Source organism: Microbacterium sp. CGR1 (assembly GCF_001266755.1).
Lineage (GTDB): Bacteria > Actinomycetota > Actinomycetes > Actinomycetales > Microbacteriaceae > Microbacterium.
In genome coordinates this window covers 2,595,075-2,650,206 of sequence record NZ_CP012299.1, presented here as the reverse complement: position 1 = coordinate 2,650,206, position 55,132 = coordinate 2,595,075, and the positions used below count along the sequence as shown (strand labels likewise).

Genomic DNA, 55,132 nt, shown 5'->3' with positions numbered 1-55,132 from the left:
ATGGTGAAGGAGCGCCCGTCTGCGGCATCCACCGCGGTGCACTACTACCGTGCGGCGTCAGCCGGATCGCGGCTGCGACCGGAGGACCTGCCCGACGGGTGGGTCGAGGACGCGTCGCTGCTGCACATCACCGGGATCACTCCGCTGCTGTCCGAGACGGCCCGGGCGGCCGTCCACTCAGCCATCGATCGTGCCCGGGCAGCCGAAACGATCGTGAGCTTCGACATCAACTACCGGTCGGCGCTGGCGTCGCCCGATGTCGCCGGGTCCGTGCTGCGCGAACTCGCGGAACGTGCCGACGTCGTCTTCGGCGGCGACGAGGAGTTCGCCATCCTGTATCCCGGCACCTCGGCAGCGGATGCCGCGGAACGCCTGCGGGAGGCCGGATGCGCGACGACCGTGCTCAAGCAGGGACCTGACGGCGCCTCGGTCCTCACCGCCGGATCGGTGGTCGACTCGCCCGGGTTCACGATCGAGCCGGTCGACACGGTCGGTGCGGGCGATGCGTTCGTGGCCGGGTATCTGAGCGCTCTGCTCGACGGCCAGGTGGTCGATGCGGTCCTGCTCCGGGCGAATGCCTGCGGCGCCATGGCCTGCCTCGTTCCCGGCGACTGGGAGGCCGCACCGACTCTGCGCGACCTCGAGCGCTTCCTCGACGCCGGATCCGACCCGGTGCGCCGCTGAATCGGCGTTGACGTCGCCTCAAGACGCGTAGCCTCGAAGGATGTCCAAAGCCGTCGCCTCCCCGTCCACGGCTTCCGCCCTCCCGGAGTCCGTGCCCCGTCGCACCCCGCTGTTCTCCCGCGCCGCGGTGAACTTCCGACCGGCCGCACTCGTCTACCGGGTCGTGGCGCTCGCCGTCATCCTCACCGGTGTCATCCGGCACTCCGACATCCTGACCGGTCAGCCGGCGTGGACGACCCTGCTGTTCTACACGATGGTCAGCAACCTCCTGTGTCTCGCGTGGGTGGTGCTCCTCCTCGTCCGCACGGTCGGCGATCTGCGTCAGCGCGGACGGTTCGGCACATCGACGCCCAGCGCACGCGGCAGTGGAGCGGTGATGTTCGCGATCACCGTGACCATGCTGATCTACCTGATCGTGCTCGTTCCCTCGAGGTTCGCCGACGGCGACGCCGAGATCTTCTCACTCACCGACAACCTGATCCACATCATCACGCCCGTGCTCGTGATCGTCGACTGGCTGGTCTTCGTGCCGAAGGGATCGTTCCGGTGGATCGATCCTCTGCTGTGGACACTGCTCCCCTACGTGTATCTGACCTGGGCTTTCGTCTACGGCGCGCTCGGCGGCGAGTTCACACCAGGACAGGCGTATCCCTACCCGTTCATGGATGTCGACGTGCTCGGGGTCGCGGGCGTCGCTCAGTGGATCATCGCCCTCACGGTCGCTCTCGTCGCGGTCGGCTTCGTCTTCGTGATCATCGACCGCATCCTCGGATCGCTCGCCCGGCGGTTGGTCCGACACTGAGACGCCCCGCGCCGGCGCTCAGTTGATGATCTCCGCGCGGTCGTCGGCGTGCAGGGCCGCGAGCCGTTCGCGCCATGCGGCGAGCGCCTCGGCCGAGAGGCGGGTCCAGTCGAGCACCTCGCGGACGACCCTCACCGGCTCCGCGCTGCGATAGGAACGGGTCGGATTGCCGGGGAACTTCTTGTCGGTCACATTCGGGTCGTTCTCGAAGTCCCCGGTCGGCTCGACCTCGTAGACCCGCGGCTCGCGATCACCCGGCGCGAGCTCGGCGGCGAGTCCCGCACCGTCGGCCACGGCGGTGAAGTAGATGTGGTTCATCACGATCTCGGGCCGGTAGTTCGACGGATATCCGGCGGTCAGCAGGTCGCCCGGTCGCAGGTCTGCCTTGGTGCCGTGGAAGAAGGGGCCGTCATCCAGTGCGTCGCTCACCCGCAGCATCCTATGACTGCGCGCACACGCAGGGAAGGAGATCTCGCAGTACGAAGGACGGATGCCGACTGCTCACCCTTCGTCGAGAGAGATCTCCTTCACTGCGGTCGTCGCACAGATGGCGACGGTCAGTCGCCCGAGCGTCGCGTTCCGATACCCGGTTCGTCGTTGTGGATGGACTCGTCCTGCACGGATGACTCCGACGACGGGTCGACGCGCACCGCACCGGAACCGCCCGAGTCGGCGCCAGCGTTTCCGGCGGGAGTCTCTCCGACCTGGTCGGGGTCGTCCGCGTTGCGGTCTTCGATCAGCGCGGCGATCCCTTCCTCGGAGGGTTCCGCACCGCCGAGATCCTGACCGGACTCCTCGCCGCGGCCGCTCACTCGGTGCCGTCCCGCAGGTCGGTCGGCGCGTCGCCGCTGTGCTGCAGACCCTCGTCCTCCGGAGCCAGGTCACCCTGTCCGTCGTCGCCCAGCTCGGCGTCGACCGGGTCGTCGCCCTGGGTCTCGGGCTGGTCGGTATCGGTGGGGAAGGTGCCGTCCGAGAAGTCGTCGACTCGGGGGATGCCGGGCATGTCCGGCGGGAAGCTGTTCGCGAAAGCGTCGATGTTCGACATGATGCCCTCCAGGGTTGGTGTCCGAGCTCTCATGATGCGTCCGATCCGCGGCGAGCGCAGGGCGGTTGACAGCCCGGCGGAGGGCGAGGATCATTCCCGCCCCGATCCCGACGGGTGACGTCACAGGTCGAGCCGATTCGGCGGGCTGCTCGATTGTGTCGACACCCGGTCGCCCCTATGGTGTGGTCATGAACCGCTCGCGCCTCCGTCCACTGGTGAGCGCGGCTCTCGCGCTCGGGGCGGTCGCGCTTCTGGCCGGCTGCGTCAACGCTCCGACGGTCGACCTTCTCGCCAGCGGCGAATCCGCCCGCCTGCCTGAGTCGGTCACGTCCGACCAGCTCGAGACGGTGGTCCCCGACACGGCGCGCCTGCTCGGCGAGGACTCCGAAGGGCACACCTTCTACGCCGTCGAGGCGAGTGACGAGAGCGGGCTCGGAAGGGTCTGCCTGGTGATCGACGGCGTCGAGAACGGGCCGGTCATGGGATGCGGGGCGATGCCGATCGAGGTCGAGACCGCCGGCGTGCGCGCCCGACTCAGCGTCGAGGTCGTCCCCGAAGACAGCGGCGAGAAGATCGGCGACTACCTCCGCGTCTTCCTGTGATCGACGACCCCGCACCGCGCGTGACCGTGAGAGCATCGATCGCAGACCACGACTCGAGGGAGATCTCGGATGCTCGACACAGCAGACAGCGTCAGGCTCGGCCGTTCCGGAGTGAAGATCTCGAAGGTGGCGCTCGGATGCATGAGCTTCGGCGCACCGGACCGCGGCGCACACGGATGGTCGCTCGATGAGGAAGCGAGCCGCCCGCTGATCGCGCAGGCTCTCGAGGCAGGAATCACGACGTTCGACACCGCCGACGTGTACTCCGACGGCACGAGCGAGGAATTCGTCGGCCGTGCACTCAAGGACTTCGCGCGCCGCGACGAGATCGTGCTCGCGACGAAGGTGCACGGGCGCATGGGCCCGGGCGCGAATCAGGCCGGGCTCAGCCGCGGGCACATCCTGTCGGGCATCGACGCGAGCTTGACGCGCCTCGGCACCGAGTATGTCGATCTTTACCAGATCCACCGGTGGGACCCCGAGACGCCGATCGAAGAGACCATGGAGGCGCTGCACGACGTCGTCCGCTCGGGCAAGGCTCGCTACATCGGCGCATCATCGATGTGGGCGTGGCAGTTCGCCAAGGCCCAGGGTGTCGCTGCGCAGAACGGCTGGACGCGCTTCGTCTCGATGCAGGATCAGTACAACCTGCTGCAGCGCGAGGAGGAGCGGGAGATGCATCCGTTCTGCCTCGACTCGGGCGTCGGCGTGCTGCCCTGGTCTCCGCTGGCGCGTGGCAAGCTGACGCGGGACTGGGATGAGACGACCACGCGCACGGCGACCGATGCCTTCGGCGCGACGCTCTACCACCGCGAAGAGGAGTCGAATCGGGCGATCGTGGATGCGGTGGCTCGCGTCGCCGAGGGACGCGGCGTCTCCCGGGCGCAGATCGCACTCGCGTGGGTCGCGCAGCAGTCGGCGGTGACCGCCCCGATCGTCGGCGCGACCAAAGCCGCTCACATCGACGATGCCGTCGCAGCCGTCAGCATCCGACTCGAGGCCGCCGAGCTCGCCGAGCTGGAGGGTGCCTACACGCCGCGGGATCCCGAGGGCTTCTGACCGCGCTTCGGCGCCTACTCGATCTGACCGATGGGCTCCCGCTTCTCGGCCTGGAACTGGTCTTCCGCGCGGCCTCTCGCCCAGTAGGCGGAGATCGACAACGACTCTCTGGGCACCTCGCGCTGCTTCAGCAGGGCCCGAACGGCCTTGATCGTTCCGCGCTCCCCGTGCGCGAACACACCGGGGTGCCCGTCCGACCAGGCCAGCTCTGCGAGGACGGCCAGCAGCTCGTCATCGGACTCAGTCCATCGCACTGTCACTCCCGACGGAGCATCGGGAAGGATGCGATCGGCGGGGTCGGCGACGGTGAGGATGACGTGCCCGACGGCATCCGAGTCCATCGCCTCGACGGCTGACGAGATCGCCGGGAGGGCGGTGTGATCGCCGATGAGCAGATGCCACGGCGCTCCGGGCTCGGGCAGGTAGCCGCCGCCCGCGCCGCTGACGACCAGCGTGTCCCCGACCTGTGCACGTCGAGCCCACGGACCGGCGACACCCTCATCGCCATGCACGACGAAGTCGATGACGAGACGCTGGCGCTCGGCATCCGCTGCTCGCACCGTGTATGTGCGCGGAGTGGGCAGCTTCTCGGGGCTGTACTCCCGCAGCTGAGCGAGATCGTAGGGAGGGGTGAGCCCGTGGCGAGGCTCGGCGAACAGGATCTTGACGTACTTGTCGGTGTAGACGTTGTCGGTGAAGGCCTCGTACCCGTCGCCTCCGGCCGTGATGCGCACGAGGTCGGGGCTGACCTGCTCGACCTGCTGCACACTGAGCACGGCTTGGCTGGGGGTTCGGCGAGGCTGTTCCGGCATTGCGTCTCCTGACGAAGAGGAAGGAAGTCCTCTCCAGTCTGCCGGTCCTGTTCGGTGACCCGGCCCACTTGCCAATATGGAAAGTCGTCGTACACCGCGCACGCCACGGAGGCGTGATGGGTGCGCCTCAGGCGGCGCAGAGGTCGGTGTCGGCGCTGCGGTTCACCGCATCCACCGGCCGCGGTGGCACCGGGGTGGCGCGGGGCTGCGAGGTAAGTGCTTCGTAGTCGGCGCCGAGCAGCAGCTGCACGCCGTCGACGTCTCCGACCTGGACGACGACCTGGATGCCGAGCTCTGCGGCGAGCGCCTGCGCCGTCTGCTGGGCGTCAGGGGTGTCTGCGGCCGTGATGGTCGTGAGGTCGACCGGGTCGGCATTGGCGATGCCAGCGACGGTGTATCCGTAGCCCGTCGCGTCATCGGAGACGCGGGACGCCAGACCGCTGACACCGGCACCGTTGAGGATCTGCACGGGCGCGGTGCGCACCGGCGCCTCGGGCTGCACCTCGTCGGTGGTGAGCACGATCGGCACGTCGTCGATCAGCGCCCGGAAGATGACGTCGGCGTCCGCGGTCGGCACGACGCGATTGGGGTCCTCCGGGGCCTCGGTCGTCGGCATGGTGAGGAATGTGACGCTGCTGAGCGGAACATTCGCGACCCGCGCGGCGAGGCCGGCGAGATCGGTCAGGGCTCCGAGACCGGGGTCGACGGTCATCGACGACGTCACGGCATCGAGGAACGCGTAGAGCCGGTCGGGGCGCACGAGCACGGCGGACTTGGTGGCCTTCTGCACGATCGCCGAGAGCACCATCTGCTGGTGCCCGAGGCGGGCGATGTCGCTCTCCTGGGCGAGCGCATGGCGCGTGCGAGCGAGTGCGAGTGCCTGGTCGCCGTTGATCGACTGGGGGCCGGCGGGCAGGTCGAGGCGTGCGTGCCCGTCCCGCAGCGGCTCCGGCAGGCACACGTCGATGCCGCCCATCGCGTCGACCATGCCGATGAACCCCTCGAAGTCCATCTGCACGAAGTGGTCTATCGCGAGACCGGTCAGCTGCTCGACCGCCGCGACGGAGCAGGCCGGGCCGTACTGCAGTGCCGAGTTCAGCATCCCCCAGCCGCCGCCGTACGACCCGCGCCCGTTGTCGTCGCACGCCGGCAGGTCGCCGACGGTGTCGCGCGGAAGCTGCACGGCGTCGATGCGGGTGTTGTCACTCGAGATGTGAGCGACCACCATCGCGTCGCTGCGCTCGGTGCCGTCGTCTTCGCCGAAGCCCTCGGACTCGAGCGCCCGGGAATCGGACCCGAGCAGCAGGATGTTCAGATCGCCCGTCGCGAGCTCGGGCTCGCTCTCACCGTCGTCCGAGCGGATGGGCGCCGTGGTGACGTTGCCCTGCAGCTGCCCGTAGGCGATGGCGCCCACGGCGACCAGGGCGGCCACGACGGCGACGCTGATCCAGCCGATCACTCGACCGCGCCGACGACGTGGTCGAGACGCGGGTTCGGAGCCTGACGTGACGTCGTTCTGGTCGTCGCTGTGGGGGGAAGCTGGCGATCTCACCTGCTCACACCATCACGAGTGGGGCCAGAGAGCCAACACGTGGAGGCGGCGAGTCCTGCGAGGGTGCTGTGAGCCCGGTCGCTCACACCGTGACATACCCCCGGGAGGAGTCGTCGTGGATGAGGCGGTAGTCGGGCGTGGTGCCCCGCCGATCGGCCAGGCTCCACACCCGGGTCGCTCGCCCGTCGCCGGCGGACGAGGCGCCGTACTCGAGGACGAGCGCGCTCGGCATCGCCCCGTCGCGGTACTCCCCGACGAAGTAGCGCGGGCTGCCGAGACCACCCGAGTCCACCCGCCCGACGAAACGACCCGAGTCGGTCAGTCGAGGAGGAGTGGCGAGCAGGTCAGCGGGTGTGATGCGCTGGACGGCCTCGTGCTGTGCGAAAGCAGACAGGGAGAGAGGCGTGATCGAGTCGATTCGCATCTCAGACCGCCTCCGCCTTCTGATCGCTGCGCGACGATCGTTCGCGAAGGCTCTGAGCCCAGTCCTTCGTGTCGGTGAACCGGTGCTCGTCGAGGTAGGCGCGGATGACGTCGTGCACGAGGCGGATCTGTGACTCCGTCCCCATCGCCGCCTGCATCATGTCGACCGTCGGCGCGGGCGCCCCGTCGATGCGCTCGAGCGCCTGGCGGATGATGCGCTCGCGCCCCTCCCGTCCGAGGGACTTCTCCATGGAGGGCGTCTGGCGTGGGTACTCTGGGGCGTGTTCGTGACTCATGCGAGCCTCCTCAGTCAGGGATGGTGGTGTCTCACGGACAGTGGTGCCGGGGCTGCAACCCCGGCACCACGTCGTCTCCCCACCGTATCTTATTTTTAGTCATTCAAAATAAGCGAGGAGTTTCGGCGCGTCGGCCGCACACCGTGAGTAGCCTTCATCCATGAGCTTCCACATCGAGCACACCCTCGACGGCCGGCGTGCGAGCACCGGCGCCTACGACTCCCTCGGCGAGGCCGTGATGGCGGCGTTGGGCGTGAAGCGCCCGCCCGTTCTCGTCATCGACGACTCCGCCGACAGTGGCACCGACGCCGTCGCCGCCGTCCTGAAGAAGGGCGAGGTGCTCACCGCGACACCTGAGCCTGAGTGGTGGGGTCGGGTGAAGAAGGCGTCGCAGGACAAGCTGCTCGCCGGAGGCCGGCTCGATGCCGCCGTAGTGACGGATCTCACCGATGCCGGTGGTGCAGTGGCAGCGACGGCATGGGAGAGCGGCCCCGTCGAGGAGTGGGAGCTGACGCCGGCATCCGACCACGACTGGGTGCGCTTCGAAGCCGCTCGGCGGTCGATCCGAGGCTGAGGCCCCGCCGACACCTCTGCCGATGCATGAGAAAGACCCGGCTTCCTCGAAAGGAACCGGGCCTGTCTCTCATTCACTGCTCGCTGTGCGCGAGGGGGGACTTGAACCCCCACGTCCATAAGGACACTGGCACCTGAAGCCAGCGCGTCTACCATTCCGCCACTCGCGCGAGTATGTCGGGCTCCGAAGAACTCAACTTCCCAAAGATATCACGCGTTTCGCCCATCGATGAAACCGGCGTCGCCGCGGTCTGCAGGAGTCGGGCACGGATGCCGGACGAGAGGATGTTCTTCGGTCCTGCAGACGTGCCGAGCTCCTGCATCCGGCGCATCCCACTCCCCCACTCCCCCGGAATCTCGGCGTTTTCCCGCCTCGCGAGGGCGTTCACCCAGCACACCTCGCTACGATGTGCCTACCGGTCGGCATGCCAGAGGAGCCCAGTGGGACTACTTGACAGCTTTGAGAAGGGTCTCGAGCGCGCTGTGAACAGCGCCTTCGCGAAGACCTTCCGCAGCGGCATCCAGCCCGTGGAGATCGCTTCCGCCCTTCGGCGCGAAGCGGACACCAAAGCGGCTGTGGTGAGCAGGGACCGCATCATCGCGCCCAATAACTTCGTCGTGCGCCTCAGCACCGACGACGCCGAGCGCATGCAGGGGCTCGGTGGAGCCCTCACCGACGAACTGCACGCGCTTCTCACCAAGCACGCGAAGTCGCAGGGTTACAGCTTCTCCGGCCCGCTCTCGATCTCGCTCGAGGGTGACGACAAGATCGCGACCGGCACGGTCAACGTCAGCTCCGGAACCGTCGAGGGCCGCGTCGAGTGGCAGGCCGTGATCGACGTCGACGGCCGTCGCCACTCGCTCACCCGCGCACGCACCGTCATCGGCCGCGGAACGGATGCCGACATCACGATCGCCGACGCCGGATCCAGCCGTAAGCACGTCGAGGTCCTCTGGGACGGAGAGCGCGCCATGATGCGCGATCTCGGCTCGACGAACGGCACCAAGGTCGACGGCCAGAAGGTGCGCGAAGCCGCCCTTCCCTCCGACACCACCCTGACCATCGGACGCACCGACCTGGTGTTCCGCATCGTTCCCGTCGCCACCCCGTCGCGCCCGCCCCGGCCGCGCGACGACGACGCGACCCGCGCGTTCGGGGCCATCTCGTGAGCACACCCAGTGAACTCGTCCTGCTGCTGCTGCGCGTGGGCTTCCTGCTGCTGCTGTGGTTCTTCGTGTTCGGCGTCGTCTACTCGCTGCGCGCCGATCTGTTCGGCATGAAGGTCCGCAAACTCCCGGCCGAGGTCGCCGCGGCGACGCCTGCTCCGACGCAGTCGCCCGCATCCGCCCCGGCCTCCCGCCCCGCGTCGTCGAAGCCCAGCACCGGTCCCGCCACGGTCGCGACGGCCAAGCGGCTCGTCATCACCTCCGGTCCGAAGGCGGGGCTCGAGCTCCCCCTCGGCAACGAGACGTTGACGATCGGACGCTCCAGCGAATCCGCCCTCGTGATCCGCGACGACTACACGTCCAGTCACCACGCACGTCTGATGCTCCGCGGCGACAGCTGGGCCATCCAGGACCTCGACTCGACCAACGGCACCTTCGTCGCCGGCCAGCGCGTGACCGGCGGTCCCGTCGCCCTCGCCCTCGGCACCCCCATCAAGGTGGGCGCCACGACCTTCGAGCTGCGAGCCTGACCCCGGCATGGTCTTCGAAGGCTCGAGCGCCGCGATCTCCCACACCGGGAAGGTCCGCTCCAACAACCAGGATTCCGGGTACTCCGGGGCGAATCTCTTCGTCGTCGCCGACGGCATGGGCGGTCACGCCGGCGGTGACGTCGCCTCGAGCATCGCGATCCACCGGATGGAGCCGCTCGACCAGCCGTACTCGTCTGTCGACGACGCACAGGCCTCACTGCAGGCCGCCGCGACCACCGCGGCCGGCGATCTGATCCGCGCCGCCAAGGACCGCCCCGAACTCGCCGGCCTCGGCACCACGCTCAGCGCCGTCATCATGGTCGACGACTACGCGGTCATCGGCCACATCGGCGACTCGCGCATCTACCTCTACCGCGACGACGCGGTGACGCAGATCACGGCCGACCACACCTTCGTGCAGCGACTCGTCGACTCGGGCCGCATCACCCCCGAAGAGGCGCGATACCACCCGCGTCGCTCGGTGCTCATGCGCGTGCTGAGCGACATGGACGCCGATCCCGAGCTCGACATGTTCGTGATGCACACCCAGCCGGGCGACCGCTGGCTGCTGTGCTCCGACGGCCTCTCGGGCGTCGTCGACGAGGCGCACATCCTCAAGGCGATGCGCATGGGGATGGCGCCTGGCCGCACGGCCGACAACCTGCTCAAGCAGGCGCTCGACGGCGGAGCCCCCGACAACGTGACGATCGTCCTCGTCGAGGTCGGCGGTCAGCACGCGATGCACTCCGGCACGGCGACGATCGTCGGCTCGGCATCGAACCCCGCCAACGTGACCGTTCCTCCGGTGCGCGCGCCCCGCGGCAACTGGCTGCACCCGGTACGCCAGGCCGCGAACGAGCCCAGCCACTTCGAGCCGGCCCCCGAATACCTCGAAGAGCTGATCGAAGAGGACCGTCGACGCGCCAAGCGCCGCCGTCTCGGATGGATCGCCGGGATGCTGGTGGTCGTCGCGATGCTCGTGTTCGCCGCCTTCGCCGCCTACAGCTGGACGCAGACGCGCTACTTCGTCGGCGCCGACGACGACAGTGTCGTGATCTACCAGGGCGTGCAGCAGAACATCGGCCCGATCACCCTGTCGACGCCGCTCCGCGACACCGACATCCTGCTCGCCAACCTTCCGCCGTACCAGCGTGACTCCGTGGAGCGCACGATCACGGCGCGGTCGTTCTCGGATGCCGAGGCCATCGTCGCGCGACTCCAGGCCGGCGCCGACCGCGTGATCGGCGAGACCCCGCTGCCCACTCCCCTGCCCACCGCGACGCCGACGGAGGACGCAGGATGACCGCCGACGTCACGGCCGACACCAGCGTCATCAAGGCCCTCAAGAGAATGCGGATGCCGCAGACGCAGCGCAACCGCGAGTTCTGGCTGCTGCTCTTCGCCGTCGCTCTCAGTGGCGGCGCTCTCACGCTCGTGCAGCTCGGTGCTCTGGGTCTGATCGACCCCATGATCCTGGCGATCGGCGGTGGCCTCGCCGTTCTGGCCTTCGCCGTGCACTTCGTGCTGCGTGCCGTCGCGTCGGCCGCCGACCCGTTCCTGCTGCCGATCGCCACGCTGCTGACCGGCCTCGGCATCGCGATGATCTATCGCATCGACATCGCGAAGTCCCTCACGGGGTGGGACGCCTACTCGACGAAGCAGCTCGCGTGGACGGGCATCTCCCTCGCCGGGGCGATCGCGTGCGTGATCCTGCTGCGCAACTACCGGGTGCTGTTCCGCTACACCTACATCTTCGGCCTCTCCGGCATCCTGCTCCTGCTGCTCCCCTTCGTCCCGGGCCTGCGCATCCCCGATGCGAACGCCCAGGTCTGGGTGTCGCTCGGCGGCATGTTCGCCTTCCAGCCCGGCGAGCTCGCCAAGATCTGCCTCGCGATCTTCTTCGCGGGCTATCTCGTGCGCACGCGGGAGAGCCTGACGTCTGTCGGCACGAAGTTCCTCGGCATCATGTGGCCGCGCATGCGCGAGCTCGGACCGGTTCTGGTGGTGTGGGCGATCTCGCTCGGCATCATCGTCATCCAGCGCGACCTCGGAACCGGAACCCTGATCTTCGGCATGTTCGTCGCAATGCTCTACGTCGCGACCGGCAAGACGAGCTGGGTGCTCATCGGCCTCGCCCTCGTGGCTGCGGGTGTCGCGGTGGCGACACAGATCCTCAGCTACGTGCAGGGCCGCTTCGTCAACTGGCTGTTCCTCTTCGACCCCGAGAAGGTCGACCCCGACGGCGCCGGCTTCCAGCCCATGCAGGGCCTGTTCGGGCTGGCGCACGGCGGCCTTCTCGGCACGGGCTGGGGTCAGGGACGCCCCGACGTCACGCCCCTCGCCCACAGCGACTACATCATCACGAGCCTCGGCGAGGAGATCGGCCTGATCGGGCTGTTCGCGATCCTCTGCCTCTACATGGTCTTCGTGAGCCGTGGCGTGCGCATCGGACTGGCGGGTCAGGACGACTTCGGCAAGCTGCTCGCCATCGGCCTCTCGTTCACCATCGCGCTGCAGGTGTTCATCATGGTCGGCGGCGTGACGAGGGTCATCCCGCTGACCGGTCTGACCACGCCGTTCCTCGCCGCCGGTGGATCCTCGCTCATCGCCAACTGGCTGATCGTGGCCATCCTGCTGCGCATCTCCGACGGCGTCCGCAGCCAACCCCGGGCGGTGATCGGCTGACATGACCAAAGAACTCCGCCGTCTCAGCATCGTGATGCTGTTCATGTTCCTGTCGCTGTTCGCCGCGACCAGCTGGATCCAGGTCGTCGAGGCCGACGCCCTCGGGCAGAACCCGAACAACAGGCGCACGCTCCTCGACAGCTACGAGATCCAGCGCGGGTCGATCATCGTCGACGACGTCGCGATCGCCTCCTCGACCCCCTCGGACGACCGCTACCAGTTCCAGCGCGTCTACACGGATGCCGCGATGTGGGCCCCTGTCACCGGGTACTTCAACCCGGCGCTGCAGTCGGCGACCGGCATCGAGCGGGCGATGAACGCCGACCTGTCGGGAACGGGATCGAGCGCCTTCTTCGCCGAGATCGAGCGGATCCTCTCGGGTCAGCCCCAGAGCGGATTCAGCGTCGAGCTGACTCTGGACACAGCCGCGCAGCGCGCCGCATACGACGCTCTGCAGGGCCTCAACGGCGCGGTCGTCGCTATCGAGCCGAAGACCGGGCGCATCCTCGCACTGGTGTCGACCCCCGGGTTCGACACCAACCAGCTCGCGACGCACGACGCGGATGCCGCGAACGCGACCTACGACCAGCTCGACGAAGACCCCACGAAGCCCCTCTCGAACCGGGCGATCGCCGGCGACCTCAACCCTCCCGGCTCGACGTTCAAGCTCGTCGTGGCGGCCGCGGCCTATGCGTCGGGCAACTGGACGCCCGACTCGACGCTCCCGAACCCGGCCCGCTACCAGCTGCCCGGCTCGACGAACACGGTCGCGAACGCCTGGGGCGGCACGTGCGGCAGCGGAGACACCGTGACGATCTCCGAAGCCATCCGCCTGAGCTGCAACATCCCGATGGCCGAACTCGCCGTCGAGCTCGGCGATGACGCGATCCGCGAGATGGCGGAGAAGTTCGGCTTCAATCGGAGCTTCTCGACGCCGCTCGAATCGACTCCGTCGAGCTACCCGCGTGCCCTCGACGACGCGCAGACCGCCCTCACCGGATTCGGCCAGGGACAGGTCACCGCGACGCCGCTGCAGATCGCGATGGTGGCGGCCGGCATCGCGAACGACGGCGTCGTGATGAACCCCCGTCTGGTCGACACGGTGATCGGCAACGACCTCTCGGTCATCCGTTCGTACGACGACACCCAGTTCGGTCAGACGACCGATGCGACGATCGCCGATCAGATCACGGCGTCGATGGTCGCGAGCGTCTCAAACGGCGCTGCGCAGGGTGCAAGAATAGACGGGGTCGATGTGGCGGGGAAGACCGGCACGACCGAGAACGATAACAAGCCGTACACGTTGTGGTTCACCGGTTTCGCGCCGGCGGACGACCCCGAGGTGGCAGTAGCGGTCCTCGTCGAAGACGGCGGTGGACAAGGGCAGTCAGGATCCGGCGACACCATCGCCGCTCCGATTGCAAAGAAGGTCATAGAGGCGGTGCTGGGCAGATGAGACCGACGCAGGGTGTGTCGTTCGGTGGTCGCTACGAGCTGCAGTCGCGTATTGCGATCGGCGGCATGGGCGAGGTGTGGGAGGCGACGGATCACGTCATCGGTCGCACCGTGGCCATCAAGATCCTCAAGGACGAGTACATGGGGGACCCCGGGTTCCTCGAGCGGTTCCGCGCTGAGGCGCGCCATGCCGCACTCGTCAACCACGAGGGCATCGCGAGCGTCTTCGACTACGGCGAGGAGAACGGCAGCGCCTACCTCGTCATGGAGCTCGTTCCCGGCGAGGCCCTCTCGACCGTGCTCGAGCGCGACGGCGCCCTGAGCGCCGACAAGACCCTCGACATCGTCGCGCAGACGGCATCCGCTCTGCAGGCCGCGCATGCGGCAGGTCTCGTGCACCGTGACATCAAGCCGGGAAACCTGCTGATCACGCCTGACGGCCGCGTCAAGATCACGGACTTCGGCATCGCCCGCATCGCCGACCAGGTGCCGCTGACGGCCACCGGCCAGGTCATGGGCACCGTGCAGTACCTCTCGCCCGAGCAGGCGTCGGGGCACCCGGCGTCACCGGCGACCGACACGTACTCGCTCGGCATCGTCGCCTACGAGTGCCTCGCAGGCAAGCGGCCCTTCACGGGTGAGTCGCAGGTCGCGATCGCGATGGCGCAGATCAACGAGCAGCCTCCGCCGCTGCCGCCGACCGTGCCGATCCCGGTGCAGAACCTCGTCATGGCGATGATCGCCAAGAAGCCCGCCGACCGCCCGTCGTCGTCGGCGACCGTCGCACGCGCCGCCCAGGCTCTGCGACGAGGCGACCTGAACTCCGCTGCCATCGCGGTGCCGGCCATCGCGACCGGTGGTGTCGCCTCCGACGACGCCACCCGGCTGCTCACCGCATCGGGCGACGACGGCACGACGCGCATCCTCCCCACGACGGCCCAGCTGCCCACCGGCGAGCAGGCCGAGGAGGAAGCCGAGAAGAAGAAGAAGCGCAGCCCCTGGACGTGGCCGCTGATCGCTCTCATCGCACTGCTCGTGATCGTGCTCGGTGGAACCGTGTTCGCCCTGATGAATCAGGGCGACCCGGATCCCGAGCCGACCCAGTCGGAGACCGTGTCGCAGACCCCGAAGCCGACACCGACCGAGACCGAGACGCCCGAGCCCGAGCTCGTGGACGTCGATGCTCTCGGTCTCGTGGGGATGCAGTGCGATGCCGCGCAGACCGCTGCCGCCAACGCCGGACTCCAGGCCGAGTGCGTGGTGGGCAACACCATCGCTCCCAACGCGAACCAGGTCGGCACGGTCGAGTCCGTGCAGCCCGGCGGCAACGTTCCCGAGGGCACGGCCATCACGCTGACGACCTTCAAGGAGCAGGTGAAGGTGGGCAAGCCCTCGGGCACCCCGACCATCGCCGGCACCGCCACCGAGGGCGAGCCCGTGACCCTCAACTGGCCGAGCTTCGAGTGCCCCTCGGGCACCCCGGCGCGATCGGCGTTCGAGGTGACGCTCACCAACGCGACGTTCTCCGGCGGCAACGCCGGCGAGTCCATCCGCAGCTTCGGACCCAGCGTGCTCTCGACGCAGATCGTCCCCGGCACGGCCGGACAGTCGATCACCGCCACGTTCCGCGTCTTCTGCGGCAGCGACATGCCGTCCGAGCAGTCGGATGCCATGCCGGGCGTCGTCATCCTGCCCGCCGCGCCGGGCGCCGATGAAGGCGACGCAGACGGCGGAGACTCAGGCGAATAACCCGCTCCCGCCGTAGGCTGGAGCATCCACAAGGTCGTATCAGGGGGTCACTACGTGTCGACAGAGCCACGCGTTCTCGCGGGTCGCTATCGCGTCGACGAGCTCATCGGGCACGGCGGCATGGCGAAGGTGTACCGCGGGTACGATCTGACGCTCGGTCGTGCGGTGGCGATCAAGATCCTCGACCCTGAACTGGCTCGCGACAACGCGTTCCGCACGCGATTCCGTCTCGAGGCCCAGTCCGCCTCTCGCATGTCGCACCCGTCGATCGTCCGCGTCTACGACGCCGGCGACCCCTCGACGACCGACAGCAGCACGGATGAGCCTCCGTACATCATCATGGAGCTGATCAGCGGCACGCTGCTGAAGGACATCATCGCCAAGGGCCCGGTGCCCGTCGACGATGCCGTGCGCTATGTCGACGGCATCCTCGAGGCGCTGGACTACTCGCATCGTGCGGGTGTCGTGCACCGCGACATCAAGCCGGGCAACGTGATGGTGACCGACAAGGGCCAGGTCAAGGTCATGGACTTCGGGATCGCCCGAGCCGTGTCCGACTCATCATCGACGGTCGCCGAGACCACCCAGATCATCGGCACCGCGGCATACTTCTCACCCGAGCAGGCCAAGGGCGAACCGGTCGACGCACGCGCCGACCTCTACTCGACCGGCGTCGTGCTCTATGAACTGCTCACCGGCCGTCAGCCGTTCCGCGGCGAATCCCCTGTGGCCGTCGCCTACCAGCACGTCAGCGAGACTCCGGTCCCTCCGACCGAGGTGAACGAGGACTCCCCCGGCGCGCTCGACCCGATCGTCCTGCGCGCGCTGGCCAAGGATCCCTACCAGCGATACCCGGATGCCGCGCACTTCCGCGCTGCGCTCGACTCGGCGGTCTCCGGCCACGCGCCGAGCCGCAAGGAGCTCGGCGCGCTCACGAGCGAGCTGTACGGACCGAATCCGCGTGCCGCGCAGGAGACCGCCCGGTCGCTCCGCCAGCTGAGCACCGACACCACCATGGCTCGCACGCAGTCGGGTCCGCCCGTCGCGTGGATCTGGGCGGGTGTGGCACTGCTTGCCGTGCTTCTCGCCTCGGTGCTGTTCTGGGTCTGGACGCTCAGCATGCGCCCGGACGACGTGCCGTCGAGCTCGCGCGTGGTGCCTGATCTCGTCAATGTCTCGTCCGAGCGCGCCCAGGATGATCTCGGCAAGCTCGATCTCACCTCGAAGCTGGTGCTCGAGTCCAGCAACGACATCGTCGAGGGCAACGTGACCCGCACAGACCCTGCGTCCGGCACCGCCGTCAGCGAGGGCGATTCCGTGACGGTCTACGTGTCCTCCGGCAAGGAGACGGTCGTCGTCCCGATGCTCGAGGGCCTGTCTCTGACGGCCGCCAAGGACGCACTCGCGGCGGCAGGGCTCGAACTGGGCACGGTCATCCAGCGCAACGACAAGGGGCTGGCGGCCGAGACGGTGATGGAGGCCAGCGAGGCGGCCGACACCGAGGTCGCACCGCAGACCATCGTGAATCTCGTCGTCGCGAGCGGCCGGGTCACCCTCACCGACGTCACCGGGTGGACGATGGAAGCGGCTCAGGCTGAGCTCGAACGCATCGGCCTCACGCCCAGTCCGGTCGAGCTGATCGACTGCACGCCGACCGAACCGCCCACCGTGTCGTCGATGTCGGCCGCGCCGGGAGACGTGGCGATCGGCTCGACGGTCGAACTGCGCTACTGCGTCGCCGCCGGCTGATCCACACGAGCGTCGGGGCCCGACAGCGGGTGCAGTGCCGCTGAGCGTGCCACGGCATGTGCGTCGCCGCACAGTTCGAGCCAGTTGGCGAGCAGACGGTATCCGCCTTCGGTCAGCACGCTCTCGGGGTGGAACTGCACCCCGAGTATGGGCAGACGGATGTGCTCCAGTGCCATGACGGTGCCGCTCGCGGTGCGCGCTGTGACGGCCACGTCACCCGGAAGGTCGGTCTCCGCGAGAGCGAGGGAGTGATATCTGCCCGCGTCGAACGGCGACGGGATGCCGGCGAAGAGCGCTGATCCGTCGTGCGTGACCGGCGACACCATGCCGTGCATCAGCTCAGGCGCCTCTGAAACGGTGGTGCCGAACGCGGCGCCGATCACCTGATGCCCCAGGCAGACGCCGAGAAGTGGCATCCGGATCCTCGCGGCGAGCCGCACGGCGTCGACGGAGACGCCGGCATCGTCAGGGGTGCCCGGTCCGGGAGAGAGCAGCAGCGCGTCGAAGTCCGGCAGCATCACCGCGAGTTCAGCGGCATCGATGGTATCCGCCTCGATCAGCGCGACGTCGGCACCGAGCTCGCGCAGGTACCCCACGAGCGTGTGCACGAAGCTGTCGTGGTTGTCCACGACGAGCACGCGGGTCATTCGAGGTCGACCTCGCCCGGGGTGATCAGCGGGCTCACCCAGGGGAAGACGTACCAGAAGAGCCCGTAGAGCACCGCTGCGACGAGCACGAGGAGGATGAAGAGCTTCAGCCACCACGGGCCGGGGAGGATGCGCCAGAGTGCGGCGTACATGGGTCGTCTCTTTCCGTTCGGCTAGATCGACGGCGCGGCCGGCGGAGGCGGTGGATCGGTGAGCGCGGCGGGCGGACCCTCGGCGCGGGGCTGGAAGCTCTCGTACACGCCGTAGGCGACGATGCGCTCGGCGAGGGAGTACAGCGGCGAACAGGCGGTGAGCGTGATGTACTTCTCCCCCGTCGCGACGCCGGGCATCTGCGGCACATCGAGCAGCACGTCCGTCTGCGTGGGCTTGACGTACTCCAGCGTCCGGAAGCGGTACGTGAACCATCCGTCAGGCGTCTCGACGACGATCGCGTCGCCGACCTGGAGCTTGTCGAGCTGGTTGAAGGGCTTGCCCCAGGTGGTGCGGTGGCCGGCCATCGCGAAGTTGCCGACCTCACCGGGCATCTTCGAGTCGGTGTAGACGCCGATCCCGAGCTTGTCGAGCGTGCGCGCGCGGGTCGTACCGCCGTAGATGCCGACGTTGTACTCGGCACCGAAGCGCGGCACGTGCATCTGGCCGAGGAGCTCTGTGTCGGCCGGAGCGGCGGGGATCACGGACTCGAAGACTGTCGCTCCGTCGTCGGTCTCGACGACCGGTGGGAGCTCGGGAGCGGGTGCGTTCGCCCATTCCTGCGAGACCGCCGCACCCTCTTCGTTCTTCTGGGCCGCGATGATGATGTCGCCGATCCACATCTGCCACGCGACGAAGAGAAGCACGATCACTCCGCCCGTGAGCAGCAGCTCGCCGAGGACGCTGGTGAAGGTCGCGCGCGACCGGGGGCGACGGCGGTGTGCACGTCGCTCCCCCGAGACGACGGATGCAGTCATGGCGACATGCTATCCGCCAGACCTGTACTCCCGCCCTGCGGCCCTGGTTTTCCGCGCGATATGACACTCTTGGGTACACTGTGGGAATGGCACGCGACCGCAAGACCGAAGAACCCGAAGCTCCGCGCAGCGAAGGCGAAGCCGCACCCAACGCCGTGTGGTTCAAGCCGGTGATGGTCGGCTTCATGCTCCTCGGTCTCGTGTGGATCCTCGTGTTCTACATCTCGGGCATGCAGTTCCCGATCCCGGGGCTCGACAACTGGAACCTTGCGATCGGCCTGGGCATCGCCCTGATCGGCTTCCTGATGACCACACGCTGGCGCTGACGCCGGCCCCACCGATATCGAAGAAGGCCCCTCTCGCTCTGGCGAGAGGGGCCTTCTTCTTAGTTATCCACAGGTTATCCCCAACATGGGGAGAATTACACAGATGTTATTCACATCGGTTAACAACCCTGTTAACAACTTCTGATCAGGAGTAAACCGTCGTGATCAGGAACGGTACCAACAGGGCGACGATCAGGACGAGCGCGACGACGACGGCAACGAGCAGCACGATCTGTAGCGTCCGCTGCTCACGCCGTCGGGTCCTCGTGAGGATGAACGCCACGAGCGCACCGACGATCGCCCCGCCGAGGTGCGCCTGCCAGGCGATGTTCTGAGAGAACACGAAGCCGACGACGAAGTTGATGCCGAGGATCACGAGGATGCCGGTCACGTTCGCGCCGATGTGCCGTCCGATGATCAGCAGGGCGGCCATCAGGCCGAAGATCGCACCGGAGGCGCCCACCGTCGCGGTTCCGGGCGCGAGCAATGCGACGGCGACGGAACCACCGAGCCCGCTGATCAGGTACAGCGACAGGAAGCGGATTCGGCCGAGCATCGGTTCGAGACTCTGACCCAGCATCCACAGCGCGAGCATGTTGAGCGCGAGATGCAGGAAACCGCCATGCACGAACACGGCCGTGAGAAGCCGCCACGGTTCGAACGGCATGAGCGACAGATCCGGATACAGATAGCCCGCAGCGAAGAGCAGCTGGCCCGTGATCGCCTGGCCCACTCCCGGGATGAGCTGAAGGAGCCCGATGAACGACGTGATCGCCAGCAGCGAGTACGTGACGACGGGCTTGCCGCTGCCACGCGAGGCGAGTGCGGCGCCGCGCCCGCCCCAGCGACGCTCGGCGCGCTTCTGGGCGGGACTGCGGTTCTTTCGCTCTGCGGCCATGCACTCGGGGCAGATGACCCCGACAGCCGCCTGCGTCTGGCATTCGGGGCAGATCGTGCGCAGGCACCGCTGACAGAGCACGAAGCTCTGCCGATCCGGATGCCGGTAGCAGAAGTTGTCGCGGTTGTCCGCGAACTCAGGCGTCGTCATCCGGATCGGCCAGCGTCGGCGTCAGGCCGCGACGATGTCGATCGACTGCAGCACGACCGGCTCGATGGGACGGTCGCCCGCAGCCGTCGGCACAGCGGCGATCGCGTCGACGACAGCCTTGGAGGCGTCATCGGCGACCTCGCCGAAGATCGTGTGCTTGCCCTGGAGCCAGGGGGTGGGGTCGGTCGTGATGAAGAACTGCGAGCCGTTGGTGCCCTCGGCCTTGCCCGTGATGGCGTTGCGACGCAGACCGGCGTTGGCCATGGCGAGGATGTAGGGCTCGTTGAAGTTGAGCTCCATGTTGATCTCGTCGTCGAAGTTGTATCCGGGGCCCCCGACGCCCTGTCCGAGCGGGTCGCCGCCCTGGATCATGAAGTTCGGGATGATGCGGTGGAAGATGACGTCCTTGTAGAGAGCACCCTCGCCCGGCTTGCCGGTGGCGGGGTGCGTCCACTCCTGGGTGCCGTCGGCGAGGCCGACGAAGTTCTTGACCGTCTTCGGGGCGTGGTCGCCGAAGAGGTTGATGACGATGTCACCGTGGTTGGTGTGCAGGGTTGCGACATGAGAAGCGTGAGCCATGGGTCCATTCTCGCAGAGCTTCCCATGAGTTGGCCCGCGTCTAGCGCTCATCGGCCTCCGACGCAAGGGTTCGGCGATTCCCTCGCCCCATACACGGTCGCGTGGCAAGATGGGGAATCCGTACTCCAATCGACAGGAGAGCATCGTGAGCATCAGCCGCAAGCGGAAGAAGGAGCTGCGTCGTCTTCAGAACGACGCCAACCAGCTCTGGGAGAACCAGCAGGTCCTCGTCGGCCACGCCGCCGACGTCGCGCGTGAAGCCGGACGTCAGCTCGGCCACTTCGGTCGCGAGCAGGTCGGTCCTGTCGTCCAGGACACCTACAACCGTCGCGTCGCACCGGTCGTCGACCGCGGCGTCCGCTTCGGTCACCACGTGGTGGACGACAAGGTCGTCCCGATCGTCGGCGGAGTCGTCGGCACCGCGCTCACCGCGTGGGATGTCGCGAACGCCAAGCGCGAAGGCGTCGTGAAGAAGGTCAGGAAGGCCACTCAGCCCGAGCCGAAGGGCCCGAGCGTCGGTTCGGTCATCGCCCTGATCCTCGGAGTCGCCGCAGCGGCCGGCGTTCTCTACGCCGCGTGGCAGGCACTGCGCGCAGACGACGAGCTCTGGGTCGCAGACGACCCGCTCTCCGCACCTGACGCGTGACCTCGACATCGGAGCCCCCGGCCACTGAGCCGGGGGATCTCCATGCCCGGGTGAGGGACGCCGCAGCGGCTCGCGGACTCGACATCGAGATCCGCGAGCGTCCTGCCGCCCGCAGTCTCTTCGAGGCGGCTGAGCTGCTCGGCATCCCTCCCTCCGGCATCGTCAAGACGCTCGTCGTCAAGCGTTCGGATGACACGTATCTCTTCGCGCTGGTTCCCGGCGGCAGATCGATCTCGTGGCCGAAGCTGCGTGCGGTCGTCGGAGTGAACAAGCTCCGCCTGCCCGAGCCGGATCTCGCCCTCGCGGCGACCGGCTACGAGCGCGGAACAATCGTGCCCATCGGCAGCACCACGGACTGGCCGGTCTTCGCCGACGAGTCGATCGTCGGGCAGCGGATCGCCATGGGTGCCGGCGCTCACGGCTACAGCCTCTTCGTCGACGCCGATGACCTCATCGCCGCGTACGGTGCCACAGTCGCCGACATCTCGGTGCCCGAAGAGGCCCGCGACTGAGTCAGAGGATGCCGGCCATCCTCAGGGCGATGTCGACCAGCTTGACCCTCTGCAGTTCCTTCACGGCTTTCAGTGGGAACCACTCGGCCATGTCGGTCGAGCCATCGGCCTCGAATGTCAGCTTGCCGCCCGTCACCGACGCCCGGTAGACGATGCGCAGGGTGTGCAGAGGCTGATCCGACTGGTTCACCCGCTGGCTCGCCGGGATCACCCTCGAATGAATGCCCAGCAGCTCGCCGACCTTGACCGTGTAGCCGGTCTCCTCGCGCAGCTCACGCCGCACGGCGTCCTCGGGAGCCTCACCCGGTTCCAGCCCTCCGCCGGGCATCGTCCATGCCACTCGACGACCCTCGGTCCAGCGCGCGAGAAGTATGCGACCGTCGTCATCGGTGACGACCGCGTATGCCGCGACCCGCATATCCATGCGTCCACCATAGTGGCCGGGGTTCAGCCAGGGTACGCGCGTGACGATCCTGGACGAAACCTCACCTTGAGAGGCGTCCGGCTCGTCACGCTCGACCCCGAGACATCGATCACGAATCAAGAAGCACAGCAGTGCGCCGCATCCGTAGTGTGAGATTCATCGCAGATCACACAGTGAAAGGAGTCGGCCATGGCTGACAAAGAGAAGAACTTCAGTGCCGAAGAGCGCGAGGCGATGAAGGAGGCCGCGGCCGACAAGCGCAAGTCTCGGTCTCGTGCCAAGAAGACCCCGGAAGAGGTGCGGGCCGAGGGTGTCGCAGACCTCGAGGCGGCGATCGCAAAGCTTCCCGATGACAACGATCGAGAGCTGTCGAAGGCGCTCCACGACCTCGTGACCGAGGTCGCTCCCGAGCTCATGCCGCGGACGTATTACGGCATGCCCGCTTGGGGCAAGGACGGCAAGGTGCTCTGCTTCTTCCAGCCGGCCAGCAAGTTCAAGGTCAGGTACGGCACGTTCGGTTTCGAGCCGATCTCGAACCTCGACGACGGCACGATGTGGCCGACCGCATACGCGCTGCTCGATCTCTCTGCCGCGAACCGCAAGGTTCTCACCGAGCGCATCCGCCTCGCCGTCAGCTGAGTCGCCGTTCCCGGGGAACGGCCGGCGCAGTAGCGTGGATGCCGTGAGCACACTGCCGTTCCCCGCCTCCGTGTACGCCGCTCGACTCGACCGCGCAGCAGCGCTTGCCGCTGACGCCGGTCTCGACGGGATAGTGGTGGGTCCTGGCCCTGATCTGGAGTATCTGGTCGGCGTCGAGGGAGACACGATCGAGCGCCTCACCGCACTCGTGCTCGGACCCGGCATCGCTCCCACCGTCATCGTGCCGCGCATGGAGTTGGCGAAGGTCAGGACCACGGCGGTGGGTGAGCTCGGCCTCGCCGTCTCCGACTGGGTCGACGGACAGAATCCCTACGACCTCGTGGCCGCCGCCCTGGGCGCAGTCACGCGAGTGGGAGTTTCAGACGCTCTGCCGGCGTTGCACGTGATCCCGCTCTCCGATCGGATCGACGTGCGCGTCGAGCTCGCCACCCCGGTGCTGCGTGAGGGCCGCATGATCAAGGATGCAGAAGAGGTCGCCGAGCTCCGGCGTGCCGGCTCCGCGATCGACGCCGTGCATCGTCGAGTGCCCGAGTGGCTGCGGCCGGGGCGCACCGAGCGCGAGGTGGCGGCCGACATCGCCGAGGCCATCGTGGCCGAGGGCCACCGCACCGTCGAGTTCGTCATCGTCGGCTCGGGACCCAACGGCGCGGATCCCCACCACGAGGTGTCCGACCGCGTGATCGAGGACGGAGACGTCGTCGTCGTCGACATCGGCGGCGCCGTGCCGAGCGGCTACAACTCCGACAGCACCCGCACCTACGTGGTCGGCACACCCGACAGTGAAGCCGCCGATCGCATCGCCGTGCTCGTCCGCGCTCAGCAGGCCGCTGTCGACGCCGTGCGCCCCGGCGCGACGGCCGAGGCTGTCGATGCCGCTGCGCGGTCCGTACTCGCCGAGGCGGGGCTCGGCGAGGCCTTCCTGCACCGCACGGGTCACGGCATCGGCGTCTCGGTACACGAAGAGCCCTACATCGCGCCCGGCAACGATCTCGTGCTGCGTGAGGGCATGGCGTTCAGCATCGAGCCCGGGATCTACTTCGCCGGCCGATGGGGCGCACGCATCGAGGACATCGTCGTCGTGACCGCCGACGGGTGCGAGCGTCTCAACGTCGCCCCGCACGACCTGCGCGCCGTCTGACCCCCGACCGCTGGCCGGAAGAGTACGACGAGACGAACGGACGAGTCAAGAGTCTCTTTCGTCGCTCGCGGGCCTGGATACGGTCTCTGCCATACCGCAGAGTGCACCGACCAGGAGGACACCATGAGTGACACAGCACGCACGGAACGCTATGCAGGAACCCCGATCCAGAAGACAGCCCTCATCGTGGGCATCGTCTTCCTCCTCGTCGGGATCGCGGGCTTCATCCCCGGACTCACCCACTCAGCCGAACACCTTCACGGCGCGGGCGCCGGATCAGAAGCCCACCTGCTGGGTGTCTTCCAGGTATCGGTGCTCCACAACTTCGTGCACCTCGCGTTCGCACTGGGCGGCATCGCCCTCGCGGCACGGGCACGGGCGTCTCGCCTCTATCTCATCGTCGGCGGCGCGCTCTACCTCGTGGTCTGGCTGTACGGCCTCATCGCGGTGGGCAATGACCAGCTCAACTTCATCCCGGTGAATGACGCCGACAACTGGCTGCACCTCGGACTCGGCGTCGGCATGATCCTCCTGGGCATCTTCGTGAATCGCGCGCCGCGCGTCTCTCGGACCCACGACAGCTCGCTGCGCGCCTGAATCTTCGGGAGGAGATCCGCACACGGGAGGGCGCTTGTCCGTCGACTCGTCCTCCGCAGCGCAGATCTCCTCTCGATCGGGGGTACCAGGTCCGGTCAAGCCCCTGGTCGACCTGATCATGGTCGGATTGACTGGCTGCATGACCTCGGACGACAGCGCGAACGGCGGCGGTGCGAGCGGCCCGGAGCGCACGCCCGACGGTCATCACGTCGTCATCGATGGCCGGCGGTGGCGCGCGACCGACCCCTCGATCCCCGAGACGTTCCGCCAGGAGCTGGTCAACGAGCTGATGGCTGCGCGGCGCGCGGTGAAGGCGCAGGAGCCGGACGCACGACGTCGGGTGCAGGACGCGAAGACCGCTCTCGGGGAACGAGGGGCGCCCTGGTGGGAGGACCGCACCGGCGACGACTTCGACGAGAGGATCGCGGCCGCGATGCGCGCGCTCATCCGCAAGCGGGGCGAGTCTTCGATCTGTCCGAGTGACGTCGCTCGGACTGTAGGCGGGGACTCGTGGCGCTCGACCATGTCGGACGTCCGCCGAATCGCGGCTGCACTCGCCGAGCGCGATGAGATCGTAGTGACGCAGAAGGGCGAGAAGGTGTCCATCGACGACGCCAGAGGCCCGGTGCGCATGGTCCGCGGGCCGAACCTCTGATCACCCGCTCAGACGCGTGGAGTCAGAGCTCGTCGTAGAAACCGGTGTACGGGAAGTCGACGTCACCGGTGTCGCGGGGGTCATATGCCACAGTCGCCACACTGATCGTCACTTGCGTCGTCGGGGTGATGAGCACGCTGACTGCCCGGTTGCCGACGACGACCATGTCGACGAAGGTGCCGGCGGTCTTCGTGGCTGACTCGATACGTTCTCGCAGATCATCGATGTTCTGATCCTGGGCGAGCAAGTAGCTCGATCCATCGAACACGATCTCGGTCTGGATCATCGTCTCCCCGTCGGTCATTCCAGCACGCTACGCCCTCGACCTGAGAATACGGAGGGGGGTTGATATCTAGGAGGTCTAGTGAGAGGCGGATGCCGCATCGCCCTCGTTGTTAACAGGTCCATCCACAGCTGTGCACTCAGATGGCACCGCGCGAGCAGTTGTTAACAGGGTTGTTAACACCTGTGGAGACATGCGAAAACGAGAAGGCCCCGCACATGGCGGGGCCTTCTCGAACTGTCTCAACACAGTGTGGAGCCTAGGAGATTCGAACTCCTGACATCCTGCTTGCAAAGCAGGCGCTCTACCAACTGAGCTAAGGCCCCGTGAGGGTATTCATTTAGTTGAGGAGTGGGCCCACCAGGACTTGAACCTGGGACCTCTTCATTATCAGTGAAGCGCTCTAACCGCCTGAGCTATGGGCCCGTCAACCTCCGAAACTTTACCGGAGATTTCCCGAAATACCCAATCGAGGGCGAGGGCACCGGCGCGCCCTCGCCCTCGATCGGAATCAGCGGCCCGGACGGATCGTCACACTGCCTGCCGCAAGTGTGACGTCGATCGTGTTCCGGGTGCCGGATGACTGATCGACCTTCGCGTCGAGCGATCCGGCGCTGACGTCCTGGATGATCGAGTACGACTCATCCGGAACCGTGAGATCGACCGAGCCCGCGCTCACGTCGATCGTCGTCTCAGACGGTGCCCGGCCCGTCAGCTCGACGGCGAGGTCGCCCGCCGACACACTGAGATCGGCCGCGTCGACGCCGTCGAGCATCGCATCGGCACGACCCGCGCTCATGTCGATGCTGAGGCTGCTCGCCGCACCTTCGACATCGAGCGCACCGGCGTTGACCGTGACGTCGAGGGCACCGAAGTCTCCGACCACATCGAGACTGCCCGCATCGAGAGTGAGGTCGGCATCGAGCTGCGCGTCACTCAGCTCTTCAGGCAGGGTCAGCACCGCCGACTGGTCGTCGCCGAACCACTCGCCGAACCACCATCCGAAGCGGAACTCCGGGCTGCGGACGATCAGCTCGTCGCCCTCGCGTTCGAGTCTCCAGGCAGGGCCGCGAGCGTTCGTCACTGCCAGCTCGGCCTCCTCGACGTCACCGAACTCGATGCGCATGTTGCCGGCATCCACGTCGAGGTCGAGCGTGTCGATGCCGGACGCATCCTCGGTCAGCACGGCGTCGCTGCCCTGAGTGGAGGCCATCATGCTGCCGGTGGCGGCGACAGCCGCCGACCCGCCCGCTCCGAGAAGCGCGATGCCTCCGACGATCGCCGTGACGATCATGATCGCCGTCGTCCCCGAAGAGCGGCCGGCATCGGCCGGTGCCGCCTGCGCCTGCGCGGGCGCCGGTGCCGGTGTGGGCTCCTGTCCCTGCGGCGCGGACGCCGGCGGGGGAGTGAGGGGCGTGTGCCCGCCCTGGTAGTCGTCGTTGTTCGTGGTCATCGTCCCAGTCCTGTCTGTCCGGTCGGCGTCGTGCCGCCCGTGTTCTCGATGTGTGCCAGGGCCGCCAGCACGCGTCGGTTGCCCGACTCGCCCTGTTCGAAGCCGAGCTTCTGGAAGATCGCGGTGATGTGCTTCTCGACGCTCGCCTCCGAGAGGAAGAGCAGACCGGCGATGGCCTGGTTCGACTTGCCCTCGGCGATCAGTGCGAGCACGGTCCGTTCACGCTCGGTGAGACGCTGCATCCGGTCGTCGCGGTTGCGGCGGGTGAGCAGCTGAGCCACCACCTCGGGGTCGAGCACGGTGGCACCCTCGGAGATCCGCTGCACGGAGGCGAGGAACTCAGAGACGTCGGCGACCCTGTCCTTGAGCAGATATCCCAGGGGCCCTCCCTGTGCGGCGATGAGGTCCGACGCATACCGCTCCTCGACGTACTGAGAGAGCACGAGCAGCGGAAGCGCGGGATTGGTGTCCCGGAGTCCGAGCGCCGCGCGGATGCCCTCGTCGGTGAAGGTCGGGGGGAGCCGTACGTCGAGGATGCACAGCTCGGGATCCGTCTCGATGACGGCCTCGCTGAGACCGCTGGTGTCGGGAAGAGCCGCGACCACACTGTGTCCGGCGTCCTCGAGCAGTCGCACGAGTCCCTCGCGCAGCAGGACGGAGTCCTCGCAGATCAGGATGCGCATGGCACGTTCACCTCCAGGCTGGTCGGTCCGCCGACGGGGCTCTCGAGGCGGAAGGTTCCGCCCGCTGCGAGGATGCGATTCGCGATGCCGTCGAGGCCTCCGCCGGGCTGCACCTGGGCGCCGCCCATGCCGTTGTCCTCGACGCGGGCCCAGAGCACCCCTCCGTCGCGGAGGCGGACAGTGACACGCGCCTCGCTGGCCCGCGAATGCTTCGCGGCGTTGGTGAGCGACTCGGCGATCGAGAAGTAGACAGCGGCTTCGGCCTCACGGCTGCAGCGGCCGTCCATGCGCACATCGAGATGCACGGGGATGTGCGAGCGGCCGGCGAGGGCGGACAGCGCCGCGTCCAGGCCCCGGTCGTCGAGGACCGATGCATGGATGCCACGGGCCAGCTGACGCAGCTCGGTGATCGCGGCCTTGGTCGAGGTGTGCGCCTCGGCGATCAGCTCCTTCGCGGCATCCGGGTCGTTGTCGATCTTCTGCTGGGCGAGCCCCAGGGTCATGCCGACCGATACGAGTCGCGGTTGGACGCCGTCGTGCAGGTCACGCTCGATACGTGTGCGTTCGACATCCGCGGCACGTACAGCGCCCTCACGCTGAGCAGTGCTGGTGCGCACTCGCTCGGTGAGCTCGGCCTCGCGGCTGCGAACGACGATGGCGAGTGAGAGCACGCGGTTGAGGAGCGCCAGTCCGATCATTCCGGCGAGGCACGCGGCGACTCCGAGGATCCCGATGAGCGGTGCCCACGCGGGGTCGATGCCGCCCCCGCCGAACGGACCCATCACGGCATCCGTTCCCGTGAGAGGAGCGAACGAGATGGCGATCGACCAGACGAGGCCGAAGGCGAGCCGCAGCACGATCCAGCCGAGAACGGCGGTGATCGCGAAGTTCGCGAGGGCCCTCCACATGCGGCCGTCGATGGCCTGGCGGCCGAGCGAGCGGAGCCAGCCCGCGAACCCGGGGCGATCCCGAGGGCGCCATCTGAGCGGCGTGATGGGCGACCTGTAGAGAGCGCTGACTCGCGCGACCTCGAACCAGCCGACGCCGAACAGGGCGTACACGAGCCCGACGAGCAGCACGATGCCGACGCCCGCCGCGAAGAGCAGGCCGAGGCCGGTGCCGAGGAGTCCGGAAAGAGTCGCGAAGATGAAGCCGCCGATGACTCCGATTCCCGCGAGATGCAGGATAGAGAGCACGATGCGCAACGGCGGCTTCGTGGCCGTCGCCGGTGGTGGCGTGGCAGTGTGTGTCGTCATGGTTCAAAGGTACGGCGGCCCCGATCCGGCCGACACCGAGGCAACCGGAGACCCGGGTTCGGGTTTTCCCTACTCCGTCGGAGAACAGAAGAGGGGCGGATGCTGTTCGCATCCGCCCCTCCTCGAATCCTGACGATCAGTTCGACATGAACCCGACCAGCAGTCCGCCGGTCACCTTCACGGCGACGTTGTAGATCCCGGCGATGACCGCACCCAGCACCGTAAACACGATGAGGTTGAGGATCGAGACCACCGCGGCGAATGCCATCACCTGCGGCAGGCCGGCGACCTCGGAGATCCGCACGGAGTTGTCGGTGATGGTTCCGATGAACTCATCCGCCTGCGTGAGGATGCCGGTCGCCTGCAGCACGAGGAAGATCAGGAAGAACGACACCATCGTCACGATCGCGAGCGCCACAGCGCCCAGGAACGACAGCTTCACGGCCGACCAGAAATCCACGTAGACGAGGCGCAGGCGCACCTGCTTGCCACCGGTCTTGCGCGTGGACTTCTTCGCCAGCTTGTCGGCTACTGTGCTCATGCGTCTGCTTCCTCAGGGTTCTCGTTCGTCTCGGGGGCCGTGGACTCGGAGTCCACCGCAGCCTCATCCGATTCGTCTTCTTCGGTGAGGCCCCGCTCACCGTTGCGGGCGATGGCGAGGATCCGGTCGGCTTCCGTCGTCCGTGCGAACACCACTCCCATGGTGTCTCGGCCCTTCGCGGGCACCTCGGCCACGGCAGAGCGTACCACCTTGCCGCTGGACAGAACCACAAGGACCTCATCGTCGGAGGAGACCATCAGACCACCCGCGAGAGTGCCCCGATCGTCGTTGAGCTTGGCGACCTTGATGCCGAATCCACCGCGTCCCTGGACGCGGTATTCCTCGATGGCGGTGCGCTTCGCATAGCCGCCGTCGGTCACCACGAACACGAACTGGCCGAGGGCGGCGACGGATGCCGACAGCAGGCTGTCGCCCTCACGGAACTTCATGCCCTTCACGCCGGCGGTCGCGCGTCCCATCGGTCGCAGCGCATCATCGGTCGCACTGAACCGGACGGACATGCCGCGGCGGCTGATGAGCAGGATGTCATCCTCAGCGTTCACCATGAGAGCCGAGACCAGCTCGTCCTCGTCGTTCAGGCGGATCGCGATGACGCCGCCCTGGCGGTTGGTGTCATACGCGTCGAGACGCGTCTTCTTGACCAGACCGTCGCGCGTCGCGAGAACGAGATAGTCGGCGACCCCGTAGTCGCGGATGTCGAGCACCTGCGCGATGTTCTCGTCGGGCTGCAGGGCGAGGAGGTTCGCGACGTGCGTTCCCTTCGCATCGCGGCCGGCCTCGGGAACCTCGTAGGTCTTCGAACGATAGACGCGACCCTTGTCGGTGAAGAACAGCAGCCAGTGGTGCGTCGTCGTCACGAAGAAGTGCTCGACGATGTCGTCGGCCCGCAGCTGGGCGCCCTTGATGCCCTTGCCGCCGCGGTGCTGCGACCGGTAGTTGTCGCTGCGCGTGCGCTTGATGTAGCCGGCGCGGGTGATGGTGACGACCATCTCCTCTTCGGCGATGAGGTCTTCCATCGAGACGTCGCCGTCGAAGCCGTGCAGGATGTGCGTGCGACGGTCGTCTCCGAAGCGCTCGACGATGCCGGTGAGCTCTTCGCGGATGATGTCGCGCTGCAGCGACTCGTCGACGAGGATCGCCTGGTACTCGCCGATCAGCCGCTCGAGCTCCGAGGCCTCGTCGAGGATCTTCTGACGCTCGAGGGCGGCCAGTCGGCGCAGCTGCATGTCGAGGATGGCCTGGGCCTGGATGTCGTCGATGTCGAGGAGCTTCTGCAGTCCCTCGTTCGCATCCTGCGTGGTCTGCGATCGACGGATGAGAGCGATGACCTCGTCGAGAGCGTCGAGCGCCTTGAGGTAGGCGCGCAGGATGTGCATGCGAGCCTCTGCCTTGGCGAGACGGAAGCGCGTGCGTCGGACGATCACTTCGAGCTGGTGCGTGATCCAGTGGGTCACGAACCCGTCGATCGCGAGCGTGCGCGGCACGCCGTCGACGATCGCGAGCATGTTCGCGCCGAAGTTCTCCTGCAGCTGCGTGTGCTTGTACAGGTTGTTGAGCACGACCTTCGCGACCGCATCGCGCTTGAGCACGACCACGAGACGCTGACCCGTGCGGTCGGACGACTCGTCGCGGATGTCGGCGATGCCGGTGATCTTGCCGTCACGGGCGAGGTCGCCGATCTTCACCGCGACGTTGTCGGGGTTCACCTGGTACGGCAGCTCGGTGATCACGAGGCACGTGCGGCCCTGGATCTCCTCGACGTTGACGACCGCGCGCATGGTGATCGAGCCGCGACCCGTGCGGTACGCCTCGTGCACGCCCTTGGTGCCGAGGATCTGCGCGCCGGTGGGGAAGTCGGGGCCGGGGATCCGCTGGATGAGACCCTCGAGCAGCTCTTCGCGGGGGAGGCCGGGGTTGTCGAGCGCCCAGAGGGCGGCAGAAGACACCTCGCGCAGGTTGTGCGGAGGGATGTTGGTGGCCATGCCGACCGCGATACCCACCGACCCGTTGACGAGGAGGTTCGGGAAGCGGGCCGGAAGAACCGTCGGCTCCTGAGTCTGGCCGTCGTAGTTGTCGGTGAAGTCGACCGTGTCCTCTTCGATGTCCCGCACCATCTCGAGCGCGAGGGGGGCCATCTTGGTCTCGGTGTACCGGGGCGCCGCGGCACCCATGTTGCCGGGAGACCCGAAGTTGCCCTGGCCGAGGGCCAGCGGGTAGCGCAGCGACCAGGGCTGCACGAGACGCACGAGGGCGTCGTAGATCGCCGAGTCACCGTGCGGGTGGTACTGACCCATGACCTCGCCGACCACGCGAGCGCACTTCGAGAAGGACTTGTCGGGGCGGAATCCGCCGTCGTACATGCCGTAGATCACGCGTCGGTGGACGGGCTTGAGTCCATCGCGCACGTCGGGCAGCGCACGGCCGACGATCACGGCCATCGCGTAGTCGAGATAGCTGCGCTGCATCTCGGACTGCAGGTCGACCTGGTCGATCTTGCCGTGGTCGTGTGCCGGCTCGGGGCGTACTTCGTCAGTCATGTGTGTTGTCGATTCCGGTCGTTATGGGAACGAATGCAGGCGCGGGACGCGTCAGATGTCGAGGAAGCGGACATCCTTGGCGTTGCGCTGGATGAAACTGCGTCGCGATTCGACGTCCTCACCCATCAGCACGCTGAAGATCTCGTCGGCCGCTGCGGCATCCTCGATGGTCACCTGGCGGAGCGTCCGGGTGCTGTGGTCCATCGTGGTCTCCCACAGCTCCTTGGCGTTCATCTCGCCGAGACCCTTGTAGCGCTGGATGCCGGCATCCTTCGGGATCCTCTTGCCGTTGTCGAGTCCGAACTTGAGCAGCGCGTCGCGCTCGGCGTCGCTGAACACGTACTCGTGGGGCTGGTTCGTCCACTTGAGACGGTAGAGCGGCGGCATCGCGAGGTACACGAACCCGGCCTCGATGAGTCCGCGCATGTAGCGGAACAGCAGCGTGAGCAGCAGCGTCGTGATGTGCTGGCCGTCGACGTCGGCATCCGCCATCAGCACGATCTTGTGATAGCGCGCCTTCTCGATGTCGAACTCTTCGCCGATTCCGGTGCCGAAGGCCTGGATCATCGCCTGGACCTCTTTGTTGCCCAGGGCCTTGTCGAGACGCGCGCGCTCGACGTTGAGGATCTTGCCTCGCAGAGCGAGGATCGCCTGCGTGTGCGGATCGCGACCCTGCACAGCGGAGCCACCTGCCGAGTCACCCTCGACGAGGAAGATCTCGCTGATCGAGGGATCCTTGCTCGTGCAGTCCTTGAGCTTGTCGGGCATCGCGGCGGACTCGAAGACGCTCTTTCGACGAGCGGTCTCGCGGGCCTTGCGCGCGGCGAGACGAGCGGTGGCCGCATCGATCGCCTTGCGGATGACGTTCTTCGCCTGGATCGGGTTGCGGTCGAACCAATCGCCGAGCTGGTCGCCGACGACCTTCTGCACGAACGCCTTGGCCTCGGTGTTGCCGAGCTTCGTCTTGGTCTGCCCTTCGAACTGCGGCTCGCCGAGCTTGATCGAGATGACCGCGGTCAGACCTTCACGCACGTCGTCGCCCGACAGGTTGTCGTCCTTCTCCTTGAGAAGGTTGTTCGCCCTGGCGTACTTGTTGACGAGCGTGGTGAGCGCTGCACGGAAGCCCTCTTCGTGCGTGCCGCCCTCGTGGGTGTTGATCGTGTTCGCGTAGGTGAAGACGTTCTCGGTGTACGAGGTGGTCCACTGCATCGCGACCTCGAGAGAGATCTTGCGCTCGGTGTCCTCGGACTCGAACGCGATGATCTCGTCGTTGACGACCTCGGCGTGACGCACCTTGTTGAGGTATTCGACGTAGTCGACGAGACCGCGCTCGTAGAAGAAGACGTCGTTCGGCTGGGTGAGGGTCGGCTGCCCGTCGACCTCGACCTGGTAAGCGGAATCGGGACGCTCGTCGGACAGCTCGATGCGGAGGCCCTTGTTGAGGAACGCCATCTGCTGGAAGCGCGTGCGCAGGGTGTCGTACTCGAAGTTCGTGGTCTCGGTGAAGATCTCAGCGTCCGGCCAGAACGTGATGCTGGTTCCGGTGTCGTCGGACGCCTCGCCCTTCTCGAGCTGCTGCTGCGGGACGCCGCCGTTCGCGAAGCTGTGCCGCCAGACGAAGCCCTTCTGCTTGACCTCGACGTCGAACCGCGTCGACAGGGCGTTGACCACCGACGAGCCGACGCCGTGGAGACCGCCGGAGACGGCGTACGCGCCGCCGCCGAACTTTCCGCCGGCGTGCAGGATGGTCAGAACGACCTCGACCGTGGACTTCGTCGGGTCGGAGGAGTGGGGATCGACCGGGATGCCGCGGCCGTTGTCGACCACGCGGACGCCGCCGTCTTCGAGCAGCGTCACGAAGATGGTGTCGGCGTAGCCGGCGAGGGCCTCATCGACCGAGTTGTCGACGATCTCATAGACGAGGTGGTGCAGACCACGCGGCCCCGTGGAACCGATGTACATACCGGGGCGCTTGCGGACGGCTTCGAGACCTTCGAGGATCTGGATCGAGTCAGCACCGTACTCACCGGGCTGCTTCACCTTGGGTGAGATCTTGCCCTCGGTCGCGGGGGTTCCCCCGTTGGTCGATTCCGTCTCGTCAGCGGGGGATTCAGGCGTCATCAGAGGGCATTCTCCACATCGATATCACGAATCCCCAGTCTAGCGGCTTTTCGTGGCGAGATGCGGCTCAGCGGCCGCGTGTGGCCCTCTGAGCGTTTCAGACCCCATCCGTGGTGTCCTACCCGTAGGTATCGCGCGGGCCCCGTCCTGGAACGACTCTGGGACCCCATTTCCAGGAGGGTACGTCCGGTCCGATGAAGCGGAGGTTCTCGACACCGGCGTCCGGATACCGTCGGCCGATCTCCGTCAGGATCGTTCCCCGCATGTACTGCAGATTCTTGGCCCAGGCGGTCGAGTCGCACTTCACCGTGAGCACACCGCGCTCGAGGGAGACGGGTTCGGAGTGCTTGGCGGTGTCCGTGCCGGCGAGGTCGGACCACTGCCTGACCAGGTCCTCACGGGCGAGAGTCTTCTGCCAGCCGGAGTCCCGCGTCAGCTTGTCGAGCACGGCTCCGAGCGCTCCGGGGTCGCGGCCGGGCGTGAACGGCGCGTTGTCGTCGTCGGTGACGATGCGTCGCTTGCGCTTCCACGTCTTCGAACTCGGCGCGAGTCCGCGCAGGCGCAGGTAGGTCGCGACGGTCTCGGGAGTCTCGGATGCCGGATCGGGTGCGATCTCACTCATCTGCCACCTCCCTCTCATCACTGATCGTTCCCGCCGAGATCCGCACCACATGGGCGTGGAGCACCTCGGGGATATCCTCCTCCACGGCTGCCGTCACGACCACCTGCTCATAGCCCGCGGTGAGAGCGGCCAGCCGCTGACGGCGATCGGCGTCGAGTTCGGCGAACACATCGTCGAGGATGAGGACGGGATCGCCGGCAGGAGACTCGCTGCGCAGCAGCTCTGCGGAAGCGAGGCGCAGCGCGAGGGCCACCGACCAGGATTCCCCGTGGGACGCATACCCCTTCACCGGAAGGCCACGAACGCGCAGCACGAGGTCGTCGCGATGAGGGCCGGTGAGAGTGAGACCGCGGTCGAGCTCGTTCGACCGTTTCGAGAGGAGTGCGGCGTGGAACATCTCGGCGATGTCTCCGGAGGTCTCGGCCGGCGCGTCGACACCCTCTTCGGGATCCGCTCCGCGCACTGACAGAGCCCACTCGAGCTGCGGGCGATGATCCTCGCCCGCGATCGCCGCGTACGCCTCGGCCACCGGCTGCTGGAGATCTGCGGCGAGACGCTGTCGCGCGGTGATGATCTCGGCACCGAGGGAGACCAGCTTGTCGTCCCACACATCGAGGGTGCTCAGGGCCTCGCCCTTGATGCCGCGCGCCCTGGCCGACTTCAGAAGCGCATTGCGCTGCTTGAGCACCCGGTCGTAGTCGGCGAGGACCGAAGACATGCGGGGCGTGCGCTGGATCAGCAGCTGGTCGACGAAACGACGCCGAGACGAGGGGTCGCCGCGGACGATCTGCAGATCCTCGGGAGCGAAGAGCACCACATGGGCGTAGCGAGGCAGCTCATTGGTCTTCGAGGGGGAGCCGTTGATCCGCGCCTTGTTCGAACCCTGCTTGTTGAGCTGGACCTCGATGAGCACCTTGCGTTCGCCGTGGGAGAGGCGAGCGCGGATGATCGCGAAGTCCTGACCCTCGCGCACCATCGGCGCATCCGACGAGACGCGGTGGGAACCGAGAGTGGCGAGGAAGACGACAGCCTCGGCAAGGTTGGTCTTGCCCTGGCCGTTGCGCCCGACGAGGACGTTGGGACCCTTGTGCAGAGCGAGATCCGCGGTCGCGTAATTGCGGAAGTCGACCAGGCTCAGGTGTTCCACAATCACGCTGTCAGCCTACCTTCGGGCTCTGACACTGCCGTCGCCGCGCGGAGCGCGCCCGTCGCAGGATCAGCGAAGCAGCAGGTTCGGCTGCAGCAGGTACTTGAACGAATCCAGACCGGCCTGGTCGACCGAGGTCTGGCTCGTGATCAGCACGGGGCTGAGCTTGTTCGCGTTGTCGCTGGACGTGAAGGTGACGCGGACGAACTCGCTCTTGACCGCGCCGAGCGCCTCGATGAGGTACTGCGGGTTGAGGCCGAGCGTGACGTCGTCGCCACCCGAGAGGATCGCGTCGACGGACTCGGATGCACGCGCATGCTCACTGCCCGACGCATCCATCGTCACGCTGTCGGACGTGAACGTGAAGCGCAGCGGAGCTGCTCGGTCGAGCACGAGGGACACACGGCGCACGGCCTCGACGAGGTCTGCGGTGTTCACGACCGCGTAGTGCTCGGTCTGCTCCGGGAAGAGACGGCGGACCGGAGGGAAGTTTCCCTTGATCAGCAGCGAGGTGACCGTCTTGTTGCCGGCCGTGAACGCGATGATCTCGCGGTCGCCCGCTCCCGAGAACGCGATCTGGATGGTGCCGGCGTGACCGAAGGTCTTTCCGACCTCGAGAAGAGTGCGTGCGGGAACCAGTGCGCTGGCCTCGACCGCTTCGCCGTCCCACGGCACGTCGCGGAGCGAGACGCGGTAGCGGTCGGTGGCCACGAGGCTGAGCGTCTGGCCGGAGACCTCGAGCTGCACTCCGGTCAGAACCGGTGTGACATCGTCGCGCGAGGCGGCGAAACCCACCTGGCTGATCGCGGTGCCGAAATCGTCGGCGGGCACGACGCCGGAGGAACCGGACACCTCGGGGATCGACGGATATTCCTCGACCGGCATGGCTGCGAGGGTGAACCGCGCCGAGCCGCAGGTGACCGTGATGCTGCCGTCGTCCTCGACGGCGATCTCGATCGGCGCGTTGGGAAGGCGGCTGGCGATGTCGGAGAGCAGTCGACCGTGCACCAGGATCGTGCCCGGTGTGTCGACGGTGGCTTCGATTGTCGTGCGCGCGGATGCCTCGTAGTCGAACGCCGAGAGCGTGAGACCGGAGCCGTCTGCCTCGATCAGGACTCCGGCGAGGATGGGCTGCGGGTTGCGCTGCGGAAGCAGTTTGACCACGAACGACACGGCCTCGCTGAAGACATCGCGGTTGACCTGAAACCTCACGGGTGCTCCCTTGTCGTCGTTCTGAGACGTGTCGTCATCGGTCCTGCCAGTGCAGGGCTTCCCATGCTAGCCCCCAACTCGGGAGTATCCCTACGACCGGATCAAAGCTCGGGCCTGTCGGACTTTCCCCACCCTCTGGTGATCGGATCGCCCCTGAATTGAATTAACTCCTTAACGGTGTTAACACCTGTGGATACTGTGGATAACTCGGTGGAAAGCAGACGCGAGTAGGGAACTACACGGTTGTCAGTTGTGGAATCCCTGAGGAATCCGCGGGTGGACGGCATCCGTCGGGTCGAACGGTCTCCCACAGTTATCCACAGGTTCGACGGTTTCACACACATTCGTCCCGACCTGGAGGCGAGTCATCCACAAGTTATCCACATGTGCAAACTGGCATCGATCTGCTCCGTCGTATGCCGCTCACACGCACGCAAAGGGGGTCGGAGCCTCCTATCGGAAGCTACGACCCCCTTTTTTGAGGCGGCGTGGACTCAGCGTCGACCGAGCTGCGTGGTGATCTCGGTCACCTGGTTGTAGATCGAACGGCGCTCCTTCATGAGCTCGCTGATCTTCTTGTAGGCGTACATGACGGTGGTGTGATCGCGGTTGCCGAACAGCTGGCCGATCTTCGGCAGGGACAGACTCGTCCGCTCGCGGCACAGGTACATCGCGATCTGGCGCGATGTGGCGATCTGCTGAGACCTGCTGGACCCGTACAGGTCGTCGACCGTCAGCTTGAAGTACTGCGCGGTCGCAGTGATGATGTCGGTCGGCGAGATGATGTTGTCCTCTGCCGTGTCGATGATGTCGCGGAGCACCGTCTGGGCGAGGGAGATGTCGAGGGCCGAACGGTTCAGGCTGGCGAATGCGGAGACGCGGATCAGCGCACCCTCGAGTTCGCGGATGTTCGACGACACCACGGTGGCGATGTACTCGAGTACCTCGTCGGGAATATGAAGCGCCTCGCTCTGCGCCTTCTTGCGGAGGATCGCGATGCGCGTCTCGAGGTCGGGCGCCTGCACGTCGGTGATCAGGCCCCACTCGAACCGACTGCGCATGCGATCCTCGAAGCCGGTGAGATGCTTCGGCGCGACGTCGCTGGTGATGACGACCTGCTTGTTGTGGTCGTGCAGCGTGTTGAAGGTGTGGAAGAACGCCTCCTGGGTCTCCGCGCGACCCTGCAGGAACTGGATGTCGTCGATCAGGAGGATGTCCACATCGCGGTAGCGGGCCTGGAAGGCTGCACCTCGGTTGTTCGCGATCGAGTTGATGAAGTCGTTCGTGAACTCCTCGCTGGAGACGTACCGGACCTTGACCCCTGCATAGAGGGATTGGGCGTAGTCGCCGATCGCGTGCAGCAGGTGCGTCTTGCCGAGTCCCGAGTCGCCGTAGATGAAGAGCGGGTTGTACGCCTTGGCCGGCGCTTCGGCGACGGCGACGGCTGCGGCATGGGCGAACCGGTTGGACTGCCCGATGACGAAGTTGTCGAAGGTGTACTTCGGGTTCAGGCGGGACTCGTGCCGCAGCTGCGTCGGCTGCTCCATCGGGGATTCGACGCGGATCTGCTCCTGGCGGCCGTAGTCGGCGACCGCGATGGGCGCCGTCGGCTGCTCGGCGAGCTCATGATTCACGACCACGCGGTACGACGTCACCTCATCGCCGATGTGGGAGAGGGCCTCCATGATCGGAAGCCGCAGCCTCTTGTTGATCTGCGCCGCGGTGAGATCGTTCGGGACCTCGAGATAGAGGGTGGCCGCCATCACGCCGGCCGGAACCGCGAGGCTGAGGAATCCCTGGAGCTGAGGCGTGACTCGGTCGTCCGCCTCGAGGAGCTCCTGCACCGTGGTCCAGATCGGAACGTCGGGCTGGGCAGGTGATGACATGACGCTCCGTGCTGAGGGGACGACGGGCCGTCTGGATGACGCGGCCCGCCTGTGGATAACTTCGGATGCCACGGTAGTCACCACGGCTGGGAACGGCAACCTGCCTACGGGAATCCGCGCGCGTGTTGCTCATACGTGCACGCCGCAGGGTTGTGGATAATAGCTGTGCGGATCGTGCCTGAGCTGGTGGTCGAAGCGCGCAGATTTGCTCTGCGCGCCGTCAAGACGTACCCTTAATCGGTTGACTTATGCCTGAACGGCAGATCCCTATGTCTCCGGTCAAAATGATCCCGGTGGCAGCATTCCCGGAGTGATTCCATGAGCAAGCGCACCTTCCAGCCCAACAACCGTCGTCGCGCCAAGAAGCACGGCTTCCGTCTTCGTATGCGTACCCGCGCCGGCCGCGCGATCCTTTCGGCTCGTCGCGCGAAGGGCCGCACCGAGCTCTCCGCGTAGATCGCTGTGCTCGCCCGCCCGTATCGTGTGACCCGCGGGAGCGACTATCGACTGGTCGTTCGACGCGGATCCCGTTGTGGCGGAGCCAAGGTCGTCACCTCGATGCTGACGACGGGCGAGAGCAGAGCCGCGAGGTTCGGATTCATCATCAGCAAGCAGGTGGGCACCGCTGTGGTGCGCAACACCGTGCGCCGGCGACTCAAAGCCGTGTGTGCGGACGCGCTGACGCGGGTCCCCGAGGGCACGGATGTCGTCATCCGTGCCCTTCCTGCATCCGCGACCGCGACCTACGCCGAACTGAGTGCGGACGTGAACCGGTGTCTGGATCGTCTCGGGCAGCGGCCATGACCGCTCTTCCGGCATCCTCGATCGGCTCCGCTCAGCTTCATGCCGGTGACGCGATCCGCAGCATCCCGCTGATCCCCCGGAATCTCGTCCTGGGGTTCCTCGCCGGGTACCGCAAGGTGATCTCCCCGATGTATGGAGATGTCTGCGCCTATTACCCATCTTGTTCCGCTTACGCTGTAGGTGCGGTGCAACAGCACGGCGCAGTGCGGGGAGCGGCGCTCTCGGCGTGGCGCATCGTTCGTTGCAATCCCTGGAGCCACGGCGGCGTCGATGACGTCCGTCCGCACGAACACTTCCGTTATGACCTGACCGCTCACGGTTTCGTCGTCCCTGCCCGAAAGGATTGATCGGTGGGTCTTGACCTTCTGCTCGCCAGCGCAACACCCTCGCCGGAGCCTGCCTCCGGCGGCTTCGATCTGATCGGAACCATCCTCTGGCCCCTCAAGTGGGTCGTCGAGCTCGTGCTCGTCGCCTGGCACTGGCTGTTCACGGCCGTCGGTCTTCCTGCCGCATCCGGTCTGACCTGGGTGCTGTCGATCGTCGGTCTCGTGATCGTGGTCCGTGCTGCGTTGATCCCGCTCTTCGTGAAGCAGATCAAGAGCCAGCGAAAGATGATGGAAATTGCTCCTGAGCTGCGAAAAGTTCAGGAGAAGTACCGGGGTAAGAAGGATCAGCTCTCTCGCGAGGCCATGAGCCGCGAGACCATGGCGCTCTACAAGAAGCACGGCACGACGCCGATGTCGAGCTGTCTTCCGCTTCTTGTGCAGATGCCCATCTTCTTCTCGCTGTTCAGCGTTCTGAGCGACGTCTCGAAGCACCACAACCTGGGTGTCGGCGGCGTCGGTCTGCTGAACGCCGAGCTCACCGAGCAGTTCTACAACGCCGAGCTCTTCGGTGTCGCATCGCTGCACGAGACGCTGGGGAACGCGGTCGACGCGGGGAACACCACAGCGATCATCATCCTGGTCACGCTCGTCGTGCTCATGATCGCGTCGCAGTTCTTCACGCAGCTGCAGATCATCTCGAAGAACCTGTCGCCCGAAGCCAAGACCGGCCAGGCGTACCAGATGCAGAAGATCATGCTCTACGTGCTGCCTCTCGGCTTCATCTTCTCGGGCATCTTCTTCCCGCTCGGCGTGGTCGTCTACTGGTTCATCTCGAACCTCTGGACCATGGGACAGCAGTTCCTCGTCATCCGTGAGATGCCGACTCCCGGATCTGAAGCGGCGAAGGCTCGTGAAGAGCGTCTTGCTCGCAAGGGTAAGGCGATCGACTCCTCGGGCAAGGTCGTCCCGATGGCGGCATACGAAGCAGAGCAGCAGCGTCTGCTCGAAGAGGCGGAGCGCGCGAAGGCGCAGGCCCCCAAGCGTCAGCAGCCGGTGGGCAAGAAGCGTTCGAAGAAGAAGGGGAGCGGTTCGTGACGACCGACAACGTGACCGAGACCGTGGAGCCCACGGTCGTAGAGCTCGAGAACGAGGGCGACGTCGCCGCTGACTACCTCGAAGAGCTGCTCGACATCGCCGACATCGATGGGGACCTCAACCTCGACGTGCGGCAGGGCCGCGCATATGTCTCGGTCGAGGCTGAGGGAGACGGACTGGCGCTCCTGTCTGCACCCGATACGGTGCAGGCGCTTCAGGAGCTCACGCGTCTTGCGGTCCAGAGCAAGACGGGTTCGTTCTCGCGATTGATCCTCGATGTGGGCGGATCGCGTGATGCGCGCCGCCGTCAGCTCGAGACGCTCGTGAACGCCGCCGCAGCCAAGCTCGACGATGGAGCGACCCAGGCGTCGCTGCCCGCCATGTCCAGCTATGAGCGCAAGCTGGTGCACGACATCGCGGCTGATCAGGGTCTCGTGTCCGAGTCCTACGGCGAGGGTGCCGACCGCCACACTGTTCTGCGTCGTCGTTGACGTTTCACATGCGACGTCAGGCCAGCGGGATGCTGTCGTGAGTGACCTGGAGATCGAACCGTCGGTGGCGGTCGATCTTTTCGGCGATCGGATCGAGCTGGCCCGGCAGTTCACGGCGGCTCTCGCGCAGCATGGCGAGGAGCGAGGACTCATCGGTCCTCTCGAGCTCCCGCGTTTGTGGTCTCGGCACATCTTGAACAGTGTCATCGCCGCCCCGTTGTTCCACGGTTCGGTCGCGGACATCGGTTCGGGTGCGGGGCTGCCCGGTATCGTCCTCGCGATCGCGCGACCCGATGTGCACTGGACGCTCGTCGAGCCGATGGAGCGCCGGGTGATCTGGCTGAACGATCAGGTAGCCGAGCTGAAGCTCACGAATGTCGAAGTTCTGCGCGCGCGTGCCGAGGAGGTGACTCCTGCGCGCTTCGACGTCGTGACAGCTCGTGCGGTGAGTGCTCTGAAGACGCTGATCCCGCTCACCGCTCCGCTCGTGCGCGATGGAGGCGAACTCACCCTTCTCAAGGGAATGAATGCCGCCAACGAGATCGAAGCAGCGCAGAAGCAGATCAAGAAGTTCCGCCTGTCGGACGTCCGCGTCGAGACTCTCGGCGAGAACGTACTGCCCGAGACGACGCGCGTGGTTAGGGCAGTCGTCCGCTGACGGGTCGATGCCGCGGTTCAGGAACCTGAGCCTCGTCGGGGGATGGACCTACATTCCGCGTTCGAGATGTACCCGCGCGCTAGAGCGCAGGTGGTGGGTGACTTGGCCACGCACGGTGGTCATGGGCCAGGCACTGTTGTGATCTGCCTCTGCAGCATATGAGATCTATTGTCGGGGCTCGTCCGGTTGAGGCAGACCGGGTCACCGCGCGAGGCCGGTAGAGTCCCTCGACGATCGTGCCACGATTCGAGTTTATGGCTGATGAGAAGCGTTTTCTTCCGACCCTGGTCGTGCACCTGTGTGGGAGCTCCGTTGCGACGTGACGAGGCACTCACGCGCTGCTGGATACGGTCAGCAGTGCCGGATAGCCGCCGGCACTCTGCCCTCGCCGTCAAAGACTGTCCCGGGATCACGGTCGGTGGTAACGGAACGTGGGCGTGTGGCACGACAGATCAGGCTTCACAGCAGACGTGTCCGGTGTCGGAATCCGGAATGGGTCTGTCCCCGTGTGCTCGTAAGCGAGAGTGTTCGCCCCTCGGGGAACGACCGCGGGTCCTGACGATGTTTCACGTGAAACATGGATGGTCGACGACTTGCCATGCAGGTGCAATAAGTCGACGTGCGCCGAGTTGAGGTGGCGGGGGTCCGTCGACAAATTGCGGTGATTCGGGCCTGGAGGACGTTGCGCTGAAGTGTGCCACCCAGCCTTGCTTCGGGGCACTGCGGACGGATGGTGCGCGCTGCGATGCTCGTCGCCGTGCTGGTGAGCGGTGCTGCGAGCCACCCTTCTTCGTAGCGCTGTGGTCCTGATCTCTGCTTTTCAACCCACGTCACTTCACAGCAGCGGACTTCACCTCGCTGAACTGCCCTAGACCGCACTACACCGTGCGGTCTGCAGTGATTTCTCCTGTTCTGATCTGCGTTCTCGTGATCTGACCTGCGCTACTCGGCCGTGTGCCGTGTGCCGTGTGCCGTCTGTTGGGCGTTCTGACTACTGAGTGGGGTCCGCGCGTGGTGGAACCCGCGTGCGGCACTCAGAGCTTGTGGACAGGGAGCCGGTCCACCCGGGAGTCGTATGTTTCACGTGAAACAGTCGTTTCGTCGCTGCCACGGAACGGGTCACGGTTTCCCTGGCGTGGCTACGGATGGCATCCCGGTACACCATCCGCCGGGGGAGCGTTGTGAGCTGACAACCAGATCATGGCGCCGAGGAGCGGGACCGTCTGCTCTAGGCATGGTGGGCGGCCGAACATAACTGGAACTTTCAATCGGGTATCGCGGCGGAACCGGTCAGGCGGCTGTTCTGACCCGCTGCCGCTGACAACATTCGGGCGACAGGGTGACCTGGCAACACCCTGCTCAGTCTCACCGGGATTCTTGCGGCGTGCGGGAGTGAACGACCACCCTTCGACCGCACGAATGGACAGTTCTCCTCGGACTGACCGCGTCGCGCTATGCGGCAGGCACAAGTGTTTCACGTGAAACATCGAGCGGCGGGTCGTGATGACTTCGGATGATCGCGACCGCGCGAAAGCAGGAACAGGGTGAGGGTCTCGGGGGCCAGCCGCGACGTGGGCGATTGAGGGCGCGCTAGTGGCGCGTCGTTGCTGGGTGCCCGTACACCGTCGGGTGGACGGTCTCAAAGACTAGTGATCGCGTCACGATCCCAATGAGCAGTTTGCGACGCCCCGCTCGCGAGACAGTCGCTAGCTCATTGACGTGACAAGTCATCGAGCGTCTCGAAGGTGCGGGGACTCCTGGCCCGAGAAGCGGCGGTCCCCGGTCTGAACGATAGAAATCGTGAGCTGGCGCGAGGCTCGGTGTCGCACCGAGAGCCCGAGCAGCAGCGCTCTGGAGGGCTACCCGCAATGGGACGCACGCGGTCGTTGCTGATGCTCCTGCTGCGGTGCCAGCGAGGTGCACCCCGAGGTCTGTCGCGGCGGTCGCGGGCGGGGTTCTCGGATATATCCCAGTTCAGGGGCGGATCCGTGCACCACCCGAGCTCGGCAACTGTGGCCAGGCGGTGCGCGTGGTTCGTGCTGAGTTGCCGTCAGTATGACGCAAGGGAAGAGCAGACGGGACTCTGTAGACGAACGTTTCACGTGAAACACCGTGAGTATTGTTTCGCGCCTGCGGTTCCTTTGTGGGTCGACGCCACGCACTAGATCCTCGTCGGACCCAAGGTGGGCGAGCTGACTCTAGAGCGATGCTTGCAGCGAAGAGCGGGGCCGTCGACGCGCGTCGTCCCAGTCCTTGACGCGTGTGCAGCACGCGCACGACGTAATTCTGTCGGGTCCGTCTGAGCAGATGTTTCACGTGAAACACCGCTGAACTCGCGATGAGATGGGTGGGGCTCCACCCGAAAGGTCGGTCCCACGTGACCACGGCGCTACCCTTCGTCATTCGACGTGGCTGGGCTGTCTGAAGCCGTGCGTGGCGTGCGCGATGCGTCTGTGACGACTAGGTGATTCGCGCGTGGGTGACCTCGGGGGTGAGGTCTACTGGTGAGACGACCCTGAGGCAATGAGCGCAGGCGTTCAGGCAGCGGAGTGAAACCCGTCGCGGCTCACAGTTATGCGCCGGCTGGAGCCGGCGCATAAGCCGAAGCAAGAGTGGGGGCCCTCTATCGCTCGGCTAGCCGGAGCAGCTCTAGACGCGGAGGCAATCCCGTCAGCCAGCACGCGGTCCGGGTAGAACGCTCCTGTCGCTCACGTCGGCGATGTTCCACGTGAAACATCGATATGGTGAATGCATGGTGCGCATGCTCATCACTGGGATGTCTGGCGTCGGCAAGTCCAGCGCGCTGCAGGTACTGGGGGAGCGGGGATACTCCGTCGTCGACACCGATTATGGACCATGGACAACCGAGTCGGGACTGTGGGACGAGGTCTTGATGGGTGCGCTACTCGGGGAGAGCACCGAAGTCATCGTGTCTGGCACGGTGTCGAATCAGGGTGCCTTCTACGACCGATTCGACCACGTGGTCCTCCTGTCCGCGCCTGTTTCGGTGATGCTCGATCGTGTTCGTCGGCGATCTTCGAATCCCTACGGCTCGACGACGGTGCAGCAAGACGAGATTCGCACGAACCTCGAAACCGTGGAGCCGCTACTGCGGGCGACGTGCACGTCCGAGATCGACGCAACTCAACCGCTGACCGCCGTCGTCGACCGGATCGAGCAGCTCCTACGATCTTGATCGAGGCCGATACGCGTCAGATGTTTCACGTGAAACTATGCGGCTGTCGACCGTCACCACGGACCTCGGCGCACAGGGGAGGATCCGGTTCCACGCGATAGTGGTGTGAAGGATGCTGACGAGTCCCTTGTGACCGGTCGGTCTCCCCGAAACGAGCGGCGACAGCGACGTAGACTCGTCAGGTCCCGTGAGCCGCTAGCGGGCAGCCTCTTTCACAGAGGGCGCGACATCCGTGTGGGCCGAGGACAGAGACACCCTGCTCTCCTCACGCCCGTGCAACCACCGACACGAACTGGTCGCCGGCGCGACAGATGGTGCAGTGCGTGGACGTCGTCACTCCATGCGTGTAGCCCTATCTCCGGTGCGTCAGGACGTTCAACGGCACAATGAACACCCAGGCCAGAAGGCGAAAGTGCCACTCTCTCCGCAACGGCACGTCCGGACGAGGTATCACCGGCCTGCACGACTCAGGAAGGATTCGAGAAGGCAACGTCTGCCACAGCGATTAGAGTGGAACACGGCCCCGAAAGGAGTGGATGTTTCACGTGAAACAGCCCGAAAAGGCATCACCGAAGGACTCTTTCGGGATGGATACGCCCCTCGCGCGGGAACTCGCCGACCTCTCCGCACGACGCAGAGCACTCGAGACCGTGTCCATCGACTTCGCCGGAGACACCCGCATCCTGACGGTCTCCAACCAGAAGGGCGGCGTAGGTAAGACCACGAGCGCCGTCAATGTCGCCTCTGCACTCGCGGGTCTTGGCGCACGGGTCCTTGTGATCGATCTGGACCCTCAGGGCAACGCCTCGACCGCGCTCGGAGTGCCGCACAACGCCGAGACTCCGAGCGTCTATGACGTCCTGATCGAAGACACCCCGCTCGCCGACATCGTGCAGCAGAGTCCCGAGGACGAGAACCTCTTCTGTGCACCGAGCACCATCCATCTCGCCGGCGCAGAGATCGAACTCGTCGCGCAGGTCGCACGGGAGCATCGACTGCGACGTGCGCTCGAGGAGTATCTCGTCGACAACCGTATGGACTTCGTCATCATCGACTGCCCTCCGTCGCTCGGGCTGCTCACGATCAACGCCTTCACCGCGGCGAACGAGGTCTTCATCCCCATCCAGTGCGAGTACTACGCGCTCGAGGGTCTTAGTCAACTGCTCGGCAGCATCCAGATGATCCAGAAGCACCTGAATCCCGGACTGCACCTCTCCACGATCCTGCTGACGATGTTCGACGGACGCACGCGACTCGCGCAGCAGGTGGCGGACGAGGTCCGCACGCACTTCCCCGAACAGGTGCTCGACACCGTCATCCCGCGTTCCGTGCGGGTGTCGGAGGCACCGAGTTTCGGTCAGACCGTGATCGCCTACGATGGGCAATCCGCCGGCGCCGTCGCGTATCGCGAGGCCGCTGTCGAGATCGCGTCGCGGACGGCGACGCAGAGCAAGGAGAAATGATGGCGAAGCGCACTGGACTGGGTCGGGGCATCGGAGCCCTCATCCCGACGGCTGATCAGTCCGAGCGTCCCGTGGATGTGTTCTTCCCCGGAGCCAATCTGCGTCCGGCGACGGAGCAGACCAGTGACCAGCCCGCAGCAGAAGGCGATCTCGAGGTCGTTCCCGGCATCCACCTCGTCGAGGTCGATCCGCAGAAGATCGTGCCGAACCCGCGTCAGCCGCGCACGCACTTCAATCCCGAGGACCTCGCAGAGCTCGTGCACAGCGTGCGTGAGTTCGGCGTTCTGCAGCCGGTGGTCGTTCGCAAGAACAGCGACGGCGAGTACGAGCTGATCATGGGGGAGCGGCGCACCCGCGCCGCGCGGGAGGCGGGCCTCGAGAAGATCCCGGCGATCGTCCGCGAGACCGCCGACGAAGATCTCCTGCGCGATGCTCTGCTCGAGAACCTGCACCGCTCCGAGCTGAATCCGCTCGAAGAGGCCTCGGCATACCAGCAGCTGCTCGAGGACTTCGGGATCACCCAGGAAGAGCTCGCCACGCGGATCGGTCGGTCGCGCCCTCAGATCAGCAATACGATCCGTCTGCTCAAGCTCCCCGTTCCCGTGCAGCAGCGTGTGGCGGCGGGGGTGCTGACGGCTGGACACGCTCGCGCGATCCTCAGCCTGGAGTCACCCGAGGCCATGCAGCGTCTCGCCGACAAGGTCGTGAACGAGGACCTGTCGGTGCGCGCGACCGAGGTCGCTGCGAAGACGGAGCCCGCAGCACCGGGCCGGACGGCGAAGCCGACTCCGGGCGCTCGACGGGCGTACCTCGACGAGGTGGCCGGCAACCTCGGGGATCGCCTCAACACGCGCGTCAAGGTGTCGCTGGGCGCTCGAAAAGGCCAGGTCATCATTGATTTCGCATCGATTCAAGATCTGAACCGCATCCTCGGTGAACTGGGCGAATCGGGGTACGGTCCGGCGTGATTCCGCCGCTCGACCCCTGAGCGGTCGTAGACTCTCGACATCTCGTCGATGAGGGGGAGTCATGTCCGGAGCAGCGAGTCCAGTGAAGTTCCAACGCCGCGTCATCGCGGTGAGTATCGCCGCAGCACTCGGCGGGTTCCTCTTCGGATTCGATACCGCCGTGATCAACGGCGCCGTCGATGCTCTCGCGGGGAACGTCTCGGGCTTCGACCTCGGGGTCGGGCTCAAGGGCTTCGCGGTGTCGTCGGCCCTGATCGGGTGTGCCGTCGGTGCGTGGTTCGCAGGACCGATTGCGAACAAACGCGGGCGAATCCCCGTGATGGTCTTCGCGGCGGCGATGTTCTTCGTCTCCGCCATCGGCTCGGGACTCGCGTTCAGTGTCGTCGACCTCATCATCTGGCGAGTGGTGGGTGGTCTCGGTGTCGGTGCGGCATCCGTCATCGCTCCCGCATACATCGCCGAGGTCTCGCCTGCCCGGGTGCGAGGTCGACTGGGCTCTCTGCAGCAGCTCGCCATCGTCACCGGAATCTTCGCCGCTCTGCTCTCCGACGCGTGGCTGGCGGGCCTCGCGGGTGCCGCAGACCAGCCTCTGTGGGGACTCACCGCCTGGAGATGGATGTTCATCATCGAGGCGGTGCCCGCACTCGTCTACGGGATCATGTCGTTCCGTCTGCCCGAATCGCCGCGATATCTCGTGCGCAAGGGCGATCTGAAAGGCGCGTCCCAGGTGCTCGAGACGGTCACGGGGGCCGTTGACGTCGACGCGAAGATCCAGGAGATCACCAGCACCATCGACACCGAGCGCAAGGAGTCGCTGAGCGACCTGCGGGGCAGTCGTCTGGGGCTCAAGCCGATCGTGTGGGTCGGCATCCTGCTCTCCGTGTTCCAGCAGTTCGTCGGCATCAACGTCATCTTCTACTACTCGACGACACTGTGGCAGTCCGTCGGCTTCGATGAGTCGAGCGCCCTGCTGACCTCCGTCATCACGTCGGTGACGAACATCGTGGTCACCATCATCGCGATCCTGCTGGTCGACAAGGTCGGCCGACGCATCATGCTTCTCGTCGGCTCTGTGGGTATGACGGTGACGCTGGGCCTCATGGCGCTCGCCTTCTCGTTCGGTGAGCTGAACGCCGAGGGCACAGCGACCCTGCCTGACCCGTGGGCGACCGTCGCCCTCATCTGCGCGAACGGCTTCGTGGTCTTCTTCGGTGCCACCTGGGGTCCGCTCGTCTGGGTCCTTCTGGGAGAGATCTTCCCGAACTCGATCCGCGCCGGCGCACTCGCGGTCGCGGCAGCAGCCCAGTGGGCAGCGAACTTCTTCATCTCGACCACCTTCCCTGTGTTCGCCGAGATCGGCCTCACATTCGCCTACGGCTTCTACGCGTTCTTCGCGCTGCTGTCGTTCTTCTTCGTGTACTTCAAGGTGCCCGAGACCAAGGGTCGCGAGCTCGAGGAGATGACGGACGAGCTGAAGGTGGAGCGCCGGGGCACCCGCAGGGCGACGTAGGCTGGAAGCATGACCGAGTCAGTTCCGCGCCGCGCCAGCCTCGAAGTGCTGAGAGCAGAAGCGTCGGACGAACTCGCCGTGCTGATCCAGGAGAGACTCCTCGGCGGGGAAGACCCATGGGAGTTCATGGAGGAGCTGCCGAGCGTCGATGAGCTCGTCGTCTACCTGCTGCGAGCCGACAACATCACCGCGAACGACGGTGTGCGACCGAACGCGGCTCGGCACTACCGGGTGCTGCGCCAGATCGCGCTGGAGTACCCCGAGCTCACGCCGGCGGTCTGGGGCCTTCTCGACGAGAAGCAGCGGCACCGACGCTGGGACCCGTCCGTGGCCGACGCCTCCTAGGCTCCCACCGTGCCGCGGATGCTCGTCTCCTACGACCCGGAGTGGCCGAAGCAGTTCGAGGCGTTCGCCGCTGAGATTCAGACGGTCGCGGACGCGGATTGGCTGATCGAGCACATCGGATCTACGGCGATCCCCGGCATGCGCGCGAAGCCGATCATCGACCTGGCCGTCCGCATCGTCGATCGCAGCGACTTCGACGCGCGCAGGCCCGCTCTGGAAGCCGCAGGATGGCGCCCGGGCAGCGCTGTGCGCACGCACCCGGTCATGATCCGCGAATCTGACGGCGTACGGATCGCGATCGCGCACTTCTTCGTCGAGGAGGAGTGGGATGCGGTGCACCAGCGCATCCTGCGGGACTGGCTTCTGGAGCATCCGGAGGATGCCGATCGCTACGCGCATGCGAAGTGCGACGCCGTCGCCGCTCAGGCGAGGGGGAGGACGGCCTACAACACCGCGAAGTCGCCCATCATCCAGGAGCTCGTCGACCGCGCTCGCGCGTCTCGAGGACTTCCTCCGGTGCGGATCTCCGACAAGTAGTCGGCTCTCGTCTCAGGAATGGGGACGGAAGCGGCTGGGTACGAGAAAGGGCCGCCACCCGGAGGGGTGACGGCCCTGAAGACTGCAGGATCAGCCGATGAAAGCCGCGAGGTCCTGCTCGAGGGCCGGCTTCGGCTTGGCGCCGATGATGGTCGTCTTGACCTCACCGCCCTGGAACACCTTCATCGCGGGGATCGAGGTGATCTGGTACTTCATCGCCAGCTGCGGGTTCTCGTCCACGTTCAGCTTGAGGATGGTGATCTTGTCGGGGTTGTCCGCCTGGATCTGGTCCAGAACGGGGGCGACCATACGACACGGTCCGCACCACTCGGCCCAGAAGTCCACGAGGACGGGACCTTCGGCCTGCAGAACGTCCTGCTCCCAGGTCGCCTGGCTCGTAGCCTTTGCACTCATCAGAGTTCTCCTTGATTCGAGGTTCGCCTGCTACAACAGCGGGCGAGGTGAAAGTGTTCCCGTCCGCTCAGGCGGTGATGATTTCAGCGGCTTCGGCGGCCGGGAACTCGACCGATGCGTCTTCGAGGTCCGCCAGGAAGTGCTCGGCGTCGAGAGCGGCGACCGTGCCCGAGCCAGCGGCCGTGATGGCCTGACGGTAGGTGGGGTCGATCACGTCGCCGGCGGCGAACACACCGGGGACCGAGGTGACGGACGAACGGCCGTCGACCCAGATGGTGCCCTCGGCGGTCAGCTCGAGCTTGTCGTGCACGAGGTGCGTGCGCGGGTCGTTGCCGATCGCGATGAACAGGCCGTCGAGCGCGAGGTCGCTCAGCGTGCCGTCGACCGTGTTGCGCAGCTGCACGCCCGTGACGGAGTCGCCACCGAGGATCTCGGCGACCTCGCTGTTCCACACGAACTCGATCTTCTCGTTCGCGAAGGCCCGCTCCTGCATGATCTTCGAGGCGCGCAGGGTGTCCTTGCGGTGGATGACGTAGACCTTCTCGGCGAAGCGGGTGAGGAACGTGGCCTCTTCCATCGCCGAGTCGCCGCCGCCGACGACGGCGATCGTCTTCTCGCGGAAGAAGAAGCCGTCGCAGGTGGCGCACCACGAGACGCCGTAGCCCGACAGGCGCTCTTCGCCCTCGATGCCGAGCTTGCGATAGGCGGAGCCGGTCGCGTAGATCAGCGACTGGGTCTCGTGCACCGTTCCGCTGCCGAGGGTGACCTTCTTGACGGGGCCGGCGAGGTCGAGCTCGGTGACGTCGTCATAGACGACCTCGGTGCCGAACTTCTCAGCCTGCTCCTGGAACTTCGCCATGAGCTCGGGGCCCTGGATGCCCTCGGGGAAGCCGGGGTAGTTCTCGACCTCGGTGGTGTTCATCAGCTCTCCGCCGACCTCGACCGTGCTCGCGATGAGCAGCGGCTTGAGGTTCGCGCGCGCCGCGTAGATGGCGGCGGTGAATCCGGCGGGACCGGAACCGATGATGATGACCTGACGCATGTGCTCTCCGTCGTAGATGCTGAGACGCCGAAAGACGTTCGACTGCTTCAACCAATGGTAACCGCGCGACATTCCCGCGCGAGGGGGCTCAGCGGCCCGGCAGGAAACGCCGCAGCATGCCGCTCGCGACCTTGAGCTCCGGAGCGCGCAGGACAGCCAGGATGCCGATGTAGACGACCACGACGGCGAGGCCGATGATGCAGGTGCCGATGGCTCCCTGGATCTTGTCGGACGTGGTCCACCCGGTCGGACCGCCGAGCAGCAGGAAGACGCCCCACCCGGCGAACCCGGCGGGAACGGCAGCGACGGCGTAGCGGACGACAGCGGTCATCCAGGTGCGGATCTGGAGTCCGCCGATCTTGCGGTGCAGCAGCCAGCTGGCCACGATCATCTGCAGGGTGCTCGCGATCGACTGGCCCAGCGCGATGGCTGCGGCCAGCATGGTCACCTCGATGATCTCGGCGGCGAGCAGCCACTGCGCGACCAGAGCGGTGACGACCACGAGACCGCACTGGAACAGCGTGAACCAGAAGGGCGTGCGGGTGTCGCCGTAGGCGTAGAAGGTGCGTTGCACGATGAAGAGGATCGTCAGCGGAACCAGGCACACGAGGAAGGCGAGCAGCACCAGCGCCGCTTCTTCGGCGTGCGACGCCTGATTGGTGAAGACTCGCGAGGCGGGAATCGCTGCCGCGGCGACCGCGGCGACGGCGACGGCGATGAAGAAGAGCAGGGTGCGGATGCTCTGGGCGATGTCTGCGCGGACCTCGGCATGTCTGCCGGCCGCCGCGTGCTCGCTGATCTGCGTGAAATAGGGCGTGCCGATCGACAGCACGATGATCGAGTACGGGAGCATGAAGATCAGCCAGGCGTACTGGAAGGTGGCGACGGACGCGCCTCGTCCGGAGGCTTCGGTGAGGATCTGGGTCTGCACGAGTCCGGCGCCGAGACTCGTCAGCGCCATGAGGAACGTCCATCCGGCGAGCCGTCCGACGTTGCCGAGTCCGACGCCGCGCCAACGGAAGTCGGGGCGGAGCGCGAGACCCGTGCGGCGCCAGAAGATCAGCAGGATCGCGGCCTGGATCACGATGCCGAGCGTGGCCGTTCCACCGAGGGCGGCGATCATCTCGGGAGTCCAGTCGGAGACGCGGGTGAGCGGGCCGCCGAACAGCGCGCCCACGACGAGGAAGCCTGCGATCGACACGATGTTGTTGACGACCGGCGCCCAGGTGAAAGGCCCGAAGATCCGCCGTGCGTTGAGCGCCTCGCCCAGCAGCGCGTAGAGCCCGTAGAAGAGGATCTGCGGCATACACCAGTACGCGAACGCCGTCGCGAGCGCGAGGAACTCCGCGGAACCCTCCTTGCCGGCGTAGAGCCACACGAGCCAGGGCGCGGCGATCGTGGCGATACCCGTGATGACGACCAGCACGACGGTGCCGAGCGTGAAGAGCTTCGAGATGAAGGCGTTGCCACCGTCGGCATCCGCTGTCGCCTTGACGATCTGCGGGATGATCACGGCCGTCAGCACGCCCACCGAGATGAGCGAGAAGACGTTGTTCGGCAGTTGATTCGCGATCGCGAAGGCGTCTGCGGCGCCCGCACCGACCGAGCCGATCACGCCGACGAGGACGATGGTTCGCAGAAGCCCGGTGACGCGCGAGATGAGCGTTCCGGCGCCGATCAGTGCGCTGGCGCGGCCGAGACTACTCATTCAGCTCCTCGACGGCATCCGGTGAGGAGGTCGCCTGTTCTTCGTCGCCGGCGAGGGCTTCACGCCGCCGGCGCCGGACGGTGCGGATGATGCCGAGACCGAGCAGCAGCACGATCAGACCGCCGAATGCGGCGAGCCCGATGGTCTCCCATTCGGCCCGCACCGAGACGCGCACGCGCTCGGGCTGGCTGATCGGCACACCGGTGGGGCTCGAGAGCGACAGCGTCAGGGTGACCTCGCCACTGCCCACTCGGGCCGACACGGGGACCTTCACCCTCGTCGTCGTGCCGGGCTGGATCGTCCACGGCGTGACGGACTGCACCTCGAGGCGCGGGTCGCTCGGCTTCACCGTGAGCTCGATGTTCACCGGCCATGGCAGGTCGTTGCGCACCGAGAACGGGAGGTCGGCGTTGGCGGAGAGCAGCTGGATGGTGCTCGCCGGAGGGATGTCGACCGCGTTCAGCGTCTCGGTCGTCTGCTCGTTCACGTCGGCGACGGCCTCTGAGAAGCCCTTGTCCGTCAGGCCGACCGCGGTCGCCCGCATGATCTGGATGCGCTTGGGGCTCAGCAGAAGCTGGCTGTCGTCGAGGATCGTGGAGAACTCGCCGAGCACGACCTCGCTGTCGAGCATCCCCTGCAGGGCCGTGGCTCGTGCCGGGTCGGGCTCGGTCGAAAGGGTCGAGGGTGTCGCCGGGATCGCGAGGACCTCGGAGAGACCGAACCCGAGGGAGTCGACCGATGAGACGGCCTCTCTGAGCGCATCAGCGGTGCGGGTCTCGTCGCGGTCGAGTCCGATCAGAAGCGGCGTCGTCGGACTCGCCTGAGCTGACAGGGCGAGATAAGCGCTCGCCTCGGCCAGCGACTGCTGACGGGCGGCGTCGTCGTCTTCGCTCGCCGCCTGCGACAGAGCATCCGATGCGGCATCCACGGCGACCAGCACGCTGTGCGAATCGATCGCGGCGTGCGCGCCGACCGCACCGCCGACCGCTGCAGAGGAGAGGACAGTGACCGCGCCGCCGCTCAGGTACGTCGAGAACGTGTCGAGATCGGCGGCGGAGAGATCGCTGCGGGGCCACAGAATGCCGGGGGTCGACCCCTCGACGGCCATGAGCTGTGCGTCGTCGGGCAGCACCGGACCGTCGGTGGGCTGAGGGCTCGGCTCATCACTCGGTGTCGGCACGGGAGTCGGTGCGCTGCCATCCGTCGGCAGCGAGGCGGGAGTCGGCGCGGGAGTCGCGGTGGGGGTCTCGTCCGGAGGCTCGGTGAAGCTGCTGAGGGTGAGGAACGGCGCGAGCGTCGTGGGCTGCAGCAGTCCCGGAAGACCCGCCTGCGCCTGTGTGGTGGCGTCGGCATCGCCGAACTGCAGAGAGAACCGCTCGTTGGGCAGAGCGTCGAGAAGTCGCAGCCACTCGCGCGCGCTCTGCGGCGCC

Annotated in this window: 59 protein-coding genes and 3 tRNA genes (2 of these 62 only partly in view); 31 read left to right on the top strand and 31 right to left on the bottom strand. The window is 66.4% G+C overall.

Annotated elements, in window-relative coordinates; translation table 11 throughout:
- Together AKG07_RS12850 and AKG07_RS12845 are read left to right on the top strand one after the other, a co-directional pair.
- A protein-coding gene (locus AKG07_RS12850; RefSeq protein WP_308418030.1) for a sugar kinase crosses the window boundary here: on the top strand, positions 1-684 show its 3' portion. Its footprint begins 276 nt before the window's first position; the window shows 684 of its 960 coding nt (coding positions 277-960); its start codon lies off the left edge, out of view; it ends in the stop codon at positions 682-684.
- Between the two features lie 40 nt (positions 685-724).
- Entirely contained in the window at positions 725-1,486 is a 762-nt protein-coding gene (locus AKG07_RS12845; protein WP_053098282.1) for a Pr6Pr family membrane protein, read from the top strand.
- Positions 1,487-1,504: 18 nt separating this feature from the next.
- On the opposite strand, the gene arr is transcribed toward AKG07_RS12845, so the two are convergent.
- From arr to AKG07_RS12830, 3 genes are all read right to left on the bottom strand, one after another.
- Complete coding sequence (gene arr / locus AKG07_RS12840) at positions 1,505-1,924, bottom strand: NAD(+)--rifampin ADP-ribosyltransferase (RefSeq protein ID WP_445928293.1); 420 nt, start codon at positions 1,922-1,924, stop codon at positions 1,505-1,507.
- 119 nt (positions 1,925-2,043) lie between these two features.
- Positions 2,044-2,298, bottom strand: coding sequence for a hypothetical protein (locus AKG07_RS12835; protein ID WP_053098281.1), 255 nt, complete (start codon positions 2,296-2,298; stop codon positions 2,044-2,046).
- Positions 2,295-2,531 (bottom strand): hypothetical protein, encoded by a 237-nt coding sequence (locus AKG07_RS12830; RefSeq protein ID WP_053098280.1) that lies wholly within the window; start codon positions 2,529-2,531, stop codon positions 2,295-2,297. Before AKG07_RS12830 ends, AKG07_RS12835 begins: the two co-directional genes overlap by 4 nt.
- Positions 2,532-2,719: 188 nt before the next feature.
- Between AKG07_RS12830 and AKG07_RS12825 the strand changes: the two genes are divergently transcribed.
- Positions 2,720-3,133, top strand: a complete 414-nt coding sequence (locus AKG07_RS12825; protein ID WP_053098279.1) for a hypothetical protein — start codon at positions 2,720-2,722, stop codon at positions 3,131-3,133.
- A 69-nt stretch (positions 3,134-3,202) separates the two neighbouring features.
- Positions 3,203-4,192, top strand: a complete 990-nt coding sequence (locus tag AKG07_RS12820; protein WP_053098278.1) for an aldo/keto reductase — start codon at positions 3,203-3,205, stop codon at positions 4,190-4,192.
- Positions 4,193-4,206: 14 nt separating this feature from the next.
- Here the strand turns inward: AKG07_RS12820 and AKG07_RS12815 are convergent, their stop codons facing one another.
- The 4 genes from AKG07_RS12815 to AKG07_RS12800 all read right to left on the bottom strand — a co-directional run bounded on the left by AKG07_RS12815 (position 4,207) and on the right by AKG07_RS12800 (position 7,275).
- Positions 4,207-5,004, bottom strand: coding sequence for a siderophore-interacting protein (locus tag AKG07_RS12815; RefSeq protein WP_053098277.1), 798 nt, complete (start codon positions 5,002-5,004; stop codon positions 4,207-4,209).
- A 127-nt stretch (positions 5,005-5,131) separates the two neighbouring features.
- Positions 5,132-6,556: an LCP family protein gene (locus tag AKG07_RS12810; RefSeq protein WP_233277267.1), complete on the bottom strand. Its 1,425-nt coding sequence runs from the start codon at positions 6,554-6,556 to the stop codon at positions 5,132-5,134.
- A gap of 82 nt (positions 6,557-6,638) precedes the next feature.
- The gene (locus AKG07_RS12805) at positions 6,639-6,980 is read right to left on the bottom strand and encodes a hypothetical protein (RefSeq protein ID WP_053098276.1); all 342 of its coding nucleotides are present in this window, start codon (positions 6,978-6,980) and stop codon (positions 6,639-6,641) included.
- Position 6,981: 1 nt separating this feature from the next.
- On the bottom strand, positions 6,982-7,275 hold the full coding sequence (locus AKG07_RS12800) for a hypothetical protein (RefSeq protein ID WP_053098275.1): 294 nt from the start codon (positions 7,273-7,275) through the stop codon (positions 6,982-6,984).
- Positions 7,276-7,435: 160 nt separating this feature from the next.
- Here AKG07_RS12800 and AKG07_RS12795 point away from each other — a divergent pair, with 160 nt between their 5' ends.
- Positions 7,436-7,849 carry a hypothetical protein gene (locus AKG07_RS12795; protein ID WP_053098274.1) on the top strand — a complete coding sequence of 138 codons (414 nt, stop codon included), beginning with the start codon at positions 7,436-7,438 and terminating at the stop codon, positions 7,847-7,849.
- Between the two features lie 86 nt (positions 7,850-7,935).
- Here AKG07_RS12795 and AKG07_RS12790 read toward each other — a convergent pair.
- Positions 7,936-8,018 (bottom strand) — tRNA-Leu (locus tag AKG07_RS12790).
- 271 nt (positions 8,019-8,289) lie between these two features.
- Between AKG07_RS12790 and AKG07_RS12785 the strand changes: the two genes are divergently transcribed.
- From AKG07_RS12785 to pknB, 7 genes are read left to right on the top strand one after another with little or no spacing between them, the layout of a single operon-like run.
- The gene (locus AKG07_RS12785) at positions 8,290-9,018 is read left to right on the top strand and encodes an FhaA domain-containing protein (RefSeq protein WP_053098273.1); all 729 of its coding nucleotides are present in this window, start codon (positions 8,290-8,292) and stop codon (positions 9,016-9,018) included.
- Positions 9,015-9,545, top strand: coding sequence for an FHA domain-containing protein FhaB/FipA (locus AKG07_RS12780; protein WP_053098272.1), 531 nt, complete (start codon positions 9,015-9,017; stop codon positions 9,543-9,545). The genes AKG07_RS12785 and AKG07_RS12780 overlap by 4 nt, the downstream gene beginning before the upstream one ends.
- A 7-nt stretch (positions 9,546-9,552) precedes the next feature.
- A complete protein-coding gene (locus tag AKG07_RS12775) occupies positions 9,553-10,848 on the top strand; it encodes a PP2C family protein-serine/threonine phosphatase (RefSeq protein WP_053098271.1) in 1,296 nt (431 codons plus the stop codon).
- Entirely contained in the window at positions 10,845-12,230 is a 1,386-nt protein-coding gene (locus AKG07_RS12770) for an FtsW/RodA/SpoVE family cell cycle protein (RefSeq protein WP_053098270.1), read from the top strand. The genes AKG07_RS12775 and AKG07_RS12770 overlap by 4 nt, the downstream gene beginning before the upstream one ends.
- A gap of 1 nt (position 12,231) precedes the next feature.
- Positions 12,232-13,686, top strand: coding sequence for a peptidoglycan D,D-transpeptidase FtsI family protein (locus AKG07_RS12765; RefSeq protein WP_053098269.1), 1,455 nt, complete (start codon positions 12,232-12,234; stop codon positions 13,684-13,686).
- Positions 13,683-15,434 carry a serine/threonine-protein kinase gene (locus tag AKG07_RS12760; protein WP_053098268.1) on the top strand — a complete coding sequence of 584 codons (1,752 nt, stop codon included), beginning with the start codon at positions 13,683-13,685 and terminating at the stop codon, positions 15,432-15,434. The genes AKG07_RS12765 and AKG07_RS12760 overlap by 4 nt, the downstream gene beginning before the upstream one ends.
- Positions 15,435-15,488: 54 nt before the next feature.
- Positions 15,489-17,183: a Stk1 family PASTA domain-containing Ser/Thr kinase gene (gene pknB, locus AKG07_RS12755; protein ID WP_053098267.1), complete on the top strand. Its 1,695-nt coding sequence runs from the start codon at positions 15,489-15,491 to the stop codon at positions 17,181-17,183.
- Here pknB and AKG07_RS12750 read toward each other — a convergent pair.
- The 3 genes from AKG07_RS12750 to AKG07_RS12745 are packed head-to-tail and all read right to left on the bottom strand — an operon-like array spanning position 17,162 to position 18,798.
- A complete protein-coding gene (locus tag AKG07_RS12750) occupies positions 17,162-17,830 on the bottom strand; it encodes an anthranilate synthase component II (RefSeq protein WP_053098266.1) in 669 nt (222 codons plus the stop codon). The two genes, pknB and AKG07_RS12750, sit on opposite strands and share 22 nt — an antisense overlap.
- Complete coding sequence (locus AKG07_RS17900; protein ID WP_167947501.1) at positions 17,827-17,982, bottom strand: hypothetical protein; 156 nt, start codon at positions 17,980-17,982, stop codon at positions 17,827-17,829. The genes AKG07_RS12750 and AKG07_RS17900 overlap by 4 nt, the downstream gene beginning before the upstream one ends.
- A 21-nt stretch (positions 17,983-18,003) precedes the next feature.
- Entirely contained in the window at positions 18,004-18,798 is a 795-nt protein-coding gene (locus tag AKG07_RS12745; protein ID WP_053098264.1) for a class E sortase, read from the bottom strand.
- 86 nt (positions 18,799-18,884) lie between these two features.
- Here AKG07_RS12745 and AKG07_RS12740 point away from each other — a divergent pair, with 86 nt between their 5' ends.
- Entirely contained in the window at positions 18,885-19,124 is a 240-nt protein-coding gene (locus tag AKG07_RS12740; RefSeq protein WP_042541028.1) for a cell division protein CrgA, read from the top strand.
- 145 nt (positions 19,125-19,269) lie between these two features.
- Here AKG07_RS12740 and AKG07_RS12735 read toward each other — a convergent pair whose 3' ends face one another.
- Positions 19,270-20,172, bottom strand: a complete 903-nt coding sequence (locus tag AKG07_RS12735) for a rhomboid family intramembrane serine protease (protein WP_053098263.1) — start codon at positions 20,170-20,172, stop codon at positions 19,270-19,272.
- A gap of 21 nt (positions 20,173-20,193) precedes the next feature.
- A complete protein-coding gene (locus AKG07_RS12730) occupies positions 20,194-20,751 on the bottom strand; it encodes a peptidylprolyl isomerase (protein WP_053098262.1) in 558 nt (185 codons plus the stop codon).
- A 145-nt stretch (positions 20,752-20,896) separates the two neighbouring features.
- Between AKG07_RS12730 and AKG07_RS12725 the strand changes: the two genes are divergently transcribed.
- Positions 20,897-21,397, top strand: a complete 501-nt coding sequence (locus AKG07_RS12725; RefSeq protein ID WP_053098260.1) for a hypothetical protein — start codon at positions 20,897-20,899, stop codon at positions 21,395-21,397.
- Between the two features lie 50 nt (positions 21,398-21,447).
- Entirely contained in the window at positions 21,448-21,909 is a 462-nt protein-coding gene (locus tag AKG07_RS12720; protein WP_053098258.1) for an aminoacyl-tRNA deacylase, read from the top strand.
- Position 21,910: 1 nt separating this feature from the next.
- On the opposite strand, the gene AKG07_RS12715 is transcribed toward AKG07_RS12720, so the two are convergent.
- Positions 21,911-22,333: an NUDIX hydrolase gene (locus AKG07_RS12715; protein ID WP_053098257.1), complete on the bottom strand. Its 423-nt coding sequence runs from the start codon at positions 22,331-22,333 to the stop codon at positions 21,911-21,913.
- Positions 22,334-22,522: 189 nt separating this feature from the next.
- Between AKG07_RS12715 and AKG07_RS12710 the strand changes: the two genes are divergently transcribed.
- From AKG07_RS12710 to AKG07_RS12695, 4 genes are all read left to right on the top strand, one after another.
- Complete coding sequence (locus AKG07_RS12710; protein ID WP_053098256.1) at positions 22,523-22,972, top strand: DUF1801 domain-containing protein; 450 nt, start codon at positions 22,523-22,525, stop codon at positions 22,970-22,972.
- Positions 22,973-23,015: 43 nt separating this feature from the next.
- Positions 23,016-24,131, top strand: coding sequence for a M24 family metallopeptidase (locus AKG07_RS12705; RefSeq protein WP_082298062.1), 1,116 nt, complete (start codon positions 23,016-23,018; stop codon positions 24,129-24,131).
- A gap of 123 nt (positions 24,132-24,254) precedes the next feature.
- Entirely contained in the window at positions 24,255-24,728 is a 474-nt protein-coding gene (locus tag AKG07_RS12700) for a DUF4383 domain-containing protein (RefSeq protein ID WP_053098252.1), read from the top strand.
- 139 nt (positions 24,729-24,867) lie between these two features.
- Positions 24,868-25,383, top strand: a complete 516-nt coding sequence (locus AKG07_RS12695) for a DUF3253 domain-containing protein (RefSeq protein ID WP_053098250.1) — start codon at positions 24,868-24,870, stop codon at positions 25,381-25,383.
- A 22-nt stretch (positions 25,384-25,405) separates the two neighbouring features.
- Here the strand turns inward: AKG07_RS12695 and AKG07_RS12690 are convergent, their stop codons facing one another.
- From AKG07_RS12690 to dnaA, 13 genes are all read right to left on the bottom strand, one after another.
- Positions 25,406-25,687, bottom strand: coding sequence for a hypothetical protein (locus AKG07_RS12690; RefSeq protein WP_053098248.1), 282 nt, complete (start codon positions 25,685-25,687; stop codon positions 25,406-25,408).
- A 232-nt stretch (positions 25,688-25,919) separates the two neighbouring features.
- A tRNA-Ala gene (locus tag AKG07_RS12685) sits at positions 25,920-25,992 on the bottom strand.
- 26 nt (positions 25,993-26,018) lie between these two features.
- Positions 26,019-26,092 (bottom strand) — tRNA-Ile (locus AKG07_RS12680).
- Positions 26,093-26,177: 85 nt separating this feature from the next.
- Positions 26,178-27,119 carry a DUF4097 family beta strand repeat-containing protein gene (locus AKG07_RS12675; RefSeq protein WP_233277266.1) on the bottom strand — a complete coding sequence of 314 codons (942 nt, stop codon included), beginning with the start codon at positions 27,117-27,119 and terminating at the stop codon, positions 26,178-26,180.
- Positions 27,116-27,802, bottom strand: coding sequence for a LuxR C-terminal-related transcriptional regulator (locus AKG07_RS12670; protein WP_053098247.1), 687 nt, complete (start codon positions 27,800-27,802; stop codon positions 27,116-27,118). Before AKG07_RS12670 ends, AKG07_RS12675 begins: the two co-directional genes overlap by 4 nt.
- On the bottom strand, positions 27,790-29,058 hold the full coding sequence (locus AKG07_RS12665; protein ID WP_053098246.1) for a sensor histidine kinase: 1,269 nt from the start codon (positions 29,056-29,058) through the stop codon (positions 27,790-27,792). Before AKG07_RS12665 ends, AKG07_RS12670 begins: the two co-directional genes overlap by 13 nt.
- Positions 29,059-29,194: 136 nt before the next feature.
- The gene (locus AKG07_RS12660; protein WP_053098244.1) at positions 29,195-29,599 is read right to left on the bottom strand and encodes a DUF3566 domain-containing protein; all 405 of its coding nucleotides are present in this window, start codon (positions 29,597-29,599) and stop codon (positions 29,195-29,197) included.
- Positions 29,596-32,157: a DNA gyrase subunit A gene (gyrA, locus tag AKG07_RS12655; RefSeq protein WP_053098243.1), complete on the bottom strand. Its 2,562-nt coding sequence runs from the start codon at positions 32,155-32,157 to the stop codon at positions 29,596-29,598. The genes AKG07_RS12660 and gyrA overlap by 4 nt, the downstream gene beginning before the upstream one ends.
- Positions 32,158-32,208: 51 nt before the next feature.
- The gene (gyrB, locus tag AKG07_RS12650) at positions 32,209-34,278 is read right to left on the bottom strand and encodes a DNA topoisomerase (ATP-hydrolyzing) subunit B (protein WP_171821963.1); all 2,070 of its coding nucleotides are present in this window, start codon (positions 34,276-34,278) and stop codon (positions 32,209-32,211) included.
- 118 nt (positions 34,279-34,396) lie between these two features.
- Positions 34,397-34,900 (bottom strand): DUF721 domain-containing protein, encoded by a 504-nt coding sequence (locus AKG07_RS12645; protein WP_053098242.1) that lies wholly within the window; start codon positions 34,898-34,900, stop codon positions 34,397-34,399.
- Positions 34,893-36,053: a DNA replication/repair protein RecF gene (gene recF / locus AKG07_RS12640; RefSeq protein ID WP_053098241.1), complete on the bottom strand. Its 1,161-nt coding sequence runs from the start codon at positions 36,051-36,053 to the stop codon at positions 34,893-34,895. The genes AKG07_RS12645 and recF overlap by 8 nt, the downstream gene beginning before the upstream one ends.
- Before the next feature lie 63 nt (positions 36,054-36,116).
- Positions 36,117-37,259: a DNA polymerase III subunit beta gene (dnaN, locus tag AKG07_RS12635; RefSeq protein ID WP_053098240.1), complete on the bottom strand. Its 1,143-nt coding sequence runs from the start codon at positions 37,257-37,259 to the stop codon at positions 36,117-36,119.
- Between the two features lie 494 nt (positions 37,260-37,753).
- Positions 37,754-39,145 carry a chromosomal replication initiator protein DnaA gene (gene dnaA, locus AKG07_RS12630; protein ID WP_053098239.1) on the bottom strand — a complete coding sequence of 464 codons (1,392 nt, stop codon included), beginning with the start codon at positions 39,143-39,145 and terminating at the stop codon, positions 37,754-37,756.
- 318 nt (positions 39,146-39,463) lie between these two features.
- Between dnaA and rpmH the strand changes: the two genes are divergently transcribed.
- The 12 genes from rpmH to AKG07_RS12570 all read left to right on the top strand — a co-directional run bounded on the left by rpmH (position 39,464) and on the right by AKG07_RS12570 (position 50,538).
- A complete protein-coding gene (gene rpmH / locus AKG07_RS12625; RefSeq protein ID WP_022889115.1) occupies positions 39,464-39,601 on the top strand; it encodes a 50S ribosomal protein L34 in 138 nt (45 codons plus the stop codon).
- Positions 39,602-39,607: 6 nt separating this feature from the next.
- Complete coding sequence (rnpA, locus tag AKG07_RS12620) at positions 39,608-39,949, top strand: ribonuclease P protein component (protein WP_072592158.1); 342 nt, start codon at positions 39,608-39,610, stop codon at positions 39,947-39,949.
- Entirely contained in the window at positions 39,946-40,296 is a 351-nt protein-coding gene (gene yidD / locus AKG07_RS12615; protein ID WP_053098237.1) for a membrane protein insertion efficiency factor YidD, read from the top strand. The genes rnpA and yidD overlap by 4 nt, the downstream gene beginning before the upstream one ends.
- A gap of 3 nt (positions 40,297-40,299) precedes the next feature.
- A complete protein-coding gene (gene yidC / locus AKG07_RS12610) occupies positions 40,300-41,370 on the top strand; it encodes a membrane protein insertase YidC (RefSeq protein ID WP_053098236.1) in 1,071 nt (356 codons plus the stop codon).
- Positions 41,367-41,861 carry a Jag family protein gene (locus AKG07_RS12605; protein WP_053098235.1) on the top strand — a complete coding sequence of 165 codons (495 nt, stop codon included), beginning with the start codon at positions 41,367-41,369 and terminating at the stop codon, positions 41,859-41,861. Before yidC ends, AKG07_RS12605 begins: the two co-directional genes overlap by 4 nt.
- 37 nt (positions 41,862-41,898) lie before the next feature.
- Positions 41,899-42,519: a 16S rRNA (guanine(527)-N(7))-methyltransferase RsmG gene (gene rsmG, locus AKG07_RS12600; protein WP_053098234.1), complete on the top strand. Its 621-nt coding sequence runs from the start codon at positions 41,899-41,901 to the stop codon at positions 42,517-42,519.
- 2,752 nt (positions 42,520-45,271) lie between these two features.
- A complete protein-coding gene (locus tag AKG07_RS12595) occupies positions 45,272-45,715 on the top strand; it encodes an AAA family ATPase (RefSeq protein WP_053098233.1) in 444 nt (147 codons plus the stop codon).
- 587 nt (positions 45,716-46,302) lie between these two features.
- Positions 46,303-47,178 (top strand): ParA family protein, encoded by an 876-nt coding sequence (locus AKG07_RS12590; RefSeq protein ID WP_269464941.1) that lies wholly within the window; start codon positions 46,303-46,305, stop codon positions 47,176-47,178.
- A complete protein-coding gene (locus AKG07_RS12585; protein WP_082297931.1) occupies positions 47,178-48,146 on the top strand; it encodes a ParB/RepB/Spo0J family partition protein in 969 nt (322 codons plus the stop codon). Before AKG07_RS12590 ends, AKG07_RS12585 begins: the two co-directional genes overlap by 1 nt.
- A gap of 61 nt (positions 48,147-48,207) precedes the next feature.
- Positions 48,208-49,656 (top strand): sugar porter family MFS transporter, encoded by a 1,449-nt coding sequence (locus tag AKG07_RS12580; protein ID WP_053098230.1) that lies wholly within the window; start codon positions 48,208-48,210, stop codon positions 49,654-49,656.
- Positions 49,657-49,665: 9 nt separating this feature from the next.
- Positions 49,666-50,001, top strand: a complete 336-nt coding sequence (locus AKG07_RS12575; RefSeq protein ID WP_053098229.1) for a hypothetical protein — start codon at positions 49,666-49,668, stop codon at positions 49,999-50,001.
- Between the two features lie 18 nt (positions 50,002-50,019).
- Positions 50,020-50,538, top strand: coding sequence for a GrpB family protein (locus tag AKG07_RS12570; RefSeq protein WP_053098228.1), 519 nt, complete (start codon positions 50,020-50,022; stop codon positions 50,536-50,538).
- Between the two features lie 90 nt (positions 50,539-50,628).
- Here the strand turns inward: AKG07_RS12570 and trxA are convergent, their stop codons facing one another.
- The 4 genes from trxA to AKG07_RS12550 all read right to left on the bottom strand — a co-directional run.
- Entirely contained in the window at positions 50,629-50,952 is a 324-nt protein-coding gene (gene trxA, locus AKG07_RS12565) for a thioredoxin (protein WP_042541543.1), read from the bottom strand.
- Positions 50,953-51,019: 67 nt separating this feature from the next.
- On the bottom strand, positions 51,020-51,994 hold the full coding sequence (gene trxB, locus AKG07_RS12560) for a thioredoxin-disulfide reductase (protein ID WP_053099317.1): 975 nt from the start codon (positions 51,992-51,994) through the stop codon (positions 51,020-51,022).
- Positions 51,995-52,082: 88 nt separating this feature from the next.
- Positions 52,083-53,702 (bottom strand): murein biosynthesis integral membrane protein MurJ, encoded by a 1,620-nt coding sequence (gene murJ, locus AKG07_RS12555; protein WP_053098227.1) that lies wholly within the window; start codon positions 53,700-53,702, stop codon positions 52,083-52,085.
- Positions 53,695-55,132 carry the 3' portion of a DUF6049 family protein gene (locus tag AKG07_RS12550; protein ID WP_053098226.1) on the bottom strand. 746 nt of this gene lie beyond the right edge of the window, so the window shows 1,438 of its 2,184 coding nt (coding positions 747-2,184); its start codon lies beyond the right edge, outside the window; it ends in the stop codon at positions 53,695-53,697. Before AKG07_RS12550 ends, murJ begins: the two co-directional genes overlap by 8 nt.

Excerpts from the sequence above, each read along its gene's own strand:
- AKG07_RS12845 (WP_053098282.1), top strand. The coding sequence starts at position 725 with ATGTCCAAAGCCGTCGCCTCCCCGTCCACGGCTTCCGCCCTCCCGGAG.
- arr (WP_445928293.1), bottom strand. The coding sequence starts at position 1,924 with ATGCTGCGGGTGAGCGACGCACTGGATGACGGCCCCTTCTTCCACGGC.
- AKG07_RS12830 (WP_053098280.1), bottom strand. The coding sequence starts at position 2,531 with ATGTCGAACATCGACGCTTTCGCGAACAGCTTCCCGCCGGACATGCCC.
- AKG07_RS12825 (WP_053098279.1), top strand. The coding sequence starts at position 2,720 with ATGAACCGCTCGCGCCTCCGTCCACTGGTGAGCGCGGCTCTCGCGCTC.
- AKG07_RS12820 (WP_053098278.1), top strand. The coding sequence starts at position 3,203 with ATGCTCGACACAGCAGACAGCGTCAGGCTCGGCCGTTCCGGAGTGAAG.
- AKG07_RS12815 (WP_053098277.1), bottom strand. The coding sequence starts at position 5,004 with ATGCCGGAACAGCCTCGCCGAACCCCCAGCCAAGCCGTGCTCAGTGTG.
- AKG07_RS12805 (WP_053098276.1), bottom strand. The coding sequence starts at position 6,980 with ATGCGAATCGACTCGATCACGCCTCTCTCCCTGTCTGCTTTCGCACAG.
- AKG07_RS12800 (WP_053098275.1), bottom strand. The coding sequence starts at position 7,275 with ATGAGTCACGAACACGCCCCAGAGTACCCACGCCAGACGCCCTCCATG.
- AKG07_RS12795 (WP_053098274.1), top strand. The coding sequence starts at position 7,436 with ATGAGCTTCCACATCGAGCACACCCTCGACGGCCGGCGTGCGAGCACC.
- AKG07_RS12775 (WP_053098271.1), top strand. The coding sequence starts at position 9,553 with ATGGTCTTCGAAGGCTCGAGCGCCGCGATCTCCCACACCGGGAAGGTC.
- AKG07_RS12770 (WP_053098270.1), top strand. The coding sequence starts at position 10,845 with ATGACCGCCGACGTCACGGCCGACACCAGCGTCATCAAGGCCCTCAAG.
- AKG07_RS12765 (WP_053098269.1), top strand. The coding sequence starts at position 12,232 with ATGACCAAAGAACTCCGCCGTCTCAGCATCGTGATGCTGTTCATGTTC.
- AKG07_RS12760 (WP_053098268.1), top strand. The coding sequence starts at position 13,683 with ATGAGACCGACGCAGGGTGTGTCGTTCGGTGGTCGCTACGAGCTGCAG.
- AKG07_RS12750 (WP_053098266.1), bottom strand. The coding sequence starts at position 17,830 with ATGACCCGCGTGCTCGTCGTGGACAACCACGACAGCTTCGTGCACACG.
- AKG07_RS17900 (WP_167947501.1), bottom strand. The coding sequence starts at position 17,982 with ATGTACGCCGCACTCTGGCGCATCCTCCCCGGCCCGTGGTGGCTGAAG.
- AKG07_RS12745 (WP_053098264.1), bottom strand. The coding sequence starts at position 18,798 with ATGACTGCATCCGTCGTCTCGGGGGAGCGACGTGCACACCGCCGTCGC.
- AKG07_RS12740 (WP_042541028.1), top strand. The coding sequence starts at position 18,885 with ATGGCACGCGACCGCAAGACCGAAGAACCCGAAGCTCCGCGCAGCGAA.
- AKG07_RS12735 (WP_053098263.1), bottom strand. The coding sequence starts at position 20,172 with ATGACGACGCCTGAGTTCGCGGACAACCGCGACAACTTCTGCTACCGG.
- AKG07_RS12730 (WP_053098262.1), bottom strand. The coding sequence starts at position 20,751 with ATGGCTCACGCTTCTCATGTCGCAACCCTGCACACCAACCACGGTGAC.
- AKG07_RS12715 (WP_053098257.1), bottom strand. The coding sequence starts at position 22,333 with ATGGATATGCGGGTCGCGGCATACGCGGTCGTCACCGATGACGACGGT.
- AKG07_RS12710 (WP_053098256.1), top strand. The coding sequence starts at position 22,523 with ATGGCTGACAAAGAGAAGAACTTCAGTGCCGAAGAGCGCGAGGCGATG.
- AKG07_RS12700 (WP_053098252.1), top strand. The coding sequence starts at position 24,255 with ATGAGTGACACAGCACGCACGGAACGCTATGCAGGAACCCCGATCCAG.
- AKG07_RS12695 (WP_053098250.1), top strand. The coding sequence starts at position 24,868 with ATGACCTCGGACGACAGCGCGAACGGCGGCGGTGCGAGCGGCCCGGAG.
- AKG07_RS12690 (WP_053098248.1), bottom strand. The coding sequence starts at position 25,687 with ATGACCGACGGGGAGACGATGATCCAGACCGAGATCGTGTTCGATGGA.
- AKG07_RS12675 (WP_233277266.1), bottom strand. The coding sequence starts at position 27,119 with ATGACCACGAACAACGACGACTACCAGGGCGGGCACACGCCCCTCACT.
- AKG07_RS12670 (WP_053098247.1), bottom strand. The coding sequence starts at position 27,802 with ATGCGCATCCTGATCTGCGAGGACTCCGTCCTGCTGCGCGAGGGACTC.
- AKG07_RS12665 (WP_053098246.1), bottom strand. The coding sequence starts at position 29,058 with ATGACGACACACACTGCCACGCCACCACCGGCGACGGCCACGAAGCCG.
- AKG07_RS12660 (WP_053098244.1), bottom strand. The coding sequence starts at position 29,599 with ATGAGCACAGTAGCCGACAAGCTGGCGAAGAAGTCCACGCGCAAGACC.
- gyrA (WP_053098243.1), bottom strand. The coding sequence starts at position 32,157 with ATGACTGACGAAGTACGCCCCGAGCCGGCACACGACCACGGCAAGATC.
- gyrB (WP_171821963.1), bottom strand. The coding sequence starts at position 34,278 with ATGACGCCTGAATCCCCCGCTGACGAGACGGAATCGACCAACGGGGGA.
- AKG07_RS12645 (WP_053098242.1), bottom strand. The coding sequence starts at position 34,900 with ATGAGTGAGATCGCACCCGATCCGGCATCCGAGACTCCCGAGACCGTC.
- dnaA (WP_053098239.1), bottom strand. The coding sequence starts at position 39,145 with ATGTCATCACCTGCCCAGCCCGACGTTCCGATCTGGACCACGGTGCAG.
- rpmH (WP_022889115.1), top strand. The coding sequence starts at position 39,464 with ATGAGCAAGCGCACCTTCCAGCCCAACAACCGTCGTCGCGCCAAGAAG.
- yidD (WP_053098237.1), top strand. The coding sequence starts at position 39,946 with ATGACCGCTCTTCCGGCATCCTCGATCGGCTCCGCTCAGCTTCATGCC.
- AKG07_RS12595 (WP_053098233.1), top strand. The coding sequence starts at position 45,272 with ATGGTGCGCATGCTCATCACTGGGATGTCTGGCGTCGGCAAGTCCAGC.
- AKG07_RS12590 (WP_269464941.1), top strand. The coding sequence starts at position 46,303 with ATGGATACGCCCCTCGCGCGGGAACTCGCCGACCTCTCCGCACGACGC.
- AKG07_RS12585 (WP_082297931.1), top strand. The coding sequence starts at position 47,178 with ATGGCGAAGCGCACTGGACTGGGTCGGGGCATCGGAGCCCTCATCCCG.
- AKG07_RS12580 (WP_053098230.1), top strand. The coding sequence starts at position 48,208 with ATGTCCGGAGCAGCGAGTCCAGTGAAGTTCCAACGCCGCGTCATCGCG.
- AKG07_RS12575 (WP_053098229.1), top strand. The coding sequence starts at position 49,666 with ATGACCGAGTCAGTTCCGCGCCGCGCCAGCCTCGAAGTGCTGAGAGCA.
- AKG07_RS12570 (WP_053098228.1), top strand. The coding sequence starts at position 50,020 with ATGCTCGTCTCCTACGACCCGGAGTGGCCGAAGCAGTTCGAGGCGTTC.
- trxA (WP_042541543.1), bottom strand. The coding sequence starts at position 50,952 with ATGAGTGCAAAGGCTACGAGCCAGGCGACCTGGGAGCAGGACGTTCTG.
- trxB (WP_053099317.1), bottom strand. The coding sequence starts at position 51,994 with ATGCGTCAGGTCATCATCATCGGTTCCGGTCCCGCCGGATTCACCGCC.
- murJ (WP_053098227.1), bottom strand. The coding sequence starts at position 53,702 with ATGAGTAGTCTCGGCCGCGCCAGCGCACTGATCGGCGCCGGAACGCTC.